General features: G+C 69.5%; 59 protein-coding genes. 38 read left to right on the top strand and 21 right to left on the bottom strand.

Annotation, left to right across the window (positions count from 1 at the left end):
• The first annotated feature begins 26 nt into the window (after positions 1 to 26).
• Genes Ate02nite_RS01525 through Ate02nite_RS01510 form a run of 4 tightly spaced genes read left to right on the top strand, consistent with a single transcriptional unit; the run spans position 27 to position 3,538 of the window.
• On the top strand, positions 27 to 929 hold the full coding sequence (locus tag Ate02nite_RS01525; protein WP_203797788.1) for an ABC transporter ATP-binding protein: 903 nt from the start codon (positions 27 to 29) through the stop codon (positions 927 to 929).
• A 2-nt stretch (positions 930 to 931) separates the two neighbouring features.
• Entirely contained in the window at positions 932 to 1,672 is a 741-nt protein-coding gene (locus Ate02nite_RS01520) for an ABC transporter permease (protein WP_203797787.1), read from the top strand.
• A gap of 4 nt (positions 1,673 to 1,676) precedes the next feature.
• The gene (locus Ate02nite_RS01515; RefSeq protein ID WP_239147052.1) at positions 1,677 to 2,915 is read left to right on the top strand and encodes a sensor histidine kinase; all 1,239 of its coding nucleotides are present in this window, start codon (positions 1,677 to 1,679) and stop codon (positions 2,913 to 2,915) included.
• Positions 2,912 to 3,538 carry a response regulator gene (locus Ate02nite_RS01510; protein WP_203797785.1) on the top strand — a complete coding sequence of 209 codons (627 nt, stop codon included), beginning with the start codon at positions 2,912 to 2,914 and terminating at the stop codon, positions 3,536 to 3,538. The genes Ate02nite_RS01515 and Ate02nite_RS01510 overlap by 4 nt, the downstream gene beginning before the upstream one ends.
• Here Ate02nite_RS01510 and Ate02nite_RS01505 read toward each other — a convergent pair.
• From Ate02nite_RS01505 to Ate02nite_RS01495, 3 genes are read right to left on the bottom strand one after another with little or no spacing between them, the layout of a single operon-like run.
• The gene (locus Ate02nite_RS01505; protein WP_203797783.1) at positions 3,521 to 3,931 is read right to left on the bottom strand and encodes a VOC family protein; all 411 of its coding nucleotides are present in this window, start codon (positions 3,929 to 3,931) and stop codon (positions 3,521 to 3,523) included. The genes Ate02nite_RS01510 and Ate02nite_RS01505 overlap by 18 nt on opposite strands.
• The gene (locus tag Ate02nite_RS01500) at positions 3,882 to 4,760 is read right to left on the bottom strand and encodes an AraC family transcriptional regulator (protein WP_203797781.1); all 879 of its coding nucleotides are present in this window, start codon (positions 4,758 to 4,760) and stop codon (positions 3,882 to 3,884) included. Before Ate02nite_RS01500 ends, Ate02nite_RS01505 begins: the two co-directional genes overlap by 50 nt.
• 10 nt (positions 4,761 to 4,770) lie before the next feature.
• The gene (locus Ate02nite_RS01495) at positions 4,771 to 5,274 is read right to left on the bottom strand and encodes a hypothetical protein (RefSeq protein ID WP_203797779.1); all 504 of its coding nucleotides are present in this window, start codon (positions 5,272 to 5,274) and stop codon (positions 4,771 to 4,773) included.
• Between the two features lie 151 nt (positions 5,275 to 5,425).
• Here Ate02nite_RS01495 and epsC point away from each other — a divergent pair, with 151 nt between their 5' ends.
• From epsC to Ate02nite_RS01480, 3 genes are read left to right on the top strand one after another with little or no spacing between them, the layout of a single operon-like run.
• A complete protein-coding gene (gene epsC / locus Ate02nite_RS01490) occupies positions 5,426 to 5,998 on the top strand; it encodes a serine O-acetyltransferase EpsC (protein WP_203797777.1) in 573 nt (190 codons plus the stop codon).
• On the top strand, positions 5,928 to 6,857 hold the full coding sequence (gene cysK / locus Ate02nite_RS01485) for a cysteine synthase A (protein ID WP_203797775.1): 930 nt from the start codon (positions 5,928 to 5,930) through the stop codon (positions 6,855 to 6,857). Before epsC ends, cysK begins: the two co-directional genes overlap by 71 nt.
• Positions 6,854 to 7,447: a class I SAM-dependent methyltransferase gene (locus tag Ate02nite_RS01480; RefSeq protein WP_203797773.1), complete on the top strand. Its 594-nt coding sequence runs from the start codon at positions 6,854 to 6,856 to the stop codon at positions 7,445 to 7,447. Before cysK ends, Ate02nite_RS01480 begins: the two co-directional genes overlap by 4 nt.
• On the opposite strand, the gene Ate02nite_RS01475 is transcribed toward Ate02nite_RS01480, so the two are convergent.
• From Ate02nite_RS01475 to Ate02nite_RS49350, 7 genes are all read right to left on the bottom strand, one after another.
• The gene (locus Ate02nite_RS01475; protein ID WP_203797771.1) at positions 7,448 to 8,326 is read right to left on the bottom strand and encodes an intradiol ring-cleavage dioxygenase; all 879 of its coding nucleotides are present in this window, start codon (positions 8,324 to 8,326) and stop codon (positions 7,448 to 7,450) included. It abuts the gene before it with no gap.
• The gene (locus Ate02nite_RS01470; RefSeq protein ID WP_203797769.1) at positions 8,323 to 9,291 is read right to left on the bottom strand and encodes a maleylacetate reductase; all 969 of its coding nucleotides are present in this window, start codon (positions 9,289 to 9,291) and stop codon (positions 8,323 to 8,325) included. The genes Ate02nite_RS01475 and Ate02nite_RS01470 overlap by 4 nt, the downstream gene beginning before the upstream one ends.
• Positions 9,288 to 11,033, bottom strand: a complete 1,746-nt coding sequence (locus Ate02nite_RS01465) for an FAD-dependent oxidoreductase (protein WP_203797767.1) — start codon at positions 11,031 to 11,033, stop codon at positions 9,288 to 9,290. The genes Ate02nite_RS01470 and Ate02nite_RS01465 overlap by 4 nt, the downstream gene beginning before the upstream one ends.
• A gap of 92 nt (positions 11,034 to 11,125) precedes the next feature.
• On the bottom strand, positions 11,126 to 12,046 hold the full coding sequence (locus Ate02nite_RS01460) for a helix-turn-helix domain-containing protein (RefSeq protein ID WP_203797765.1): 921 nt from the start codon (positions 12,044 to 12,046) through the stop codon (positions 11,126 to 11,128).
• A 224-nt stretch (positions 12,047 to 12,270) separates the two neighbouring features.
• Positions 12,271 to 13,437, bottom strand: a complete 1,167-nt coding sequence (locus Ate02nite_RS01455; protein ID WP_203797763.1) for a helix-turn-helix domain-containing protein — start codon at positions 13,435 to 13,437, stop codon at positions 12,271 to 12,273.
• Between the two features lie 118 nt (positions 13,438 to 13,555).
• A complete protein-coding gene (locus tag Ate02nite_RS01450) occupies positions 13,556 to 15,187 on the bottom strand; it encodes a RecQ family ATP-dependent DNA helicase (protein ID WP_203797754.1) in 1,632 nt (543 codons plus the stop codon).
• Between the two features lie 41 nt (positions 15,188 to 15,228).
• Positions 15,229 to 15,360: a hypothetical protein gene (locus Ate02nite_RS49350; RefSeq protein WP_275422748.1), complete on the bottom strand. Its 132-nt coding sequence runs from the start codon at positions 15,358 to 15,360 to the stop codon at positions 15,229 to 15,231.
• A gap of 154 nt (positions 15,361 to 15,514) precedes the next feature.
• On the opposite strand from Ate02nite_RS49350, the gene Ate02nite_RS01445 reads away from it, so the two are divergent.
• Entirely contained in the window at positions 15,515 to 17,074 is a 1,560-nt protein-coding gene (locus Ate02nite_RS01445; protein WP_203797752.1) for a glycoside hydrolase family 3 protein, read from the top strand.
• An 8-nt stretch (positions 17,075 to 17,082) separates the two neighbouring features.
• On the opposite strand, the gene Ate02nite_RS01440 is transcribed toward Ate02nite_RS01445, so the two are convergent.
• Entirely contained in the window at positions 17,083 to 17,367 is a 285-nt protein-coding gene (locus Ate02nite_RS01440) for a GNAT family N-acetyltransferase (RefSeq protein WP_203797750.1), read from the bottom strand.
• 42 nt (positions 17,368 to 17,409) lie between these two features.
• On the opposite strand from Ate02nite_RS01440, the gene Ate02nite_RS01435 reads away from it, so the two are divergent.
• The 7 genes from Ate02nite_RS01435 to Ate02nite_RS01405 all read left to right on the top strand — a co-directional run bounded on the left by Ate02nite_RS01435 (position 17,410) and on the right by Ate02nite_RS01405 (position 21,384).
• Entirely contained in the window at positions 17,410 to 17,736 is a 327-nt protein-coding gene (locus Ate02nite_RS01435) for a hypothetical protein (RefSeq protein ID WP_203797748.1), read from the top strand.
• A gap of 36 nt (positions 17,737 to 17,772) precedes the next feature.
• Positions 17,773 to 18,597 (top strand): DUF1206 domain-containing protein, encoded by an 825-nt coding sequence (locus Ate02nite_RS01430; RefSeq protein ID WP_203797746.1) that lies wholly within the window; start codon positions 17,773 to 17,775, stop codon positions 18,595 to 18,597.
• A 94-nt stretch (positions 18,598 to 18,691) separates the two neighbouring features.
• The gene (locus tag Ate02nite_RS01425) at positions 18,692 to 19,861 is read left to right on the top strand and encodes a mechanosensitive ion channel family protein (RefSeq protein ID WP_203797744.1); all 1,170 of its coding nucleotides are present in this window, start codon (positions 18,692 to 18,694) and stop codon (positions 19,859 to 19,861) included.
• A gap of 72 nt (positions 19,862 to 19,933) precedes the next feature.
• Positions 19,934 to 20,368: a phage holin family protein gene (locus Ate02nite_RS01420; RefSeq protein WP_203797742.1), complete on the top strand. Its 435-nt coding sequence runs from the start codon at positions 19,934 to 19,936 to the stop codon at positions 20,366 to 20,368.
• Complete coding sequence (locus Ate02nite_RS01415) at positions 20,365 to 20,628, top strand: DUF3618 domain-containing protein (RefSeq protein WP_203797740.1); 264 nt, start codon at positions 20,365 to 20,367, stop codon at positions 20,626 to 20,628. Before Ate02nite_RS01420 ends, Ate02nite_RS01415 begins: the two co-directional genes overlap by 4 nt.
• Positions 20,625 to 20,894: a DUF4235 domain-containing protein gene (locus tag Ate02nite_RS01410; protein WP_203797738.1), complete on the top strand. Its 270-nt coding sequence runs from the start codon at positions 20,625 to 20,627 to the stop codon at positions 20,892 to 20,894. Before Ate02nite_RS01415 ends, Ate02nite_RS01410 begins: the two co-directional genes overlap by 4 nt.
• A gap of 286 nt (positions 20,895 to 21,180) precedes the next feature.
• A complete protein-coding gene (locus Ate02nite_RS01405; protein WP_030440218.1) occupies positions 21,181 to 21,384 on the top strand; it encodes a cold-shock protein in 204 nt (67 codons plus the stop codon).
• A gap of 106 nt (positions 21,385 to 21,490) precedes the next feature.
• Here Ate02nite_RS01405 and Ate02nite_RS01400 read toward each other — a convergent pair whose 3' ends face one another.
• Both Ate02nite_RS01400 and Ate02nite_RS01395 read right to left on the bottom strand, forming a co-directional pair.
• Entirely contained in the window at positions 21,491 to 21,721 is a 231-nt protein-coding gene (locus Ate02nite_RS01400; RefSeq protein WP_203797736.1) for a hypothetical protein, read from the bottom strand.
• Entirely contained in the window at positions 21,715 to 22,692 is a 978-nt protein-coding gene (locus Ate02nite_RS01395; RefSeq protein WP_203797734.1) for an aldo/keto reductase, read from the bottom strand. Before Ate02nite_RS01395 ends, Ate02nite_RS01400 begins: the two co-directional genes overlap by 7 nt.
• 67 nt (positions 22,693 to 22,759) lie before the next feature.
• On the opposite strand from Ate02nite_RS01395, the gene Ate02nite_RS01390 reads away from it, so the two are divergent.
• Positions 22,760 to 23,521 carry a trans-aconitate 2-methyltransferase gene (locus tag Ate02nite_RS01390; protein WP_203797732.1) on the top strand — a complete coding sequence of 254 codons (762 nt, stop codon included), beginning with the start codon at positions 22,760 to 22,762 and terminating at the stop codon, positions 23,519 to 23,521.
• A gap of 13 nt (positions 23,522 to 23,534) precedes the next feature.
• Complete coding sequence (locus Ate02nite_RS01385) at positions 23,535 to 24,560, top strand: adenosine deaminase (protein WP_203797730.1); 1,026 nt, start codon at positions 23,535 to 23,537, stop codon at positions 24,558 to 24,560.
• Here Ate02nite_RS01385 and Ate02nite_RS01380 read toward each other — a convergent pair.
• From Ate02nite_RS01380 to Ate02nite_RS01365, 4 genes are all read right to left on the bottom strand, one after another.
• On the bottom strand, positions 24,545 to 24,697 hold the full coding sequence (locus Ate02nite_RS01380; protein ID WP_203797728.1) for a hypothetical protein: 153 nt from the start codon (positions 24,695 to 24,697) through the stop codon (positions 24,545 to 24,547). The genes Ate02nite_RS01385 and Ate02nite_RS01380 overlap by 16 nt on opposite strands.
• 17 nt (positions 24,698 to 24,714) lie before the next feature.
• Positions 24,715 to 26,859, bottom strand: a complete 2,145-nt coding sequence (locus Ate02nite_RS01375) for an RICIN domain-containing protein (RefSeq protein WP_239147051.1) — start codon at positions 26,857 to 26,859, stop codon at positions 24,715 to 24,717.
• A gap of 219 nt (positions 26,860 to 27,078) precedes the next feature.
• The gene (locus tag Ate02nite_RS01370; RefSeq protein ID WP_203797726.1) at positions 27,079 to 28,458 is read right to left on the bottom strand and encodes a HAMP domain-containing sensor histidine kinase; all 1,380 of its coding nucleotides are present in this window, start codon (positions 28,456 to 28,458) and stop codon (positions 27,079 to 27,081) included.
• Positions 28,459 to 28,475: 17 nt separating this feature from the next.
• Positions 28,476 to 29,165 carry a response regulator transcription factor gene (locus tag Ate02nite_RS01365; RefSeq protein WP_203797724.1) on the bottom strand — a complete coding sequence of 230 codons (690 nt, stop codon included), beginning with the start codon at positions 29,163 to 29,165 and terminating at the stop codon, positions 28,476 to 28,478.
• Positions 29,166 to 29,261: 96 nt separating this feature from the next.
• Here Ate02nite_RS01365 and Ate02nite_RS01360 point away from each other — a divergent pair, with 96 nt between their 5' ends.
• Together Ate02nite_RS01360 and Ate02nite_RS01355 are read left to right on the top strand one after the other, a co-directional pair.
• The gene (locus tag Ate02nite_RS01360; protein ID WP_203797721.1) at positions 29,262 to 30,149 is read left to right on the top strand and encodes an ADP-ribosylglycohydrolase family protein; all 888 of its coding nucleotides are present in this window, start codon (positions 29,262 to 29,264) and stop codon (positions 30,147 to 30,149) included.
• An 82-nt stretch (positions 30,150 to 30,231) separates the two neighbouring features.
• A complete protein-coding gene (locus Ate02nite_RS01355) occupies positions 30,232 to 30,687 on the top strand; it encodes an HIT family protein (protein WP_203798887.1) in 456 nt (151 codons plus the stop codon).
• Here the strand turns inward: Ate02nite_RS01355 and Ate02nite_RS01350 are convergent.
• Positions 30,656 to 31,237 carry a TetR/AcrR family transcriptional regulator gene (locus tag Ate02nite_RS01350; protein ID WP_239147050.1) on the bottom strand — a complete coding sequence of 194 codons (582 nt, stop codon included), beginning with the start codon at positions 31,235 to 31,237 and terminating at the stop codon, positions 30,656 to 30,658. The two genes, Ate02nite_RS01355 and Ate02nite_RS01350, sit on opposite strands and share 32 nt — an antisense overlap.
• Positions 31,238 to 31,281: 44 nt before the next feature.
• Between Ate02nite_RS01350 and Ate02nite_RS01345 the strand changes: the two genes are divergently transcribed.
• Positions 31,282 to 32,451, top strand: a complete 1,170-nt coding sequence (locus Ate02nite_RS01345) for an FAD-dependent monooxygenase (RefSeq protein WP_203797719.1) — start codon at positions 31,282 to 31,284, stop codon at positions 32,449 to 32,451.
• 146 nt (positions 32,452 to 32,597) lie between these two features.
• Here the strand turns inward: Ate02nite_RS01345 and Ate02nite_RS01340 are convergent, their stop codons facing one another.
• Positions 32,598 to 34,757, bottom strand: coding sequence for an elongation factor G-like protein EF-G2 (locus Ate02nite_RS01340; RefSeq protein WP_203798885.1), 2,160 nt, complete (start codon positions 34,755 to 34,757; stop codon positions 32,598 to 32,600).
• Positions 34,758 to 34,952: 195 nt separating this feature from the next.
• On the opposite strand from Ate02nite_RS01340, the gene pgsA reads away from it, so the two are divergent.
• The 4 genes from pgsA to Ate02nite_RS01320 are packed head-to-tail and all read left to right on the top strand — an operon-like array spanning position 34,953 to position 38,172.
• Positions 34,953 to 35,585 (top strand): phosphatidylinositol phosphate synthase, encoded by a 633-nt coding sequence (gene pgsA, locus Ate02nite_RS01335; protein ID WP_203797717.1) that lies wholly within the window; start codon positions 34,953 to 34,955, stop codon positions 35,583 to 35,585.
• Positions 35,582 to 36,445: a phosphatidylinositol mannoside acyltransferase gene (locus Ate02nite_RS01330; protein WP_203797715.1), complete on the top strand. Its 864-nt coding sequence runs from the start codon at positions 35,582 to 35,584 to the stop codon at positions 36,443 to 36,445. Before pgsA ends, Ate02nite_RS01330 begins: the two co-directional genes overlap by 4 nt.
• 10 nt (positions 36,446 to 36,455) lie before the next feature.
• Complete coding sequence (locus Ate02nite_RS01325; RefSeq protein WP_203797712.1) at positions 36,456 to 37,610, top strand: glycosyltransferase family 4 protein; 1,155 nt, start codon at positions 36,456 to 36,458, stop codon at positions 37,608 to 37,610.
• A 25-nt stretch (positions 37,611 to 37,635) separates the two neighbouring features.
• On the top strand, positions 37,636 to 38,172 hold the full coding sequence (locus Ate02nite_RS01320; protein ID WP_203797711.1) for a hypothetical protein: 537 nt from the start codon (positions 37,636 to 37,638) through the stop codon (positions 38,170 to 38,172).
• Here Ate02nite_RS01320 and pdxS read toward each other — a convergent pair whose 3' ends face one another.
• Positions 38,173 to 39,072 (bottom strand): pyridoxal 5'-phosphate synthase lyase subunit PdxS, encoded by a 900-nt coding sequence (gene pdxS / locus Ate02nite_RS01315; RefSeq protein ID WP_203797709.1) that lies wholly within the window; start codon positions 39,070 to 39,072, stop codon positions 38,173 to 38,175.
• Between the two features lie 425 nt (positions 39,073 to 39,497).
• Between pdxS and pdxT the strand changes: the two genes are divergently transcribed.
• The 6 genes from pdxT to Ate02nite_RS01285 all read left to right on the top strand — a co-directional run bounded on the left by pdxT (position 39,498) and on the right by Ate02nite_RS01285 (position 42,918).
• The gene (pdxT, locus tag Ate02nite_RS01310) at positions 39,498 to 40,094 is read left to right on the top strand and encodes a pyridoxal 5'-phosphate synthase glutaminase subunit PdxT (RefSeq protein WP_203797707.1); all 597 of its coding nucleotides are present in this window, start codon (positions 39,498 to 39,500) and stop codon (positions 40,092 to 40,094) included.
• A 17-nt stretch (positions 40,095 to 40,111) separates the two neighbouring features.
• Positions 40,112 to 40,864: a YebC/PmpR family DNA-binding transcriptional regulator gene (locus Ate02nite_RS01305; protein ID WP_203797704.1), complete on the top strand. Its 753-nt coding sequence runs from the start codon at positions 40,112 to 40,114 to the stop codon at positions 40,862 to 40,864.
• Between the two features lie 121 nt (positions 40,865 to 40,985).
• On the top strand, positions 40,986 to 41,534 hold the full coding sequence (locus Ate02nite_RS01300; protein WP_203797702.1) for a Uma2 family endonuclease: 549 nt from the start codon (positions 40,986 to 40,988) through the stop codon (positions 41,532 to 41,534).
• A gap of 43 nt (positions 41,535 to 41,577) precedes the next feature.
• Positions 41,578 to 42,123, top strand: a complete 546-nt coding sequence (locus Ate02nite_RS01295; RefSeq protein WP_239147049.1) for a Uma2 family endonuclease — start codon at positions 41,578 to 41,580, stop codon at positions 42,121 to 42,123.
• A 160-nt stretch (positions 42,124 to 42,283) separates the two neighbouring features.
• Positions 42,284 to 42,514: a type II toxin-antitoxin system VapB family antitoxin gene (locus tag Ate02nite_RS01290; RefSeq protein ID WP_203797698.1), complete on the top strand. Its 231-nt coding sequence runs from the start codon at positions 42,284 to 42,286 to the stop codon at positions 42,512 to 42,514.
• Complete coding sequence (locus Ate02nite_RS01285) at positions 42,511 to 42,918, top strand: PIN domain-containing protein (protein ID WP_203797696.1); 408 nt, start codon at positions 42,511 to 42,513, stop codon at positions 42,916 to 42,918. The genes Ate02nite_RS01290 and Ate02nite_RS01285 overlap by 4 nt, the downstream gene beginning before the upstream one ends.
• A 60-nt stretch (positions 42,919 to 42,978) precedes the next feature.
• Here Ate02nite_RS01285 and Ate02nite_RS01280 read toward each other — a convergent pair whose 3' ends face one another.
• Positions 42,979 to 43,515 (bottom strand): hypothetical protein, encoded by a 537-nt coding sequence (locus Ate02nite_RS01280; RefSeq protein WP_203797687.1) that lies wholly within the window; start codon positions 43,513 to 43,515, stop codon positions 42,979 to 42,981.
• Positions 43,516 to 43,617: 102 nt separating this feature from the next.
• Between Ate02nite_RS01280 and ruvC the strand changes: the two genes are divergently transcribed.
• The 8 genes from ruvC to Ate02nite_RS01240 all read left to right on the top strand — a co-directional run bounded on the left by ruvC (position 43,618) and on the right by Ate02nite_RS01240 (position 52,771).
• Entirely contained in the window at positions 43,618 to 44,145 is a 528-nt protein-coding gene (gene ruvC / locus Ate02nite_RS01275) for a crossover junction endodeoxyribonuclease RuvC (protein WP_203798883.1), read from the top strand.
• Positions 44,142 to 44,744 carry a Holliday junction branch migration protein RuvA gene (gene ruvA / locus Ate02nite_RS01270; RefSeq protein WP_203797685.1) on the top strand — a complete coding sequence of 201 codons (603 nt, stop codon included), beginning with the start codon at positions 44,142 to 44,144 and terminating at the stop codon, positions 44,742 to 44,744. The genes ruvC and ruvA overlap by 4 nt, the downstream gene beginning before the upstream one ends.
• Positions 44,741 to 45,772: a Holliday junction branch migration DNA helicase RuvB gene (ruvB, locus tag Ate02nite_RS01265; protein WP_203797683.1), complete on the top strand. Its 1,032-nt coding sequence runs from the start codon at positions 44,741 to 44,743 to the stop codon at positions 45,770 to 45,772. The genes ruvA and ruvB overlap by 4 nt, the downstream gene beginning before the upstream one ends.
• Positions 45,773 to 45,915: 143 nt before the next feature.
• A complete protein-coding gene (yajC, locus tag Ate02nite_RS01260; RefSeq protein ID WP_239147048.1) occupies positions 45,916 to 46,317 on the top strand; it encodes a preprotein translocase subunit YajC in 402 nt (133 codons plus the stop codon).
• Positions 46,318 to 46,468: 151 nt separating this feature from the next.
• On the top strand, positions 46,469 to 48,355 hold the full coding sequence (secD, locus tag Ate02nite_RS01255) for a protein translocase subunit SecD (RefSeq protein ID WP_203798881.1): 1,887 nt from the start codon (positions 46,469 to 46,471) through the stop codon (positions 48,353 to 48,355).
• Position 48,356: 1 nt separating this feature from the next.
• Entirely contained in the window at positions 48,357 to 49,559 is a 1,203-nt protein-coding gene (gene secF, locus Ate02nite_RS01250) for a protein translocase subunit SecF (RefSeq protein ID WP_203797680.1), read from the top strand.
• 59 nt (positions 49,560 to 49,618) lie between these two features.
• A complete protein-coding gene (locus tag Ate02nite_RS01245) occupies positions 49,619 to 50,155 on the top strand; it encodes an adenine phosphoribosyltransferase (protein WP_203797678.1) in 537 nt (178 codons plus the stop codon).
• 177 nt (positions 50,156 to 50,332) lie between these two features.
• Positions 50,333 to 52,771 carry a RelA/SpoT family protein gene (locus Ate02nite_RS01240; RefSeq protein WP_203797676.1) on the top strand — a complete coding sequence of 813 codons (2,439 nt, stop codon included), beginning with the start codon at positions 50,333 to 50,335 and terminating at the stop codon, positions 52,769 to 52,771.
• Positions 52,772 to 53,443: the final 672 nt, after the last annotated feature.

The following is a 53,443-nucleotide window of genomic DNA, read 5'->3' as shown; positions in this document are numbered from 1 at the left end:
GGTCCGGCAACTGTGAAGCTCGATGCATGCCAGTCATCGAGGTCAATCATCTGCGGAAGCAATACGGGGACACGGTCGCGGTACGAGACGTCTCGTTCGCCGTCGAGCGTGGCGAGATCTTCGGCATCCTCGGCCCGAACGGTGCCGGCAAGACCACCACGGTCGAGTGCGTGGCCGGTCTGCGCACCCCCGACGGCGGCACGATCAGCGTGCTCGGCCGCGAGGCGCGCGACCCCGAGCTGCGCCGGCTCGTCGGCGTCCAGCTCCAGGAGTCGCAGCTGCCCGAGAAGCTCAGCGTCCAGGAGGCACTCGAGCTCTACCGCACCTTCTATCCGGACCCGGCCGACTGGCGGGCGCTGGCCCGCGAGCTCGGCCTGACCGAGAAGCTCGGCACCCGGTACGGCAAGCTCTCCGGCGGCCAGAAGCAGCGGCTCTCGATCGCGCTGGCACTGATCGGCAACCCGAAGATCGCCATCCTCGACGAGCTGACCACCGGCCTCGACCCGCAGGCACGCCGGGACACCTGGGCCCTGATCGAGTCGATCCGCGACACCGGCGTGACGATCGTGCTGGTCACCCACTTCATGGAGGAGGCCGAGCGGCTCTGCGACCGGATCGCCGTGATCGACCGCGGCCAGGTCGTCGCCCTCGACACCCCGGCCGGCCTGGTCGCCGGGATCGCGGTCGAGCAGACCATCCGGTTCCGCCCGTCGCAACCGTTCGACGACGCGCTTCTCACCAAGCTCACCGAGGTGCGCGAGGTGCGCCACCACGGCAGTCAGCTGGAGGTCGTCGGCACCGGCAACCTGCTGCACGCGGTCACCTCGGTGCTCGCCACCCACCAGATCATCGCCAACGACCTGCGGATCGAGCAGGCCAGCCTGGACGACGCGTTCGTCCGGCTGACCGGCCGGGACGGGACGGAGTGACCATGCGCGTCTTCACCAAACTGACACTGACCGAGCTCAAGCTGAACGCCCGCGAGCCGGTGACCGCGTTCTTCACGCTGTTCTTCCCGACCATCCTGGTGGTGATCCTGGGCAGCATCCCGGCCTTCCGGGAACCCTCCGACGACCTGGGCGGCATCCGGGTCATCGACGTCTACGTCGGCATCTCGGTCCTGCTGACCCTGGCCATGCTGGGCCTTCAGGTCGTCCCGATGGCGCTGGCCACCTACCGGGAGAAGGGCATTCTCCGGCGGCTGGGCACCACTCCCGTACGCCCGGTCCTGCTCCTCGCCGCGCAGCTCGCCGCCGCCCTGATCACCGCGGTGCTGTCGGTGGCGCTGGCGCTCGCGGCCGGCCGGATCCTGTTCGACGTGCCGCTGCCGGCGCAGTTCGCCGGTTTCGTGCTCGCCTTCCTCCTGGCGGCGCTGGGCGTCTTCGCGATCGGGCTGTTCATCGCGGCCCTGGTGCCCACCGGCAAGGCCGGCAACTCGGTCGGCACGCTGCTGTTCTTCCCGCTGATGTTCTTCGCCGGCCTGTGGACACCGCGCGAGGTGATGCCGGACGTGCTGCAGCGGATCAGCGACTTCACCCCGCTGGGGGCCGGCGAGCGGGCCGTGCACGAGGCGATGACGGGCCACTGGCCCAGCGCGCTGTCGGCTACCGTGCTGGTGGGTTACCTGGTCGTGTTCGGACTGGCGGCCGCTCGCCTGTTCCGCTGGTCCTGAGGGGGTGACTTTGCGCCGGCTCGACAAGTGGCGCCGGATGCTGACCTACGTGCCGTACGGTGCGCTGGCCTGCTCCACCGCGCTCGTGCCGGCCGGCGCCGCGCATCTGCCCTACCCGGTGATCGCGGTGCTGGTGACGGCGACCGCGGCCTGGATGCTCTGGTGGGTGACCCTGCACCCGGCCTGGGAGCTCGACCGCCGCCGGATGACGATCTTCTTCGCCGGCCAGGTGGTCCTGATCTACCTGCTGGTCTGGTCCAGCCCGCTGTTCGGGTTCTTCGCCTGGACCGGTTACCTCTTCACCGCGTACGCCCTGCGCGGCAAGCGCGACCGGATGATCGGCGGCACCCTCGTCGCGTTCGCCACCGCGGTCTCCCAGGCCAACGGCTTCCAGGCGATCGGCGACCCGCACTCGTGGGGTTACTTCGCGGTGGTGCTGCTGTTCAACCTGGTCATCGCGAACGCCATGACGTACCTGTCGACGATGACCGACGAGCAGTCGGAGAAGCGGGCCGAGATGATCGAGCAGCTCGCCGAGGCGAACGCCCGTCTCGAAGCGGCCCTCCAGGAGAACGCCGGCCTGCACGCCCAGCTGCTGGCCCAGGCCCGCGAGGCCGGCGTGCACGACGAGCGGCAGCGGATGGCCGGCGAGATCCACGACGTGCTGGCCCAGGGCCTGACCGGCATCGTCACCCAGCTGGAGGCGGCCGACGCGGCCGCCACCGACCCGGTCGCCTGGCGCCGCCACCTCGGCACCGCCAAGGGCCTGGCCCGGGAAAGCCTGGCCGAGGCCCGCCGCTCGGTGCAGGCGCTGCGCCCGCAGACCCTGGAGGCGTCGGCGCTGCCCGAGGCGATCGACGAGGTCGTCGCCGGTTGGTCCTCGATCCACGGCGTCCGAGCCGAACTGATCACCACCGGCACGGCCCGCCCGCTGCTGCCCGAGATCGAGACGACGCTGCTGCGCACCGCCCAGGAGGCGCTGGCCAACGTGGCCCGGCACGCCGACGCCGGCCGGGTCGCGCTGACCCTGTCGTACATGGAGGATGTGGTCACCCTGGACGTGCGCGACGACGGCACCGGCTTCGACCCGGCCGCGCCACGAGAGACGTCATCGTTCGGCCTCGCCGCGATGCGGGAGCGCCTGCTGCGCATCGCCGGCACCCTCGCGGTCGAATCCGAACCCGGCGCCGGCACCGCCGTGTCGGCCTGCGTGCCGGCCATCACCATGGGAGCCGCCGCATGATCGGCCTGCTCATCGTCGACGACCACCCGGTGGTCCGGGACGGCCTGCGCGGCATGTTCGCCGGCGACGACCGGTTCCGGGTGCTGGGCGAGGCCGGCAACGGCCGGGAGGCCCTGGCGGTGGCCCGGGCCGTCTCGCCCGACGTGGTGCTGATGGACCTGCGCATGCCCGAGATGGACGGCGTCAGCGCCATCGTGGCGCTGCGCGAACAGGGCTCCGACGCCCGCGTCCTGGTCCTGACCACCTACGACACCGACCGGGACGTCCTGCCCGCGATCAAGGCCGGCGCCACCGGTTACCTCCTCAAGGACACCCCGAGGGAGGAGCTGTTCCGGGCGGTCACCGCGGCCCACCGCGGCGAGTCGGTGCTGTCGCCGGCCGTGGCCGGCAAGCTGATGGGCTCGCTGCGCTCGCCGGCGAAAGAGCCGCTGAGCGCCCGCGAGATCGAGGTGCTCACGCTGATCGCCCGGGGAAACAGCAACCGCGAGGCCGCGGCGCAGCTGTTCATCAGCGAGGCAACAGTCAAAACCCACCTACTGCACGCGTACGCGAAATTAGGCGTACGCGACCGCGCGGCTGCCGTGGCCGCGGCGTTCGAACAGGGCCTACTTCGCCGGGAGTGACCCTCGATAGGTGCCGAACGACCACAGGTTGCCCTCCGGGTCGCGGGCCGCGAACTCTCGCGAACCGTAGTCGGTGTCCTGCGGTGGCTGGATGATCTCGGCGCCGGCCTGGGTGGCTCGCTTGTGGAGGGCGTCGACGTCGTCGGTGACCACATACGCGCCGAACGTGCCGGGGCGCAGCGACCACTTGTCGTCCGGGCCTCGGTCGTGGGCCGAGCCGAGCATGATGCCGCCGCCGAGCGGCCAGGAGAGCTGGGCGTGATCCACCCGGTCACCTTCGCCGTAGACGACGGCCTCCTCGAAGCCGAACGCCTCGACCAGGAAGCGGATCAGGGCACGGGCGTCATCGGCCCGCAGCGTCGGCCAAACCTGCGGTGGTGGTGAGTCGGTCATGCTCTCGATCCTCGGCCATCAGCCGGGCGGTGGCTTGGACAAATCCGAACTCGTCGGCCATCCACCGGGTCGGCGTGCACCCGGCCAGGGCCCGGAACTCGCGGACCAGATGGGACTGGTCGGCGAAGCCGTGCGCGGCGGCCACGTCGGCCAGGCGGGTGCCGGGACCGATGGCCCGGCGGGCCCGGTCGAAGCGGGCCACCCGCGCGGCCTCCTTGGGCCGCAGCCCGATCTCGGCCCGGAACCGGTCGGTGAGATAGCGCGGACTCCAGCCGACCTCGGCCGCCACCACCGCCACCGGCGCCTCGTTCCGCAGGAGGCGCCGCGAGGCATGCAGCATTTCCGGTGCGACGCGGATCGATCGCAGCTGCCGCCTCAAAACGTCGTCAACAACAGCAAATCGGTCAGGCCACGACGATGCGGAACACAGCCGGTCGCGGATCTCCGCGACCGCCGACGCGCCGACGACCGCGGCGGCGTCCACGTCAATCCCGGCCAGCTCCGCGGCGGGCAACCCGAACAGGGCCCGGCACCCGAGCGGCCGCAGCGCCACCTGCACCCCGGACTGCCGTCCGGGGTGGGTGAGCAGGGCCGGGCTGAGATGCAGCCCGCCGAGCAGCGCGTCGTACCGGCCGGGAGCTTGGCGGGGGTCCGGGTGGGCGGCCACGTCCAGCGGGTCGTCCATGGTGAAAACCAGGGTGAGGTACGGCGAGGGAAGGCCCCGATGAGTGGCCGGGGCCAGGCCGCGCTGCCGGTAGCCGGAGTAGAAACCGACGTACGGCAGCAGCGCGGCCGACGGCCTGGCCTGCGCGTACTCGTCGACGCTCACCTATCGCAGCCTAGTCGGAGAGAGCCTTCGCCAGGTCGTCGCGGAAGGCGCGCTCGTCGTCGGTGACCGTCTCGCCGCCGAGGCCGAGGACCCCGCCGGTGGAGGCGGCGCCGACCACCGACTCGGCGATCTCGACCAGCCAGTGCTTGTAGGTCTCCGCGTCGGCCTGCGCGACCTTCGCGGCGAGCAGGGCGTTCGCCTCGGCGGCGCGGCCCAGCACGTCCTCGGCGTACCCGATCGGGTCGCTCGGTTCGATGACCGGCGGTTCCTCGCCCAGCTCGGGGTCGCCGACCGCGGAGACCAGCTGGGTGGCGACCGACGAGACCAGGAGGCTCGCCGACGCGCGGGCGTCCGAGATCACGTCGAGGCCGGCCTCGCTCTCGTGCCGGGTCTTGCGGGCGCTGTCGGGGGTCGCGACGCTGGCCGCGGTGAGCACCGACTGCGGCAACCCGACCAGCAGGCCCCACTCGGCGTCGGTGAAGCCCAGCTTCGTGTACAGCGGTTGGTCGGTCACAGGTGGTTCCTAACGTCCGGGGAGCGAAGGTGCTGGTCTCTTACCCCGCGGATCAACGGATCATCCGCGGTTACCCCGATCGGGCAGCGGCAGAAAGCATAGGGCTTTCGGCCCTGATCGGCGGGTAACCGGCCGGGATAGCGTCCTGATCATGAGCGTGCTCGACGATCTGCGCGCCATCTACCGGCGTGACCCGGCTCTGTTCGGTGTCCGCGCGGCCGAGGTCGTGCTCTACCCCGGTCTCTGGGCGGTCTGGGGCCACCGCCTGACCCACCGGCTGCACCGCTGGGGCCTGCCCTTTCTGCCCCGGCTCATCTCCCAGGTCATCCGCCTGCTGACCGGGATCGAGATCCACCCCGGCGCCGTCGTCGGAAGACGCCTCTTCATCGACCACGGCGCCGGGGTCGTCATCGGCGAGACCGCCCGCATCGGCGACGACGTGACCATCTACCACCGGGTCACGCTGGGCGGCCGCGGCTGGCACCGCGACCCGAAGGGCAGCATCCGGCATCCCAGTGTGGGCGACCGCGTGGTGCTGGGCGTCGGCGCCACCGTGCTCGGCCCGGTGCACATCGGCGACGACGCCGAGATCGGCGCCCACTGCCTCGTCCTCTCCGACGTCCCCGCCCGCACCAAACTGCGAGGAGCCACCCATGATTCACCACGACATCACCGAGCTGATCGGCCGGACCCCGCTGGTGCGGCTGGCCCGTTTCGAGCCTGAGATCCCCGCCCGCCTGATCGCCAAACTCGAGTCGGCCAACCCGGGCGGCAGCGTCAAGGACCGCATCGCGCTCGCCATGATCGAGGCCGCCGAGTCGGCCGGCCAACTGTCACCGGGTGGTTCCATCGTTGAGGCGACCAGCGGAAATACCGGCATCGGCCTGGCCCTCGTGGCGGCCGCCCGGGGCTACCGGCTGACCCTGACCATGCCCGAGAGCATGAGCGTGGAGCGCCGAGCGCTGCTCACCGCGTACGGTGCCGAGCTCGTCCTGACCCCGGCCGCCGAGGGCATGAGCGGCGCGGTGGCCCGGGCCACCGCGATCGCCGCCGACCGGTCGGCGTTCCTGCCCCGCCAGTTCGACAACCCCGCCAACCCCGACGCGCACCGGCGCACCACCGCACTGGAGATCTGGAACGACACCGACGGCCAGATCGACCTGCTGGTCGCCGGGGCCGGCACCGGCGGCACCCTCACCGGCGTCGGCCAGGTCTTGAAGGCCAAGAAACCCGAGATCCAGGTGTACGCGGTGGAGCCGGCCGAATCCGCGGTGCTTTCCGGCGGCGCCCCCGGCCCACACGGCATCCAGGGCATCGGCCCCGGTTTCGTCCCCGAGGTGCTCGACCCGACCGTCTACGACGGCATCGTGCAGGTCGACGTCGAGCAGGCCCGCGCGGCCGCCCGCCGGCTGGCCCGCACCGAGGGCATCCTGGCCGGCGTCTCCGGCGGCGCCGCCCTGCACGCCGCCGCCGAGCTGGCCTGGCGCCCCGAGCACGCCGGCCGGCTCGTGGTCGTGGTCCTGCCCGACACCGGCGAGCGTTACCTGAGCACCCCGCTGTTCACCGGGGAGAATGAGGTATGACCAACGACAACCTCTGGCTGCAGCAGATCGCCGAGAACCCGGGCCACTCGCAGTGGTACATCAAGCGGTTCCGCGACATGGCCGAGCGCGGCGACGACCTGGCCGGCGAGGCCCGCCTCATCGACGCCATGGTGCCGCGCGGCCGCCGCATCCTGGACGCGGGCTGCGGCCCCGGCCGGGTCGGTGGTCACCTGGCGGCTGCCGGCCACGAGGTGGTCGGCGTCGACCTGGACCCGGAGCTGATCGCCGCCGCGAAGGCCGACCACCCCGGCGCCACCTGGCTGGTCGGCGACCTGGCCGAGCTCAAGCTGGAACCCCCGGGCTTCGACGTGATCGTCTGCGCCGGCAACGTGATGACCTTCCTGGCCCCGTCCACCCGAGCCGAGGTCCTCCGCAACTTCGCCGCCCACCTGGCCCCCGACGGCCGAGCCGCGATCGGCTTCGGCGCCGGCCGAGGCTACGAGTTCCACGACTTCTTCGAAGACGCGGCCGGTGCCGGCCTGCGCCCCGAGGTCCTGCTGAGCACCTGGGACCTGCGCCCCTTCCACCCCGGCGCCGACTTCCTGGTCGCCCTCCTGGCCCGGGTCTGATCAAGCAGCGGCCGGCGCCAGGACGATGTCGAAGCGGACCCGGGACCAGGGCTGGTCGCTGAGGGCGCGGCCGTCCGGGGTGGGGGTCGCCGGTGGCTGTGCCTGGAAATCCTTGACCAGCGAATTGCGTACGCCGAAGACGCTGTCCGCGGCCAGCAGCTCGTCGCCGCGGACGAAGATGTGCGTCACCAGGGTGCGCAGGCCCGGGGCCTCGACCAGGAAATGCAGATGCGAGGCCCGCATCGGTGAGCGGTTGGTGGCGGCCAGGAGGCGGCCCACCGGGCCGTCATGCGGGATGGGGTACGGCGTGGGCGTGATCGCCCAGAAGCGGTAGCTGCCGTCCGCGTCGGTGTGCAGGTGGCCGCGGGCGGCGGTTCGGTCGTCGCCGTACTGCACGTCGTAGAAACCGTCGTCGTCGGCCTCCCAGACCTCGATCTTGGCGTGCGGCACCGGCTTGCCGGCGGCGTCGGTTACCGTCCCCTCGACCCAGCACGGCTGCCCGGCCGCGCCGCCGGAGATGTCGCCGCCGAGCGGGATCTCCGGGGAGCCGGCCACGAAGAACGGGCCGAACACGGTGGCCTCGGTGGCGTCGCCGTACGCCTGATTGTTGACCGTGACCGTCTGCATCGAGGCGCCCAGCACGTCGGAGAGCAGGATGAACTCCTGCCGCCGGTCGTCGGAGATATGTCCGGTGGCGGTGAGGAACGCGATCGCCTGCTGCCATTCCGCCTCGGTCAGCCGGACCTCGCGGACGAACGCGTGCAGGTGCCGGGTGAGGGCCTGCATCAGTTCCTTGAGTCGTGGGTCGGGGGTGCCGTCGAAGGACGCGACGACCCGGTCGACCAGCTGCGACTCGCGGGTTTCCTGTTCGGTGCTCATTGCGGCTCCTGTCCGGCCCACGCGCGGCGCAGCAGTTCGGTGAGGTTGCCGGCGGTGACCGGCACGGGATTACCGGGCGGCACCGCCGCCAGGATCGCGTCGACGGCGCCCGGAATGTCGCTCTCACGCAGTCCGTAGTCGCGCAGGGCTCGTGGCGCGCCGACCCGGTCGAGGAGACGTTGCAGATCGGCCGGCGAGATTTCCGGGGCCCCGGCGGCGTTCAGCGCGAGGACGTGCGGCAACACCACGGCATGCGTCTGGGCGTGCGGCAGGTTGAACATGCCGCCGAGAACGTGGCAGATCTTGTGGTGCAGCCCGGAGCCGGCCGAGGCGAACGCCACCGCGGCGAGGTAGGCACCGTAGAGCGTCTGTTCCCGGCCCGCGAACTCACCCAACCGGGGAAGACCGTCGGTCAGGGCACGCAGGCCTTCGAGCGCAAGAGCTCGGTTGATCGGGTCGGCCCGGGGCGCCCACATCGAGTCGACGCAATGGGCAACTGCGTTGAGCCCCGAGGCGACGCTCAACTCGACCGGCAGGGAGAGCAGCAGCGAGGCGTCGTAGACGATCGTGCGCGGCAGGACCCGGTCGTCGGAGCCGGTGGTCTTGCGGCCGCCCTCGGTAAGCCCCCACACGTTGGTGGCCTCGGAGCCCGCGTACGTGGTCGGCACCGCGACGATCGGCAGGCCGGTGGTCAGCGCGACCGCCTTGGCCAGCCCGGTGGTCGACCCGCCACCGATGCTGACCAGGACGTCGGCGTCGTGCGCGGCCTCCCGAGCCCGCGAAGCCACCTCGACCGGCACGTGCATGGCCACCTCGGTGAAGTGCGGCGCGTCCGGCAGCAGACCGGCCCGGTCCCCGATCACCAGGGGCCGCTTTCCGAGTCGGGCGATTTCCTCCGGAAGAACCGAGTGCGGCCCGAACACCACCCGCTGCGGCAGTGTCTCGTGGGTGAAGCGCAGGCTCATGACCGGCCGAGAATCGCCGACAGGGCATCGTGCAACGCCCGGTGCGGGTCGCCGGGCAGCCGCACCGACCGCCAGCCGATGTGCTTGTCCGGGCGGACCAGCAGCGCACCCTCCTCCTCGATCTCCCGCACCCGGGCCCAGTCGTAGTACAGGTCGGTGACGGCCCGGCCGGGCCCGATCACGATGGCCGTCACCGGTACGCCGAGTTCCGCCCCGGCCTTCTCGGCGGCCGCCACCCAGGCCTCCCCGGCAATGCCGGTGAACAGCGTGAACCGGGTCATCGGGGCCAGGTCGAGAGTGGACACCCGGCGTTTCGCGTCGCCGACCCAGACGTGCGGCAGCCGCGAGCCGGGAACCGTGGACGGCTCGTAGTACAGCTCCGGGTCGCGCCGCGGCGCCGGCCGGGTGCTGCCGTCGGAGACCACCGCGGCGGAGGAGTAGAACTGCCCGAGGTCCACGCCGTGCGCGTTGAACTCGTAGTGCTTGAGCTCCATCGCCGAGACCAGTGCGGCCCGCTTGGCCGCGCCGGCTGGGGTGTTGGCCTTGCGCTCCTCGATCCGGGCCGCCATCTCGGCCTCGTCCTCGGCGTCGAGCAGTCCGAGCACCTCGAAGAACTGGACGAACTCGCGCGACGACCTGTTGGCCCGCTTCACGATCTGCTCGGCCACCGGGGCGCGTTCGGTCGTATAGGTCTCCAGCAACGACGGGCCGGCCTGCCCGCGCAGCACCGCGGCGAGCTTCCAGGCCAGGTTGTAGGAGTCCTGAATGGAGGTGTTCGAGCCGAGCCCGTTCGACGGCGGGTGCCGGTGCACGGCGTCACCGGCGCAGAACACCCGGCCGGCGTGCAGGCGGGTCGCGTACATCTCGTTGTTGCCCCACAGGGACGTGCCGGTGATCTCGACCTCGAGATCCGGCAGCCCGACCAGGTTGCGGACGATCGCGGTGGCGGCGGCCTCGTCGACGACCGGCGCCGGCCCGTTGATGTCGTAGCCCCAGACGATCAGCCACTCGTTCCACGGCCGCACCATCCGGACCAGGCCGGCGCCGATCCCGCCGACGTTGGAGCCGGGCTGGATGACCCAGTAGAGCACCGAGGGCCGGTGCCCGACGTGCGCGGCGAGGTCGGCCTTGAAGGTGATGTTCATCGAGCCGGCGATGTCCATCGCGCCCTCCACCGGCAGCCCGAGGTCGGCGGCGACCATCGACCGGGCGCCGTCGGCGCCGATCAGATACTTGGCCCGGATCGTGTATTCCTCACCGGTGAGCCGGTCGCGGACCAGCACATCCACGCCCTCGCCATCCTGCCGATGGGAAAGGTATTCGGTGGAGAAGCGGGTCTGGGTGCCGCGCTCGGTCGCGTTGCGCACCAGGATCGGCTCGAGATAGTTCTGCGGGATGTCGACCGGCAGGCACGGCGACGCGACCCGATAGTCGCCCTCCCGCACCGGGTGGGTGCCCCAGGTGAGGATGCGGCCGATCTCCTCGCCGGCGATCGAGGTGCAGAAGACCGTGTCGCCCATCAGCTCGTGCGGGGTGGCGTCGGCCTGCACCTGGTCCTCGATGCCGGCGTCCCGGAAGACCTCCATCGCGCGCTGGTTGGTGATGTGCGCCCGCGGCGTGTTGGCCGTCCACCGGTACTTCGTGATCATCAGGTTGGGAATGCCCAGGGTGGACAGCAGCAGCGCCGCACCCGCCCCCGCCGGGCCGGAACCAACGATCAGGACATCGGTCGTCACCATCATGCGATCAGTCTGCGAACGCCAGGGGCACCCCCGGCAAGACCCGGGCCGGTAACACGGCGGAAATCCGAAGGCGTGGCGGAAAAACCAAACCCTTAAATCGCAGCCCGGCGTACGTCGGTAGCACGCACGCCGAAGTGGGCGTGGAATGCCTGCGAGAAGTACGCGGCGGAACCGAACCCGCAGCCCGCCGCCACCTCGGCGATCGTGGCACGCGGGCCGGCCACCAGCCGGGCCCGAGAGCGTTCGAGGCGGCGCACCAGGACGAACTGCGGCAGGCTGCTGCCCGCGGCGGCGAACGCCCGGGACAGGTGCCGTTCGCTGATGCCGATGCCGGCCGCGACCCGGGCGGCGCTCAGGCTCGGGTCGGTCAGGTGGTCCTCGATGAAGGCACGGGCGTTGGCCAGGTGCACCGTCGCCGGGTCGGCCGTGCTGCGCCCGGTCATGCTCGCGAGCAGGTGCAGCACGGTCTGCTCGTCGACCGCTTCGTCGCCGCCGGGCCGCAGCGCCCGGTCGATCAGCCGGGCGAAGGTGCGGGCCGCCGCATCTCCCTGGGCGAAGTCGCGCACGAGCGGGGCGGACAGCGCGTCGAGCCCGGTCAGCTCGCGGAAGGTCGCCCGCGGCACCTTGATCGCCAACTCCTCCAGACCGCGGGAGAAGCCACGCATGAACGGCCGGTCGGCGTCGCAGATCAGAGCCTGCCCCGGACGCAGGCTGAGCACGCCGTCGTCGTGGTAGAAGAACGCCTCACCGAACACCGTCAGGTAGACCGCGATCGAGTCGGCCGGGCTGGCCCGGATCACCTCGGCCGGCCGCTCGACGACGTGTGAGGTGCCCCGAACCCGAGCCAGGTGCACCCGGTCGAGCTGCAGATTGACCTCGGTGCCCTCGAACGGCACCTCACTGATCATGCGACAGCGCAGCCCGATCAGGGCGTCCCGGTTGTGGTCCTCCCAGAGCCCGATGCGCTGCGCAGCCGGCAGCTCCGCCGTGCTGAAGCTCACCAGCTGCGTCACGGTCACCCCCGGCGTGTGTCGGCAGTCACACGCTATCCGGCCACCCGGCCGAAAGCCCAGCGAAAGTCCCGCCTTCGGCTCGTTTTCGGTGCTTCCCGATGTGATGGGAGACCAGAGCGGGCGCCCTGTAGGTAGATGGCGCCGAACGACGGTGGCGACCGGCGAGCAATACGACAGGTTGATGATCGCGCAGGTGTCGAACAGGAACGTTTCGGAGTCGAGCATCAGAGGTCCGCGAGGTCGTCCGGCACGGCCGGGGGCAGTATTTCCGCCTCGACCAGCCGTAGGTACAACTCGTCGGCGTCCTCGTCCAACAGCGAGCTGAGCACGCCGAGGCCCACCTGCCCGCGGCGATATCCCAGCTGGGCGGCGGCCCACAAACGGGGCGGGATGCGCGTTCCTTCGTCTGCGGTCGTCCATCGCTGTGGGTCCAGATCACCGCCGACCCGCAACACCGCCGTCGCGCTTCGGGCAAGCCAGGCGTCCCGCTCGTCTTTGCTCAGCAGCCCGGCAACAGGGTCGGCGAGCCGGTGGATCAGCGCGGTGTAGCTGACGTCGAATTCGTGTACCAGTTCGGTCAGCACCGCCTCGTCGATCTTCCGCCCGCCGGCCACCTCGCGAAGCCCCTGAGGTGGCATCAGCAGTGCCGCCGCGAAGGCGTTGGCGCGCCGCTCAACCGGGCTGTTGACGACGAAGAGGTCGCTCTCGACGATTACCTCGCGCGGATCGTGAAGGATGTGGTGCCCGAGTTCGTGCGCACCGGTGAACCGTTGGTGTCCGCGCGAGTACGACGAACTCATCAGGACAACGGCGATGTCCGTGCCCTGGGCGCACAGGCCGCTGACGGCCGTGCCGGTCGGCCAAGCCAGCATGTTCAGTGCGAAGTGCCGCTCGCAGAGCGCCGGCAGGTCGGCGATCGAAGAGGACCCGAGCCCGAGTTCCTCACGCACGATTTCCGCCAGGCGCGAGCCGGCCACGGTCGGGGACTTGTCCGCCAACGCCTCCGACAGCGCACGCTCGGCGACCTTCTCGGCGGCTGCCGAGCGTGTCAGCGGGCGCAGGCCGGTGGCATCGGCCAACGCTGCTTCCGTCTCGAGCACTTGGCGAACGCGGCGTCGGGCGGCGAGCGTTTCGTCGCTGGCCGGGACACTCATCACTCGTGCCGCCAGCGCGAGCGGGCCCTTGCGGTGCATGCCCAGAACCTCGGCCAGCGTCACCTGCAAGACGTCCGCGATCACCGCCAGCTCGCCGACGTCGAGTTTGCGAGTCCCGTTCTCGATCTTCGAAACCTGTGACTTCGTGAGGCCCAGGGCCTCGCCCAACTCGGTGCCGGTCAGTCCTCTGGCTGCTCGGAGCTCAGCGATCCGCGCACCCACCGTTTTCCCCGCCATGAAACCAACTGTGTCAGGAGGTTTCTATTTCGGCAACCAATTCTGACCTGAGGTTTCCATGGGTTCGGCCTGCCCAGCGGCGAGATCTGCCAATGTCGCCGGGCCGGGAGCGCCCCGCCTACTTCAGCAGCTTGTGCTCGACGACCACCGGGACGGACAGGGTCTTGTAGCCGACCTCGTCGAACAGGACCGTCATCCGGTCCTCCTCGTAGCCCATCACCGTGCCGGCGCCCCACTCGCCGTGCTTGACCTTGCTGTGGACGGCGAACGGCTCGTCGGAGGCCTCGGCTGCCACCTCGGCGGCCGCGCCGCTGACGCAGTTGTCGCAGTGGCCGCAGGGCTTCTTCATCTGTTCGCCGAAGTAGGCGAGCAGGGTCTGGCTGCGGCAACCCTGGGCCTGGGCGAAGCCACGCATCATGTCGGTGCGGGAGCGGGTGACCACCTGCTGACGTTCGTACTCCTTGACGGCCAGGGTCGCCGCGGCCGCCGGCAGCGGGGCGAAGTTCGGCACCGTCATCTTGTTGCCGGAGCCGGCCACCGCGGCACCCACCTGTTCCAGCAGGCCGAGATAGGCGCCCAGCTTGCGCGGGCCCAGCCCGGTCTTGTCCTTCAGCGCGGTCTTGGTGATCGGGCCGCTGCGCAGCGCCGCGGCCAGCTCGCGCAGTTCGACCTCGTCGGGGGAGCCGCCGGAGAAGAAGCGCTGGATGGCCTCGTCCTCGGAGCGCCACAGCAGCATGGCGTGGGCCTGTTCGCCGTCCCGGCCGCCGCGGCCGATCTCCTGGAAGTAACTGTCGGGGGAGTCGGGCAGGGCGACGTGCGCGACCCAGCGGATGTTGGCCTTGTCGATGCCCATGCCGAACGCCGAGGTCGCCACCATGATGTCGATCTTGTCGGCGGTGAAGTCCTCGTGGCGTTCCTCGCGCAGCCCGCCCGCCATGCCCCCGTGGTAGAAGGTCGCGTTGTAGCCGGCGGTCGACAGGCGTTCGGAAAGCTCCTCGGCGGCCCGCCGGGTGGCGACGTAGATGATGCCGGGCCGGGACGCAGCGTCGATCAGCTGGGTGAGCCGCCGCCAGCGGTAGTCCTCGTCGGGGCAGTACGCGACCTCGAGGAACAGGTTGCGCCGGTCCAGCCCGGACACGTGGATCTCGGGGTTGCGCAGGCCCAGGCGTTCGATGATGTCGTCGCGGACCGGCGGAGACGCGGTCGCGGTCAGGGCCAGCACCGGTGGGCGGCCCATCTCCTTGATCATCTCGCCCAGCGCCAGGAAGTCCGGCCGGAAGTCGTGACCCCAGGCCGAGATGCAGTGCGCCTCGTCGATGGCGATCAGGCCGGGCTTCAGCGCGCGCACCTCGGCCAGCCGCTCCGGGTCGCTGAGCTGCTCGGGGGTGATGAACAGGAACTCGGCGCGGCCCTCGCGGATCTCCCGGATCGCCTCGCGCTGCTGGTGCGGGGTCTCGGCCGAGCTGACCCGGACCGCGCGGATCTTCGGGTCGTTCCGCTCGTTCAGCGCGGCGATCTGGTCCTGCTGCAGAGCCAGCAGCGGGGAGATCACCACGGTGGGACCGGGCAGCAGGACGGCCGGGATCTGGTAGATCGCCGACTTGCCGGCGCCGGTGGGCAGCACGACCAGGGCATCTTTGCGGCGCAGCACGGCGCGCATCGGCTTGAACTGGCCGGGCCGCAGCGTGGGCCAGCCGAACTGCTGCCGGGCGACGCGGCGCAGGCGAGGTCCGTACACGGGAAGTTTCATCGAGCGGCCATTGTGCCCCACGAATGTTGCCCGCAAACGACCTACTTCTTGCCGCCGAACATGCGGCGGATCGCCCACAGCAGGAAGAGAAAAGCAAGGGCCACCCCCAGCAGGCGTACGGCGTGAATCTCGGACCAGTCGACGTCGGAACCGGCGGCCAGTGGTGTCTGCACGTCGCCATCGTATCGACTCTCAGCTAATAGGAAGGTTTGTTGACTAAATAGGGATTGGGTGTGACCATAGGTCGGCACAAACGGGGGTGCGCGCTCCCACGCGCAAGGATGCGAGTGGGAAGTCGTGCGCGACGACGCGGAGGTACACGGGCCCATGCCCCACCAAGAACTGGCGAAGCTGGCGGCCGCGGTGCTCCAACCGGGCTTCGTGGGCACCACCGCACCCGACTGGGTTCGCCGGTGGATCGGCGAGGGTCTCGGCGGCGTGGCTCTCTTCGCCCGCAACGTCGAGAGTCCGGCCCAGGTGGCCGCGCTGACCGCGCAGTTACGCGCCGAACGGCCCGACGTGATCGTGGCGATCGACGAGGAAGCCGGCGACGTCACCCGGTTCGAGTCCCGGCACGGCAGCTCCCGGCCCGGCAACCTGGCCCTCGGCGCGATCGACGACCCCGAGCTGACCGAGGCGGTCGCTCGTGACCTCGGCTTCGAGCTGGCCCACGGCGGCATCACGCTCGACTACGCGCCGGACACCGACGTCAACAGCAACCCCGACAATCCGGTCATCGGCGTACGGGCATTCGGCGCCGAACCCCAGCTGGTCGCCCGCCACTCGGCCGCGTTCGTCCGCGGTATCCAGGAGGCCGGCGTCGCCGCCTGTGCCAAGCACTTCCCGGGCCACGGCGACACGAGCGTCGACTCGCACCACGAGGTGCCGCTGATCGACCGCGACCGGGCCGCCCTGGACGCCTGCGAGCTGCTGCCCTTTCGGGCCGCCATCGAGGCCGGCGTCAAGGTCGTGATGACCGGCCACCTGCTGGTCCCGGCGTACGACCCGGAGCTGCCCGCCACCCTGAGCCGGCGCATCCTGACCGACCTGCTGCGCACCGAGATGGGTTTCGACGGCCTGATCGTCACCGACGGCATCGAGATGCAGGGCGTGGCCCGCAAGTACGGCCTGGCCGGCGCGACCGTGCGGGCCATCGCGGCCGGCGCCGACGCGATCTGCGTGGGTGGCGGCCTGGCCGGCGAGGACACCGCGATCGAGCTGCGCGACGCGATCGTGGCCGCCGTGCACAACGGCACGCTGCCGGCCGAGCGGCTGTACGACGCCGCGGCCCGGGTCGGCCGCCTCGCCGCCTGGACCACCGCCGCCCGCCGGGGGGCCGGCGTGACCGCCGTCCCGCGGACCAACGGCAACGGCAACGGTGTGAAGCCCCAGCCCGGCTCGGCGGTCGGCTTCGACGCCGCACGCCGCGCGGTCCGGGTCACCGCCGCCGACGGTGCCGTCTCGCTGCCGATCACCGGCGCCGCGCACGTCGTCGAGTTCGCGCCGCCGCGCAACATCGCGGTCGGCGAGGAGACCCCGTGGGGCGTCAGCGCGCCGCTGGACGACCTGCGCCCGGGCACCACGTCGATCCGGCTCACCGAGAGCTACCTGGCCGAGCTCACCGACCCGGCGGCGACCGTGCTCGCCGGGGCCGGCGGCCGCACCCTGGTGCTGGTCGTGCGCGACCTGCACCGGCACGCCTGGCTGGCCGACGTGATCACCGCGGTGCTGGCCCGGCGGCCGGACGCGATCGTGGTCGAGATGGGCGTCCCGGTGACGGTGCTCGGCGGAGTGCACATCGCCACCTACGGTGCGACGCGCGCCTGCGGCCGGGCCGCGGCCGAGCTGATCGCCGGGACCCCGGTGCCGGCTCCGCTGGCGGCGTAGCCGGCCGGCTAGGCGACGATGATGTCGTCGTAGGTCGGGTGCTCCACGACGTACTTCGCGAAGAACGGACAGACCGGGACGACCTTGTCGCCTCGGGAACGCAGCAGCTCCAGCGTGCGCTGGGCCAGCTCGTTGCCGAGGCCCTGGCCGCGGAACTCCCGGTTGACCTCGCTGTGCGTGATCACGATCGCGCCCTCGCGGAGGCGGTAAGCCGCGAGCCCGGCGACGGAACCGTCGACCAGCAGCTCGAAGCGGTGCTGTGCAGGGTTGTCACGAACCTCGATGTCGCTCACCACCCTCACTTTAGGGTCGCGCGGAGCCCGTACCCTTCAAGAGTGCTCAAGCCCACCCGGCGCGTCGCCGCCGCACTCAGCTCGGCCGTTCTCGGCCTCGCGCTCCTTGCCGGTTGCAGCAGTGACAACGTCAACTGCGGTCTGGATCAGTGCACGGTCACCATCGACCGCGAGGTCAACGCGAGCGCCAGCGTGCTCGGCGTCGAGGCGAAATTCGTCAGCGCCGACGCCAACACGGTCACCCTCGACGTCGCCGGCGAGCAGATCAGCCTGACCAAGGGACAGCAGGCGGTCAATGTCGCGGGCCTCGCGGTGTCACTCGACAGCGTTACCGGCGACACCGTTAGTTTCCAGGTGTCACGTAACTGAGGTTTGTCAGACGTCCAGTTCGGTCAATGAGGGGGCATGTCCTCCGCCACGTCGAACGTCAAGCACACCGCATCGCGGGCCGCCGACAGCAAACCGCTGGAGATGGTGGCCCGGGCCGGCTTCGTCGGTTACGGCATCGTCCACCTGATCTTCGCGTGGATCGCCGTCCAGGTCGCCTTCGGCGGCTCCAAGCAGGAGAGCGACCAGTCCGGTGCGCTGCAGTCCCTGGCCGGCAACGGTTTCGGGAAGGCCCTGCTGGTTCTGATCGCGATCGGCATGGTCGGCCTGGCCCTCTGGCAGGCCTTCGAGGCCGCCATCGGGGAGAGCGGCCCGCAGGACAAGACCGCGATCGCCGAGCGGGTCGTCTCCGGCATCCGCGCGATCCTCTACGTGATGCTGGCCTGGTACGCGGTCAATGTCCTGCGCGGCGGCAACTCGTCGATGGCGCAGAACCAGCAGAACAAGTCGGCCGGCATCATGGCCCACTCCGGCGGTCGCTGGCTGGTCGGTTTCATCGGCCTGGTGGTCATCGGGGTCGGCATCGGCATCTTCATCTATGGATACAAGAAGAAGTTCCTGAAGCACCTCAACACGCAAGAGATGGCTCCCTCGGTGCGAAAGTCCACCACCCGGCTCGGCATGGGCGGTTACACCGCCAAAGGCACCGCGTACGCCATCGCCGGCATCCTGGTCGTGGTCGCCGCCGTCAACTACGACCCGGCGAAGGCCCGTGGCCTCGACGCCGCGCTGAAGACGCTGGCCGGTCACCCGTGGGGCGTGTGGTTGCTCGCGCTGATCGGGCTCGGCATCGCGGCGTTCGGCATCTACTGCTTCGCACAGGCCAAATACCGCAAAGTGTGAGCCGGCACCTATCTCGCCGGGAGAGGGTTGCGATCGGCGTCCGCCGGGGCAAGGTGGATCGCTGGTCCCCCCTCGTTTCCGGAGGAGATGACAAGTGCCTCACCTGTTGACCGCCCTACTGGTGGTCGTGGCGGCCACCGGTGCCACCATCGCGATCGTCGAGTTCCTGCACTGGATGCTGGCCCGATACGGCCGGCGTTCGGAACTCGCGGCCGATCTGGCCCGCACCGCCCACTACCCGTTCCTGGCCACGGTCACCGTTTTCGCGATCCAGCAGGCCATCCGGGCCGCGGCGGGGGAGTTCCCCGGCCGCGGCCCGGTGCTGCACCTGCTGGTGATCCTGTTCATCGCCGGGTTCGCCTGGCTGGTGGCCGCGCTCGTGCTGGTCCTGGAGGACGCCGCGCTGGCACGCTGGCGCACCGACGTCCCGGACAACCTGAAACGCCGCCGTTTCAAGACCCAGGTGGTGATCCTGCGCCGGGTCACCGTCGCCGCGATCGTGATACTCACCCTGGGCGTGGTGCTGATGACCTTCCCGGGCATCCGGGCGCTCGGCGCCAGCGTGCTGGCCTCGGCCGGTCTGATCAGCGTGGTGGCGGCGCTGGCCGCGCAGAGCACCCTCGGCAACGTCTTCGCCGGCCTGCAGCTCGCCTTCAGCGACGCGGTGCGGGTCGACGACGTGGTGGTGGTCGAGGGCGAGTGGGGACGGATCGAGGAGCTCACCCTCACCTACGTGGCCGTGCAGATCTGGGACGACCGCCGGCTGCTGCTGCCCACCTCGTACTTCACCACCAAGCCGTTCCAGAACTGGACCCGGACCGGGTCGGCGGTGCTGGGCACGGCCGAGCTGGACGTGGACTGGGCCACCGAGATCGAGCCGCTGCGCACCGAGCTGCGCGCGGTCTGTGAGGGCTCGCAGCTGTGGGACGGCCGGGTGTGCGTGCTGCAGGTGACCGACGCGGTCGGCGGCATGGTGCGGCTGCGCGCGCTGGTCTCCGCGGCCGACGCCGGGGCGCTGTTCGACCTGCGCTGCCTGGTGCGCGAGCGGCTGGTGACGTACGTGTGGCAGAACCAGCGCGCGAGCCTCCCGCGAGTGCGCGCCGACGTGACGTCACCCGGCTCCGCGCCGCTGCAGCCGGCGCCCCGGCCGGAGGCCGACGGCGATATCTCGAACGACGGCCGGGTGTTCTCCGGCGGGCTCGACGGCGAATCGCGGGGCAACCAGTTCGCCGGCCCGGACACTCCGGTGGTAAGCCGACGGTGACACCTTTCCTCCAACAGGATTGACGTCCAGTTGATCAGGGCATAAACCTCGTGTGGGGAAAGGGGAACGACGATGGCCGACGTCCTGAACGGCAAGCCGGCTCGACCGGTCGCGGAGCAGTCCACCGCGGAGTTGGTGCAGCGGGCGAGCGAGCAACTGTCCCGCCTGGTTCGTGACGAGATCTCGCTGGCCAAGGCGGAGCTCGCGGAGAAGGGCAAGCACGCGGGCATCGGAGTCGGCCTGTTCGGCACGAGTGGTGTGCTGGCGCTCTACGGCATCGGTGCCGCGATCGCCACGCTGATCATCGTGTTCGACCTGTTCCTACCGCTCTGGCTGGCCGCCCTGATCTGGACGGTCGCGCTCTTCCTTCTCGCCGGTGTGCTGGCCCTGATCGGCAAGAATCAGGTGACCAAAGCCGTGCCACCGGAGCCCGCCGCCGCGATCGCTAGCGTGAAGGCTGACGTGGACGAGGTAAAGCACGCCGTCCGGGATCGGGGAAGAGCATGAGCGAGACGGCCAAGGAGCCCAAACCATCGATCGATGAGCTGCGGGCCGAGATCAAGCAGACCCGCGCCGACCTGGGCGAGACCGTGCAGGCCCTGGCGGCCAAGGCCGACGTGAAGGCCCGCGCGAAAGACCAGGTCGAGGTGGCCAAGGTGCGCGCCCGGGAGGCGGTGGCCACCTCGCCGGTGCCGCTGCCCCTGGTGCTCGCGGGCCTGGTCGCGGTGGTCGGGATCATTCTGGTGGTTCGGGGGAGGAAGCGTTGAGCAAGGTAGGCAAGATCGCGTACAAGCCGGTCGGCATCCTGCTGGGGGTGGCGGCCGGTGCGGTCGCCGGCTTCGCGTTCAAGCAGGTCTGGAAGATCGCCACCGGCGACGACGACTCACCTAACGCGACGGACGAGGACCGCGGCTGGGGCGAAGTCCTCGCGGCGGCCGCGTTGCAGGGTGCGATCTTCGCGCTCGTGAAGGCGGCCGTCGATCGAGGCGGCGCTTCCAGCGTCCGCAAACTTACCGGCCAATGGCCCGACTAAGAAGCTCCGACTGGTACGGCCTCCCACATCGCGAGAGCGAAGTGGGGGGCCTTTTCCATATCAGCCGACGTGTATTTCGAGTGGCTCGAGGGGGAGCTTCACGGGCACCTTTTCGGGTACAGTGTGGCCAGTTTTTGCGTATGTGGTTCGCTGCTTCCGTCAAGACCCGAGTCGTGACGGATGGGACGTCCTCTGCAAGGTCTGCCTCCAACGGCGCCGCTGCTCGAAAACGGTCAACGGCCCGGGCTGCGGAACGGGGCCGGCATTTCCAGAGGGAGAGTTCAGTATGGCGCAAGGAACCGTGAAGTGGTTCAACGCGGACAAAGGCTTCGGCTTCATCACCGTCGATGGTGGGGGTGCCGACGTGTTCGTCCACTTCTCGGCCATCCAGATGAGCGGTTACCGCAGTCTGGAAGAGAACCAGCGGGTCGAGTTCGAGATCGCCCAGGGCCAGAAGGGCCCGCAGGCGGAGCAGGTTCGCCCGCTCTGAGACCACAACGCCGGTCTTCGTACCGGCTGCCGATCGCCTGGCGGAGATCGGCTCTACAAACAACAAGCCCCCGCGCTGTATAGCGCGGGGGCTTTCTTTAAATGTCTTATCTTTTAGACCGGGATCGGGCGCGCTCTCCGAACACCACCAGGATCAGACCGAACAGGGCAAGTGCGCCACCGACGAATGTCCAAGCTTGTTTGCCACTCATCTTGCTGTCGGTGAGAATGTCGAGGCCCTGAAGTGTCCACAGTCCACCGAGCACCAGTGCGAGGATGCCGACCACCATCGGCAGCCAGCCTTTGAGTTTAGGACTCGGTGCCGGTTCGTTCACCATTTGTCATGCACCGCCGGGCGGATCAGCTCGTCGTAAACATCGGTGATCGCCTGAAGAGTCTCGGCCGGCAGCGGCGCGAGGCCGGCCGCCGCCGCGTTGCCCGCCGCCTGCGACGGATTGCGGGCACCCGGGATGACCACCGTGACGCCGGGCTGGTCGACGATCCAGCGCAGGGCGAACTGGGCCATCGTGGCGCCGGCCGGGATCAGCGGGCGCAGCCGGCGGACAGCTTCCAGGCCGGTCGCGAAGTCGACGCCGGAGAACGTCTCGCCGACGTCGAACGCCTCGCCGTGCCGGTTGTAGCTGCGGTGGTCGTCGGCCGCGAACGTGGTGTGCTCGTCGTAGCGCCCGGACAGCAGGCCGCTGGCCAGCGGGACCCGCGCGATGATGCCGACGCCCGCCTCGGCCGCGGCCGGCAGCACCCTCTCGAGCGGCTTGAGCCGGAACGCGTTCAGGATGATCTGGACGCTCGCGGTGCCCGGCCGGGCGATCGCGGCCAGGGCCTCGTCGACCTTCTCGACGCTCACGCCGTACGCCCGGATCCGCTTTTCCTGGATCAGCGTGTCCAGAGCGTCGTAGACCTGGTCGGACGAGAACACCGGGGTGGGCGGGCAGTGCAGCTGGACCAGGTCGAGCGTGTCCACGCCGAGGTTGGCGCGGGACCGGTCGGTCCAGGCCCGGAAGTTGTCGAGCGTGTAGTTGCCGACCTCCTGGGCCATCCGCCGGCCCATCTTGGTGGCGACGGTCAGCTGCGGTTTGTCTTTGACGAAGGAGCCGACGATCTGCTCGCTGCGACCGTCGCCGTAGACGTCGGCGGTGTCGATGAACGTGACGCCGGCGTCGACCGCCGCCTGCAGGGTCGCGTGCGCGTCGGACTCGCTGACCTCACCCCAGTCGGCGCCGAGCTGCCAGGCGCCCAGGCCGATCACGCCGACGGTGCGGCCCATCCTCGAAAAGGTGCGATTTTCCACGGCCGAACCCTACCGCCATCTCTGCTATCTTCTTGCAAGACGTACGTACGGTTTGGAGGATTTTCGGATGTGGGATCCCGCCGTTTACCGCCGCTTCGGGGCCGAGCGTTCCCGGCCCTTCTTTGACCTGATCAGCCGGATCGACGCCGACCGCCCGCGCGCCGTGGTCGACCTGGGCTGCGGTCCGGGTGAGCTGACGCTGACCCTGTCCGAGCGCTGGCCGGAGGCCCGGGTCACCGGGGTCGACTCGTCGGCCGAGATGATCGACAAGGCGGTCGCGCACGGCGGCGCCGCCTGGTTCCAGGTCGGCGACGTGCGCGACTGGAAGCCCGGCCCCGACGTCGACGTGCTGGTCACCAACGCCACCCTGCAGTGGGTCGACGGGCACCGCGACCTGCTCGCCCGCTGGGCCGTCGAGCTGCCGCCCGGCGCCTGGCTGGCCATGCAGGTCCCCGGCAACTTCGACGCGCCCTCGCACCGCCTGCTGCGAGCCGTGGCCGCCCGCTACGACGTCGGGCACGTGACCAGGGAGGCGCCGGTCGACGAACCGACCGGGTACGCCGACCTGCTGCTGGCGACCGGAGCGAGCGTCGACGCCTGGGAGACGACCTACGTGCATCTGCTACCGGCCGGCGGCGAAGATCACCCGGTGCTGCGCTGGATGGAGGGCACGGCGTTGCGGCCCGTCAAGGCGGCCCTGGACGAGAATGCCTGGCAGAGCTTCCGTGCCGACCTGGGGCGGGAACTGGCCGTCGCCTACCCGGCGGCACACGGACACGTCGCGTTCCCGTTCCGCCGGATCTTCGTGGTGGCGCGGACCGCCCTGTAGAGAGGAACCATCGGTGACCGACCTGACCTCGTTCATCGCCGGACTGCCGAAGGCCGAGCTGCACGTGCACCACGTGGGCTCGGCCTCGCCGCGGATCGTGGCCGAACTGGCCGCCCGGCACGAGGGCCGGTCGCCGGTGCCGGCCGACCCGGCCGCGCTGGCCGACTACTTCGCGTTCAGCGACTTCGCGCACTTCATCGAGGTGTACCTGACCGTCGTCGACCTGATCCGCGACGACGAGGACGTCCGGACGCTCACCTACGAGGTGGCCCGGGAGCTGGCCCGTCAGCAGGTGCGGTACGCCGAGCTGACCATCACGCCGTACTCCAGCGTCAAGCGCGGCATCGCGGCCAAGGCGTTCTGCGAGGCCATCGAGGACGCCCGCCGGGGCGCCGCCCACGACTTCGGCATCGAGCTGCGCTGGTGCTTCGACATCCCCGGCGAGGCCGGCCTGGCCGCCGCCGAGGACACGCTGCGGATCGCCCTCGACGAGAAGCCCGAGGGGCTGATCAGTTTCGGCCTCGGCGGGCCGGAGGTCGGCGTGCCACGGCCGCAGTTCAAGCCGTACTTCGACCAGGCACGGGCGGCCGGCCTGCACAGCGCGCCGCACGCCGGCGAGACCACCGGGCCGGAGACCATCTGGTCGGCGCTGCACGACCTCGGCGCCGAGCGGATCGGGCACGGCATCTCCGCGATCGGCGACGAGAAGCTTGTCGCGTACCTCGCCGAGCACCGGATCCCGCTGGAGATCAGCCCGACCTCCAACGTCCGCACCCGCGCGGTCGCCGGCATCGACGAGCACCCGCTGCCGCTGTTCCGGGACGCGGGCGTGCCGTTCAGCATCAACTCGGACGACCCGCCGATGTTCGGCACCACGCTCGAGGAGGAGTACGCGGTGGCGGCCCGGCTGCTCGACCTGGACAACCGCGGCGTGGCCGGGCTGGCCACGGCGGCGGTCGATCAGAGCTTCCTCTCCCCGGCCGGGAAGAAAGCCCTGATCGCCGAGATCGACGCCTACACGTCTCAGAACCTCGCGTAGAGAGGTTCCTGCCAGACCGCGAGCACCACGATGATGCCGATGGTGAGGATCGCGATCCAGCGGATCATTCGCCGTTTGTTGAACCGGGCCGGGCCCTCATCGGGCTCGGTCTGGCGTCTTTCCAGGGTGTCGCGCATCTCGCCGTCGCCTCCGGTCAGTCGGGTACCGCTGTCCAGCTCTGGTGGCGCTGTCCGTTGCCGTTCTGGAGCACCAGAACCCGGTGTGCGCCGAAGCGTTGCTCACCCACCCCCGCCACCAGGTCACCGACCGTGGTGCGCAGGGTGAAGCCGTATTCCGAGGCCTGCAGTTGCCAGCGGGCCCCGTCGTCGGTGCCGCAGTCACCCTGCACCAGGGGATTGCCGGCGACCGGGTTGCCGTCCAGCGGCACCACGCACTTGCCGGTGGCCCGGGAGACCAGCGAGTACGAGCCGTTGCCGGCCGGCACCAGCTGCCACTGCTGCTGGGCGTTGCCGTCGGCCTCGCTCAGGGTCAGCGGCGTGCCGTTGGCGGTGCGGGCCGCGTACAGGTCGGCGGCCCCGCCGGTCAGCGCGTTGGTCAGGGTGAACCAGGTGTTCTGGGCCGGCCGGGCGGCGGGGGCGGTCTCGGCCTCCCCCTTGGCCGCGTACGTGCTGCCGGACTTGATCGTCACCTGGTATTTCGCGTCCGGCTTGAGACCGATCAGCCGGGCCCGGGTCGCCTTCGTGGTGGCGATCGGCGAGTCGCCGACCCACACCTCGTAGGTCGCGGTGGGCGCCGCCGCGCTCCAGGTCAGCCGCACCGAGCTGCTGTCCGCGTCGCGGATCTCGACGACCGCCTGGACCGGGGCCTGGGCGACCTGGTTGGTGATCTGGTTGACCCGGGAACCGACCGGCTGGGTGGACGGGTCGGCGGCCGGCGGCTGCTGGCCGGTCTGGGCGTCGCCGGTCGCGGGCGGCGCCGGGACGGTCGGGGTCGCACCGGCGCCCGGGTCGGCCGTGGCCGGGGCGGTCGTGCTGGCTCCGGGGGCCGGCGACGTCGCGACGTCGCTCGGGGTGGCGGCCGGTTCCGGTGCGCCGATCGCGTCCGGAATGTCGTCACCGCCGTCGCTACGCAGCAGGAACTCGCTGGTCGCGATGTTCCAGTTGGTCGCGAGGTAACTGCCCGGCTTCGGGTTGGTGCTGAAGTAGTCGTCGTGGCCGCAGTCGAGCCGGTTCTCGTGCTTCTTCGGGCACACGTTGCGCACCGGCTGGCCGGACCGGTCGGCGTTGCAGAGCAGGTCGTACTCGTCCAGGCAGCCACCGGCGCCGCTCGAGTTCGGCGTGTCGATAAGCACCGCGCCGAGCGTCTGGGTCAGCTCCCGGGCCGCCATCACCGAGCTCCAGCAGCCGGAGTCGACCCGGCCGTACGACGGGCCGCCGTTGTTGCGGTTGCCCAGGCCGGCCCGGCGGTCGGCGATGAACGTCGCGATGCCGCAGTAGACGTTCGCGTCCGCGAACATCAGGTATTTGCGGTCGTTGCGGTTGTAGCCGAGCGTCTGCAGCGCCTTGACGCTTGTCGCGAACGAGGAGAGCTGGTCGGGGGCCAGCTGCACCTCGGCCACGTCGACCCGGCACTGCGGGGTGGTCACGAAACGGATGTGCCGGGAGCCGCCGGTCTCGGCCGCGCTCTCGTCGAAGATCTGGTCGACCCCGGCGGTCCAGGTGCGGATCGAGCCGAGGAAGTCGGTGTAACGCGACGGGGTGCCGAACTCGTGCAGGTAGAGCACCTGGACGCGCTTGCCGCTGCGTCCGTCGGCCTCGCAGGCGACCCCGTTCGAGCCCATGATGAAGTCGGCCTCGCCGGGTGCCGCGTCCGGCACCAGCGCCGGGGCATCCGCGGTCAGCGCGCTGCCGCCCAGGTCGCGGGCGATCTCCGCGTCGCTCGGCACGGTGGCCACTTCCAGGGTCGGCTGGACCGGCTCGGGGGCCTTCGACGTCACCGGCACGACGTCGCGGCGCACCGCCAGACCGGCCGGCGCCGGGTCGGGGCCGGTCGTGCAGGTCTGCTCGTCGAGCTGGTAGGTGCCGGCGCAGATCGCGTCGGTCTTGGCGGTCTGCAGTCCTTCGTAGACCAGGCCCTGGCCGGGGTCGTCCTCGGGCAGCGAGGTCAGCTCGAGTTGCTGAGAACTACCACCGGTGACCTCTTCGACCACGCTCGGTCCCACCACGCCGCCGATGCCGAGCACCGCGAGGCCCAGGCCGACCGGCAGCAGCCGATGGGTCCAGGGACGCTCCATCCGGCGATGCGCGCTCGCGGCGAGCGGCCGGCGGTGGATCGACAAATCCTCTCCTTGCTTGGCGGGTGCGCGGTGAGAAGCGGTTATGGGGTTACCGCCTCTCACCGCGCGCTGACTCCGCCGGTTCGTTTCGCGGGGACGATTTGCGGGCTCCGAACCGGAGAGCCGGATGGGATCGGTGGGAAGACTGCCAGTCCGGCCCCGCGAGCGGAACGCCTTTAATCCATTTCTAAGCAACTGTTGCACCGTCTTGCGTAATCGGGCTCACTCGGACCTGCCCGGTCTGTTCGTCCGTTCCCGGGCGAGTCGGCCGACCAATCCGAATCGGCTGGCCTGCTTGGGAACGGCGTCGGCATCGGACAACAGCATCACCACGCTGGCCCCGCCCATCGCCGATCGGGCGAGGCTGACCGAACCGCCGGTGGACTGGGCCGCACGGCGGGCGATGTCCAGGCCGAGACCGGTCGAACCCTGGTCGCTCTGGCCACGCTGCATCGCCTTCTCCGGGTCGGGGATTCCGGGCCCCGCATCTTCGACACGGACCGCAACCCAGCCGTCACGCCGGGAGATGCCCACCTCGAATGCGGTGCCCTGCGGTGTGTAGCGGAACACGTTACCGAGAACGGCATCGAGGGCCGCAGCCAGTTCGGCCCGGGCGACCGGAACCGGAATTCGCAGATGCGCACCGATGACTTTGTACTGCCTGTTCTGGTCTCCGGCCAGTGCGGACCAGAACATCATCCGTTCGCGTACGACCTCGCTGGCATCGCACAAACCGTCGGCGACGGTCTCCGCGACCTGCGCCGCGACCGCCTTCCGGGTGGTGTTGATCAGCTCGTTCACCTCACCCTCGAGGGTCACGATCGCCTGCCGGATGCGCCGGATCCCACGTCGGCGGTCCAATTCGGCATCGTCGAGCATGCCCACCTGGGTGTCGTCCGGGTCGAGCGCCTCGGCGTCCAGGCGCAGCGCGGTCAGCGGGGTGCGCAACCGGTGCGACAGGTCGGCGACGAACTCGCGCTCGTCGGTGCGGGCGGTGACCAGGCGGTCGGCCATCCGGTTGAACGCGTACCCGGCCTCGGCCAGCTCGCGCGGGCCGGACGGCTGGATGCGGACGCCCAGGTCGCCGTCACCCACCTTGAGCGCCGCCTGCACCAGGTTGCGGGCCGAGTTGACCGCGCCCCGGGCGAGCCGGTCGACCACGAAGACCGAGCCGGCGATCAAACCCAGTGCGATGCCGAGCAGCAGCAGCCAGTTGCGGCCGGTGCTGCCCGCCAGATCGGCCGCCGGTACGAAGATCTCGACGACCGATGTCTTGCCGGCCACGGTCACCGGCTCCAGGCGTACCACCCCATCGGAGATGTCGATGGTGCGGATGTCGCCGCTGTCGGCCGTGCGTTGCACCTCGGCCGCGCTGACCCGGCCCGGCACGTTGCCGGTCGGCGGATGCACCACCGCGCCGCCCGCCGCCGTGACGGCGGCGGCGAGGCCCTTCTGGTTGGCGCCCGCGGCGATCGCGCCGGCCACCGTGGCGCTGTGCCGTTCGGCCGCGGCCATCACCTGCTCACGATGGTCCGAGCGGAGTTCCCAGCCGAGCGGGACGAGGAAGGCGAGGGCGGCGACGGCCGTGGTGGCCGCGGTCATCGCGGCCAGCCGGGACCTCAGTCCGGCGCCACCAACCGGAATCCGACCCCCCGCACGGTGCGCAGGTAGCGCGGCTTCGCCGCGGATTCGCCCAGTTTCCGCCTCAGCCAATAAAGGTGGACGTCGATCGTCTGGTCCTCGCCGACCGATGGCTGTCGCCATACCTCCTCCAACAGCTCACGACGGGAGACCACCCGGCCCGGTCGGGCCGCGAGGTATGCCAGCAGGTCGAATTCCTTGCGGGTCAGGGCCAGCACCTGGTCGCCCAGGCTGGCACTGCGTTCGCCGATGTCCACCCGGAGCTCGCCGACCTCGTGCACGGCCGGCTGCGCGGTGCGGCTGGCCCGGCCCACCCGGCGCAGCACCGTGGAGATGCGCGCGTCGAGGTGGGCGCCGGTGAACGGCTTGACCATGTAGTCGTCGGCGCCGGCCCGCAGCAGCCGGACCACCGTCTGCTCGTCGTCACGCGCGGTGGCGATGATGATCGGCACGTCGGTGATGCCACGCAGCATCCGCAGCGCGTCGGAACCGTCCAGATCGGGCAGTCCGAGGTCGAGCACGACCAGGTCGGGTGTCTCGGCGGCGACCCGGCGCAGTGCGTCCAGCGCGGTGCCCACGGCGTGCACGGCGTGGCCCCGATCGGTCAACGATCGGAGCATGGCGCCACGCACGACGTGATCGTCCTCGACGAGCAACACCGTGGCCATGCGAAGACCGTAGCGCCAAGCGCGGGTGGCGCCTAACCCGTGATTGAGGGACACCTTTCGATCACTCTGCGTGGTCGAATACCATCCGATGTGCCGATGTCGTTCACATTGTTTCCCGGTACAAGGCTGGCGCTGGCTCTGGAGAGCCTGGCCGGTCTGAGCGTTGGCGACGCCCTCGGGGCTTCGTCCCTAGCCGACATTTCGGACGATCCGCCGGCGCCCTGGGAGTGGACCGACGACACCGAGCAGGCGTGCTGCCTCGTCGCGGTGCTCGCCGAGGGCGACTTCGACCGGGACCGGTTCGCCGACCTGCTCGCCCGTCATCACGACACCGATCGAGGCTACGGCGCCGGCGCGATGCTGATGCTGCGGGAGATCCGCGACGGCCTGCCGTGGCCGATCGCGGCGGCTGCTGCTTTTGACGGGCAGGGCTCAGCCGGCAACGGCGCGGCCATGCGGGCCGCGCCCCTCGGTGCCTGGCATGCCGACTCGCTCGTGCACGCGGCCGTGCAGGGCGCGCGGGCCGCCGAGGTCACGCACGCACACGCGGAAGGGATCGCCGGGGGAGTGGCGGTCACGGTGGCGGCCGCGGCGGCTGCGGCCGGCCGGCTCGACGGCGATAAACCGGACCTTTTGCGAGTGGTGGCGTCGCACACGCCGGCCGGGCGCATCCGCGACGACCTGATCGCGGCGACCCGGGTCCGCAGTGCGGCGGAGGCGGCCTACGAGTTCGGCAGCGGTGCCCGGGCGATGGCGCGGGACACCGTTCCATTCGCGATCTGGGTGGCCAACCGCTTCCTCGGCGACTACCCCGGTGCGATCGCGGCCTGCATCGCGGCCGGCGGGGACATCGACACCACCTGCGCGATCGCGGGTGGCATCGTGGCCGCGTACACCGGTCTGGACGGCATCCCGCCGGCCTGGCTCTCGGCCCGCGAACCGCTGCCGGGTTGGCTGGCCGCGGCGACAGCCGCGGGCGAATGACCGTAGTCTGCTGGACGTGACGGAGCAGCAAGTCGAGACCGGCGATCCGGACGGGCTGGAGCGGCTGTGGACCCCGCACCGGATGACCTACATCACCGGCGAGGACCGGCCCGACGGCTGCGCCTTCTGCCTGGCGCCCGGCCTGGCCGAGGCGGAGAGCCTGGTGGTGGCGCGCGGTGAGCTCGTCTACGCGGTGCTGAACCTCTATCCGTACAACCCGGGGCACGTGCTCATCTGCCCCTACCGGCACGTCGCCGACTACACCGAGCTCACCGAGGACGAGACGGTGGAGGTGGCCGCGTTCACCCGCCGGGCGATGCGGGTCATCCGATCGGTGAGCAGCCCGCACGGTTTCAACCTGGGGATGAACCAGGGCTCGGTGGCCGGCGCCGGCATCGCCGCGCACCTGCACCAGCACGTGGTGCCGCGCTGGGGCGGGGACGGCAACTTCATGCCGGTGATCGGCCGCACCAAGGTGCTGCCTCAGCTGCTGACCGACACCCGAGTCATGCTCGCGAAGGCGTGGCCAGCGCTCTGATCCCGGCCACGATCTCCTCCGGGGTGGGCGCGGTCGCCGGATTGGCCAGCCACTGGGTGAGCACCCCCGACATCAGTGCCATCTGCATCGAGCCGACCGTGCGCACCGTCTGATCGTCGAGCTCGTCCTCCGGCGTGCCGGTGATCAGCGCGGCCATCCCTCGCCGCCCCTGCTCGATGCCGTCGGCGAGCTGCGCGCTCAGCTGCGGGTTGTGCTCGGCCTGAATCATCACCTCGACGCTGGCCAGCCACAACGGCCGATGCTGGGTGATCGACCCGACGATCCGCCGCCAGAAGCCGACCATCGGCTCCTCGCCCTCGATGCCCGGCCCGGTGAGCGCCGTGAACACGGCGTCTCCCCAGTCCTCCATGGCGCTGAGCATCGCGGTCGTCATCAGCGCCTCGGTGGAGCCGTAGTGATAGCCGATCGAGCCCAGGTTGGTGCCGGAGAGAGCCACGATGTCGCGCGCCGTAGTGCGCGCGTAGCCCTTCTCATACAGCGACTTCTTGGCCCCGGCCAGCAGATCTTCCTTGTGCCCCACAGTCGCCATCCTAACTTCTATACAAACGTGTAAGACGTTTGTATAGTACTCCCATGACGACCTCACGGGTACTGATCTCCGGAGCCGGCGTTGCCGGTCCCGCCCTGGCGCTGGGCCTGCGCCGCCGCGGCATCGACGTCACCATCGTGGAGCGGGCGCCGTCGCTGCGCGCCGGCGGCTACAAGGTCGACGTGCGCGGCGCCGGCACCGAGGTGCTCAAGCGGCTCGGCATCTACGAGGCCTGCCGAGCCCTCGACTGCGGCATGGAACAGATCACCTACGTGAACAAGGTCGGCAAACAGATCGCCGCCCTCCCCGCCAGCCTCCTGATGGGCCGCAAAGGCGACGACATCGAGCTGATGCGAGGCGACATCGGCCATATCCTCTACGACGCCACGAAGAACGACGTCGAATACGTCTTCGGCGACTCGATCACCAGCCTGACCGACGGTCCCGACGGGGTCGACGTGGCGTTCGAGCGGGGGGCGCCACGCCGATTCGACTACGTGGTCGGCGCCGACGGCCTGCACTCGACCACCCGCCGGCTGGCCTTCGGCGAGGTGGAGCCCACCCATCTGGGCGCCTACATCTCCATCTTCGAGGTCCCCAACCACCTGAAGATCGACCGCGAGGAGTTCATGTACTCCCGGCCCGGCCGCCTGGCCTTCGCCTACGCCATGGGAGCCGACCAGCCCGCCAAGGTGGGCCTGACTTTCGCCTCACCCCCACTGGGCCACGACCGCCGCGACGTCACCGCACAGAAGGCACTGGTCAAGGAGGCTTTCGCCGGCCTCGGCTGGGAAACCGACAAATTCCTGGAGTCAATCGACAAAGCCGACGACTTCTACTTCGACTCTCTCAGCCAGATCGAGCTCGATGCCTGGTCGAAAGGCCGGGTGGTACTGCTCGGCGACGCCGCCCATTGCCCGTCCCCGGCGTCCGGCCAGGGAACCAGCCTGGCCCTGGTGGGTGCCTACGTTTTGGCCGAGACTTTGGGCAAGCCGGACGGCCTGGAGGAGTACGAGCAGACGATGCGTCCGTATGTCGAGAAGAACATGGCGTTCGGCCGCAAGATGGCCAAAGACATGGTCCCGGGGGGTCGCCTCTCCATCGCGTTCCGCAATTACGGCATGCGGACCCTCAAGTTCCACCCGCGCAAGGAGCAGGTTATCGATAAGGTCCTCGCTCCTATGCACGAGGCGGCCAACGCGATCGCTCTTTAGGTTTGTGGGTTTGTATTGCTCGCGCTGGGACGGTTTTGGGCCGGGGATGACCATGCAGGGCATAAATGCTCCACCGCCCAGCATGGTCATCCCCGGCCCAAAACCGTCCCAGCGTAAGAGAGCCGCCCAAAACCGCCCCAGCGCAACTATTTGGCAGAGTGCTCTTTACGAACGGCCTCAGCCAAATGCAGAGGCATAGGCTCATGCCGAATATAGGTACGAGTAAAGGTCCCAGACCCAGAAGACAGAGCCCGCAGCTCAACGGCATACCGGATCAGCTCAGTGGCTGGAACCTCGGCCCGCACAAGACTGTGGACGCCGTCCGGCTCAGACTCCGACCCAAGCGGCCGCCCCCGCCGCCCCGACAGATCACTCATCACAGCGCCCACGTAGTTCTCCGGCACCCGCACCGCAATCTCGTCGATCGGCTCCAGCAGCGTCACCTGCCCAGCCGCCGCTGCCTCACGCAACGCCAGTGCCCCCGCAGTCTGGAACGCGGCGTCGGAAGAGTCGACACTATGCGCCTTCCCGTCGAACAGGGTCACCCGCAGATCCACCACCGGATAGCCAGAAACCAGCCCCCGCTCGAGCTGACTGCGCACGCCCTTCTCGACCGACGGAATGTAGTTGTGCGGCACCGCACCGCCCACCACCTTGTCGACAAACTCAAACCCCGACCCACGCGGAAGCGGCTCCACCTGGATATGACACACCGCGTACTGCCCATGGCCCCCGGACTGCTTCACGTGACGTCCTTGAGCCTTAGCGGTAGCCCCGAACGTCTCCCGCAGCGGCACCTTAACCGGCTCGGTATCGAGTTCAACGCCGCCAGACCGGAGCCGGTCGAGCACCACGTCAGCGTGTGATTCGCCCATAGTCCAGAGCACCAACTGATGGGTCTCGACGTTACGTTCGAGCCGCAGCGTCGGATCCCCGGCGACGAGACGCCCCAGGTTCTTAGCGAGCGCGTCCTCGTCAGACCGAGTCTTGGCGACCACCGCAATCGGCAGCAGTGGTTCCGGCATGGTCCACGGCTCGATGAGCAGCGGTTGTTCCTTCCCGGAGAGCGTGTCCCCGGTCTCCGCGCTACCGGACTTGGTGATCGCACAGATATCGCCGGCCACGCAGTAGGGAACTTCACGCAGCTGACTGCCGAGCGGCGAGTAGACGTGGGCGACCCGCTCGTCGGCGTCGTGGTCAGGGTGGCCGCGTTCGGCCAGGCCGTGCCCCGAGACGTGCAGCACCTGTTCGGGTTTCAGCGTGCCGGAGAAGACCCGGACCAGGGACACCCGCCCGACGTGCCGGTCGATGGTGGTCTTGACCACCTCGGCGACCAGCGGCCCGGCCGGGTCGCAGACCAGCGGCGGCCGTGGCGAGCCGTCCACTCCGGTGACCACCGGCAGGTCGTGTTCGAGCGGCGACGGCGCGGCCGAGACCAGGCCGTCGAGCAGCGCGTCGAGGCCGACGCCGGTGGCCGAGCAGACCGGGATGACCGGGTAGAAGTTGCCCTTGGCGACCGCTTTCTCCAGGTCGGTCATCACCGTGTCGGTGGAGACCAGCTCGCCGCTGAGGTAGCGGTCCATCAGGGTTTCGTCCTCGCTCTCGGCGATGATCCCCTCGATGAGTGTGTTGCGGTCGTCCGCGATCGGGTTGAGGTGTTCCGGCTCGGCCTCGCCGACCCGCGGCGGGTAGCCCTCGGAGTAGTCCAGCACCCGCAGCGTGACCAGGCCCAGCAGGCCGGCGATCGACTGGCCGTCGTCGCCCAGCATCGGCTGGTAGGTGGGCATGACGTTTTCCCCGAACGCCTCCTGGCAGTCCTCGAGGGTGCCGTCGTAGTCGGCCCGGGGGTGGTCGAGCCGGGTGATCGCGACGGCTCGGGGCATGCCGACCGCGGCGCACTCCTCCCACAGGGCGGTGGTGGCCTCGTCGATGCCGTCGACCGCGGAGACGACGAAGAGCGCGGCGTCCGCGGCCCGCAGGCCGGCGCGCAGCTCTCCGACGAAGTCGGCGTAGCCGGGGGTGTCGAGCAGATTGATCTTCACGTCCTGGTGAACCAGCGGGGCGCAGGCCAGCGCGACCGAGCGCTGCTGGCGGACCGCCGCCGGATCGTGGTCCGACACCGTGGTGCCGTCGGTCACCGTGCCCGCCCGCGGGATCGTCCCGGTGGCGGCGAGCAGGGCCTCGACCAGGGTGGTCTTGCCCGAACCCGAATGACCCACCAGCACCACGTTGCGTACTCTGCCGGGCTCGGTCACCACCGGCGCAGCCGCGCCGTTGAGCCCCTTCTCCGAGGTCTTCTGCGCCATCGCGGCCGCTCCTGTCCGTTTCATGACTGTTACGACGCTGTTCCTGAATCCCACACCCGCTGCTGTGGTGGTGGCAACCCTTTGTAGTCGCCAATCAGGAAAGGGGACTTTGGTCCTTTTGCGGAGATGACGATACGGCCACGCAGGGGGCGGATCCTGCCGTCCCTCCCCGGGCGCCGATAAGGTGGGACGGCCATGGCAAAGATCGTCAACGTTCCCGCGCGTGCTGTCGTGTCGCACGTGGTCATTCCGACCGCCCGATTCCTGCTGAAGATCGGCGTCACACCCAACGCCGTCACCGTCGCCGGGACCATCGGCGTGCTCTTCGGCGCCTGGCTGGGGTCGCAGGGGCACCTCCTCTGGGGGACCATCGTCGTCACCGCGTGCGCGCTCACCGACGCGCTCGACGGCACGATGGCCCGGATGCGCGGCGGCACCAGCAAGTTCGGTGCCCTGCTCGACTCGTCGATGGACCGGATCGCCGACGGCGCGGTCTTCGGCGCCGTCGTGTGGTATTTGGCGGGCCAGGGCAATCCGTACGGCGGCATGATCGCCTGCCTGATCAGCCTGGTCGCCGGCCAGGTCGTCTCGTATGTGAAGGCCCGCGCCCAGAGCCTCGGCCTGAACGCCGACGTCGGCATCGCCGAGCGCCTCGAACGCCTGCTCATCCTGGGTGTCGGCGGCCTGCTCGGCGCCGCCGGACTCGACTGGGGCCTGCCCGCCGCGCTGTGGGTGCTCGCCACGCTCTCCGTGGTAACCGTCTTCCAGCGGCTGATTCACGCCGGCCGTACCGAGCCGGTTCCGCCTGCGGCCGAGCCGGTGGCATGAAGGATCGGCTCACCGAGCTCGGCTTCGTCGCCGGCTGGCGGCTGGTCCGGATGCTGCCGCTGCCGGCGGCCCGGGCGCTGTTCAACGCCGCGGCCGACCGGGCGTACCAGAAGAACGGGCCTGGCACCCAGCGGCTTCGCCGCAACCTTCAGCAGGTCAACCCCGACATTCCCGAAGATGCCGTACGTGCGGGGCTGCGTTCCTACGCGCGCTACTGGCTGGAGGCGTTCCGGCTTCCGTCGCAGTCCAAGCAGAGCTTCCTGGACGGTTTCGGGATCTCGCCGGAGCACTACGACTGGCTCCGCAAGGCCGCCGCCGACGGGGGTGGCGCGGTGCTCGCGCTGCCGCACACCGGCAACTGGGACGCGGCCGCCGCCTGGGTGGTCTCCAACGGCTGGCCGATGGTGACGGTTGCCGAGCGGCTCAAGCCCGAGGGTGTGTACCGGCAGTTCATGGCGTACCGGGAAAAGCTCGGCATGGAGGTCGTCCCGCTCACCGGCGGCCCGCGGGCGCCGCTCGACGTGCTCGCCGAGCGGATCGGCCAGGGCTGGCTGGTCTGCCTGCTCGGCGACCGCGACCTCTCCCGCAACGGCGTCGACGTGACGTTCTTCGGGGGCCGCACGCGAATGCCGGCCGGCCCGGCGATCCTGGCCATCCGTACCGGTGCGCCGCTCTTCGCCGTTGATCTGTCCTTCACCCCCACCCAGACCTACGCGGTTCTCCGGCGGATCACCCCGCCGACCGCCGGCGCCCTGGACGAGCGGGTCAAGGCCACCACGCAGCTGCTGGCCGACGCCTTTGCCGAGGGGATCGCGGAACACCCGCAGGACTGGCACATGCTGCAGAAACTGTGGCTGTAGGGAGGCCATCATGCGGATCGGGATCGTCTCGCCCTACTCCTTCGACGTGCCCGGCGGCGTGCAGAACCACATCATGGACCTGTCCGAGGCGCTGATCGGACTCGGTCACTCGGTGAGCGTGCTCGCTCCCGCCGACGAGGACGCCGACCTCCCGCCGTACGTGGTTCCGGCCGGCCGGGCGGTGCCGTTCCCCTACAACGGGTCGGTCGCCCGGATCGCGTTCGGGCCGGTGTCGACCGCACGGGTGCGGCGCTGGCTGGCCCGGGGCAACTTCGACGTGCTGCACGTGCACGAGCCGCTCGCGCTGTCGCTGTCCATGCTGGCCGTGCTGTCCGCGCGCGGGCCGGTGGTGGCCACCTTCCACACCGCGATGACCCGGTCGCGGGCGCTGTCGGTCGCGCAGGGCCTGCTCCAGCTGGTGATCGAGAAGATCACCGCGCGGATCGCGGTCAGCGAGCTGGCCCGGAAGGTGCAGGTCGAGCACCTCGGCGGGGGAGCGGTGGAGATCCCCAACGGGGTGGCGGTGGCGAAGTTCGCCTCGGCCCAGCGGCTCGACGGCTGGCCCGGCGACGGCGGCACGCTCGGCTTCCTCGGTCGCTTCACCGAGCCGCGCAAGGGCTTCGACCTGCTGCGTGCGGCTTTTGTCCCGCTGGCCGAGGCGCGGCCGGGTTTGCGGCTTCTGGTGGCCGGGCCGGGTGATCGCGAGGATCTCTACGGCGAGTTCCCGGCTCACCTGCGCGACCGGGTGACATTTCTGGGTCTCGTGTCCGAAACCGACAAGGCTCGCATGCTGCGCAGCGTGGACGTCTACGTGGCGCCCAACACCGGCGGCGAGAGCTTCGGCATGATCCTCACCGAGGCGATGGCGGCCGGCACCGCGATCGCCGCCAGCGACCTCGACGCGTTCCGCCGGGTCCTGGACGGCGGCCGGGCCGGGGCGCTGTTCCCCACCGGCGACGCCGATGCGCTGGGCGTTCTGCTGGGCGAACTGCTCGACGACCCGGCCCGGCGGGCCACCCTGATCGAGTCGGCCCGGGTCGCCGTCGCCGCCTTCGACTGGCCCAGCGTCGCGCTGCGCGTCCTCGAGGTCTACGCCACCGCGATCGAGGCCACCGACGGGCGGGTCATCGACGAAGAGTGGTCAGAGCCACGTTCGGGCACCTGACCGGGCGAAACGAAAGGGCACTACGATGCCCCGCATGTGGTGGGTCGTGGGGGTGGTCGCGTTCGTCGTGCTTCTCTCCGCCTACCTCGGCTGGACGGCCCACCGGGTCGAGCGGGTGCACGTGCGGGCACAGTCGGCCGAGCGGGCCCTCGACGCCCACCTGGTGCGCCGGGCCGCGGCCGCCGCGGTCGTCGCCGAGCAGCACGACAACGTCGAGCTGTACGCGGCTGCCCGGCTGGCGCTGGACGCCGCTCCTGACGAACGGGAACAGGCCGAGAACGACCTGACCCGCCAGCTTCGCGCGGCGACGCCACACGGTCTGGACCAGGCGGAACGCCAGCTCATCGCGACGAGCCGGCGGGCGGTGCTGGCCCGGCAGGTGCACACCGACCACGTGCGCGACGCGCTGACCGCCCGGCATCGGCCGCTGGTGCGAGCCCTGGGCATGGCCCGGCGCTACCCCCGCCCGCAGTACTTCGACATCGAGGACCCGACCCTGCCGGAGCGCGTGGCCGAGGTGCCGTTGCCGGCTACCCCGACCTCGCCTCTCGAAACGGTCTAGTCACCAGCCGCGCTCGGCGAGCCGGTGCGGCTGCGGGATCTCGTCGACGTTGATGCCGACCATCGCCTCGCCCAGGCCGCGCGACACCTTGGCCAGCACGTCCGGGTCGTCGTGGAAGGTGGTGGCCTTGACGATCGCGGCGGCCCGCTGGGCCGGGTTGCCGGACTTGAAGATGCCGGAACCGACGAACACGCCCTCGGCGCCCAGCTGCATCATCATGGCCGCGTCGGCCGGGGTCGCGATGCCACCCGCGGTGAACAGCACGACCGGCAGCTTGCCCGCCTCGGCGACCTCCTTGACCAGGTCGTACGGCGCCTGAAGCTCCTTGGCCGCGACGAACAGCTCGTCCTCCGGCAGGGTCTGCAGCCGGCGGATCTCCTGCCGGATCTTGCGCATGTGGGTGGTCGCGTTGGACACGTCGCCGGTGCCCGCCTCGCCCTTCGAGCGGATCATCGCGGCGCCCTCGGTGATCCGGCGCAGCGCCTCGCCCAGGTTGGTGGCCCCGCACACGAACGGCACGGTGAACTGCCACTTGTCGATGTGGTTGGCGTAGTCGGCCGGGGTCAGCACCTCGGACTCGTCGACGTAGTCGACACCGAGCGACTGCAGGATCTGAGCCTCGACGAAGTGCCCGATCCGGGCCTTGGCCATCACCGGGATCGACACCGCCTCGATGATGCTGTCGATCATGTCGGGGTCGGACATCCGGGACACGCCACCCTGGGCGCGAATGTCGGCCGGCACCCGCTCCAGCGCCATGACCGCGACGGCCCCGGCGTCTTCGGCGATCTTCGCCTGATCAGACGTGACCACATCCATGATCACGCCACCCTTGAGCATCTCCGCCATCCCGCGCTTCACGCGCGCGGTCCCGACGGCGGGCTGGTTATCGCTAGACATGGGGTGGCTCCTCAGACGGGGTTGGTTAATACGGATCGTACGCACGAGACCCCCCGCCTCCGATGGCCAATCAACCCCTTGGTGGCCTGCTCGACCTCCTTTACTTCGGCTTCAAATCAAGATCAAGATGTCGTGCCTGAGTGGGTGGTGCAGACCGTCGCTCCCGCCGGGACCCGGCCGGGCCGAGCAGGGCGCGGGCGCGCCCAAAACACTCGACCCAACCGGGCGACCTGCGTAAGTGGTTGCGCAAACCCCGCTTGCGTTGTGTTGGGGTTGGGTGACCACTCACGCAGAATGAAGGGCCAGGGCCAGCTCTGCTGGGCCCCGGCCCGGCCTCGGCGGGAGCATCGGTCTGTACCACCCACCCAGGTGCGACATCGGGATCTTGAATTTGATCTTGGTGGTCGCCTGCCTAAGCTGGATCGGTGAATATCGGAGTGCTGGCCCTGCAGGGCGACGTTCGGGAGCACCTGGCCGCCCTCGCCGAGAGTGACGTGTTGGCGCGGCCGATTCGGCGGCCGGAAGAGCTGGTCGACGTCGAGGCATTGGTCATTCCCGGCGGGGAGTCGACGGCGATCAGCAACCTGGCGGTGTCGTTCGGGCTGCTCGATCCGATCCGGAAGCGGATTGCTGACGGGATGCCGGTCTATGGGTCGTGCGCGGGCATGATTTTGCTGGCTGCCAACGTGCTCGACGGGCGGCCGGACCAGGAGTCCTTCCAGGGCATCGAGATGACCGTGCGGCGCAATGCGTTCGGGCGGCAGATCAACTCGTTCGAGGCAGCGGTGGCCATCGACGACATTTCGGGCGGGGATTTTCACGCTGTCTTCATCCGCGCGCCATGGGTCGAAGAAGTCGGCGACGAAGTGCGCGTGTTGGGCCGCGTCAAGGATGGGCCGGCCGCCGGTAGGATTGTCGCCGTTCGGCAGGGCAACCTGCTCGCCACGGCTTTCCACCCGGAGCTCACCGGCGACCTACGCGTCCACCGGTACTTCGTCGAGATGGTCCGCCAGGCCGCCTGACACCACGGAGGTTTTGCATGTCCGGCCACTCCAAGTGGGCGACGACCAAGCACAAGAAGGCCGTCATCGACGCCAAGCGCGGCAAGATGTTCGCGAAGCTCATCAAGAACATCGAGGTGGCAGCCCGCACGGGTGGTGGCGATCCGTCCGGTAACCCCACGCTCTACGACGCCATTCAGAAGGCGAAGAAGAGCTCCGTCCCCAACGACAACATCAACAACGCGGTCAAGCGCGGCTCCGGCCTGGAAGCGGGCGGCGCCGACTGGCAGACGATCATGTATGAGGGGTATGGCCCGAACGGCGTGGCCATCCTGATCGAGTGCCTCACCGACAACCGCAACCGCGCCGCCACCGAGGTCCGCACCGCCCTGACCCGCAACGGCGGCACCTTCGCCGACGCCGGCAGCGTGTCCTACCTGTTCAACCGCAAGGGCGTCGTGCTGGTCCCGAAGGAGGGGAACAGCGAGGACGACCTGATGCTGGCGGTCCTCGACGCCGGCGCCGAGGAGATCAACGACCTCGGTGACTCGTTCGAGGTGGTCAGCGAGCCCACCGACCTGGTGCCGGTGCGCACGGCGCTGCAGGACGCCGGCATCGACTACGACTCGGCCGAGTCCTCGCTGGTCCCGACGATGACGGTGCCGGTCGACGAGGAAGCGGCCCGCAAGGTCTTCAAGCTGATCGACGCCCTCGAGGACTGCGACGACGTGCAGAACATCTTCGCGAACTTCGACGTCTCCGACGAGGTCATGGCCGCCATCGACGCGTGACACGCCGAGCGTGCGACCAGGTGTCCCATGACATCTGGTCGCACGACCATTAAGGTCTTATGACATCTGGGCCTTGAGCTACTAGGCATTACGCAAGTACGGTGAGGGGGTACTGGCCGTCATGACTGGTCTCAATCTGCCGCCGATCGAGGGCCTCGACGTCGATGATCTCGCCTCCCTGCCCAAGGAATACCGCTACGAACTGCACGACGGAAGTCTCGTCGTCATGACGCCGTCCACCTACTGGCACAAGGTGATGGCGCGGCGCCTCATGTTCTTGCTGGCCGAGGCCGGCCTCGAGGTGCTCCAGGACACCGGCATCCGCGGCGACCGGCCACGCGACAGCCGCCTCCCCGATCTCGGGGTCATCGACAGCCTCCCACCCGACGTGGCCGACTACTCGAACCTGCCGGGCGCGGCCTTCCGGATGGTCATCGAAATCGTCTCGGAGAGCTCCCCGAACGGGGAGTATGCGGAGAAGGCCCGCTGGTACGCCGAGCGAGGCATCCCGGAGTACTGGATAGCCGACCGCACCCCCGAGCGCTCCCACGACGACGCCCTCGTGCACCTGCACCGCTTGACCTTGACCGGCGGCGAACCGACTTACGCCCGAGACCGAACCGTCCGCCTGTCGGAGCTGGAAGCGGAGTACCGCGAAAAGCGCGCCTAGTTGACTAGTGACACCTGGTCTCGCGACCAGTAAAGTGCACGTCGTGACAGGCTTCAATTTGCCGCCGGTCGGAGACCTTGACGTCGAAGATCTCCCCGCTCTGCCCAAGGGCTACCACTACGAGCTGCGCGAGGGAAATCTCGTCATCCTGGCGCCAGTGACCTTCTGGCATAAGTCGATTTCGCGTCGTGTGATGCTGATGCTCTTCGGGGCCGGCCTCGACGCCTTCCAAGATCTTGGTGTGGTGGGGGATCGGCCGCGCGACTGCCGCTTCGCCGACATCGGCGTGGTGGTGGACCGGCCTCGACTGGATTCGCGCCCGAACCTGCCAGGCTCGGCCTACCTTCTCGTCGTGGAGGTCGTGTCGCCGAACTCACCGAACGGCGAGTACACCCACAAGCTGGACTGGTATGCCCAGCGCGGCATCCCGGAATACTGGGTCGTCGACCGGGCGCCCGACGGCGCCGACGACGATGCGCTGGTCCTGATCCACCGCCTGGGGTCATTCGCCGGCGAGTCCGTCTACGGGCGCGAGCGCACCCTCCTCCTGTCCGACCTGGAGGCGGAATATCGCAAAAAGGGAGCCTGAGGCGTTGCTCCACGACTAGTACGATGACGGGACCGGCCCGGAGGCCGGTCCTGTCTGTTTTGGTGGCGGGTTTCTGGCAGACGTTGACTAGTAACATCTGGTCTGGTGACCAGTATCGTTTGGGGGCGGGCTGACGATGATCGATCGACAGGAGCCGGAAATGACAGACCTCGCAACCAAACCCGAAGCAGATGTTGAGATAGATGCCGAGCTGCTGGCGGAGGCGGAGCGACAGGGCTCTCATCGCACTCCGAACAGGGCTCTCAACGCGGCCCTCCGGGTCTACGTCGAGATCGCCCGGGCCAAGCGCCAGGCGGCCGGCGAAGCGCTCAAGAAGATGGCCGACAGCGGTGAGTTGGACTTCTCGGCCTTCGACGAGGTGAGCGAATGAAGTACCTCGTCGACACCAGTGCTCTGACCCGTCTCATCCGAAAGCAGGTCGATGCCAGCTGGGAGGACCTTGTCAACCGCGGCCTGGTCGCCGTGTGTGAGCCGGCCGTGGCGGAGACTCTGAAGATTGCCGATGCGAAGGGATACGACGAGACCGAAGACCTCATTCGCGAGCGATGCCTGACCTTTACGGTTCCCGATGGCGTCTGGAGCATTGTCGCGGAGATCCGGCGGGAGCTTGCCGCCAGCGGCGCGCACGGAGGTCCGTCGGTCGCGGATCTGGTGATCGCGGCGACCGCGATCCGGCTCAGGTTGATCGTCCTGCACGAGGACGGCGACTTCGAGACCATGGGTCGTTTCGTACCGGAATTGCGACAGCAACGCGTCAGTGCCAGACCGAATTGATCCAGCTCTGACGGCAGTCAATGTGTGAGCCGACTCGGGAGAGGCGCCCGGGCCGGCTTCTCAGTAACTGGCGGAGAGCCAGGACATGTACTGGATCAGGCCGCCTACCAGCAGGACGCTGCCTACGGCCAGGCGGCCTATGCGGTGCCACTCGGATCTGCGGCTTGCCTTTACCCACGCTATGCCCGCGTCGGCCATGGAAGCCGCGCCGCTCCTCGCCGTACTCGGCAGGACTGTTGCCTTGCGCAACGCCAGGCTTGAGCGAATCGCCTCGGCCGGCGCGAAGCTCAGGGTTTGCGTGCGCAGCACGCGGATGTCCACCTCGTAGATCTGCTCGTCGCGCCACTGCTTGGTGCGCTGGGTCAGGCGCTTCTCCAGGTACGCCGTGGCGGTGTCCTTGCCGGTCAGCCGGCCCCACCAGTGGAGCCGGCGCCAATGGCCGGCCACGTCGGTGAGCACGTCCAGGTAGAGGTGCGCGGCCTCGAAGTCGCCGCCGACCAGGCGGTTGGTCTCGGCGCGCAGGGATGCCAGGTGACCGGTGACGAAAACGACGTACTCCGGTGGCGGATCGTCGTCCATCGGCGGAACGAGGTACATAGCTACCTCCCACGCTCATCGTCGGAGCGTGTCGGTGCCGGGCGCAAGAGCGGGGCGTATTAGGGTGTCGAACACACGTACGTGAGGCAGGGGAGGTCCGTGGTGCGCGTGCTCGGCGTCGACCCGGGTCTCACCCGGTGCGGAGTGGGTGTCGTCGAGGGTCTGCCGGGCCGGCCGTGCAAGCTGATCGGCTACTACGTGGTCTACACCGATCCGGACGACGATATCGCCCTGCGCCTGCTGCGGCTGGACACCGAGTTGGCCGCTCTGGTGGCCGAGCACAAGCCCGAGAGCGTGGCCGTCGAGCGGGTGTTCTCCCAGCACAACGTGCGTACGGTGATGGGCACCGCGCAGGCCAGCGGGGTCGCCGTGCTGGCCGGCGCGCGGGCCGGATTACCGGTGCAGACCTATACGCCGAGCGAGGTCAAGGCGGCCGTGACCGGCTCCGGCACGGCCGGCAAGGCGCAGGTGACCAGCATGGTCACCCGGCTGCTGGGGCTGGACGCGCCGCCCCGGCCGGCCGATGCCGCCGACGCGCTCGCCCTCGCCATCTGCCACATCTGGCGTGGCGGCACGCGGGCCCGGATGGAGGCCGCCGTGCTGGCGGCGAAAAGGAGAGCACGACGATGATCGCGAGTGTGCGTGGCGTGGTGGCCGCGATCCTTCCGGACAGTGCGGTCGTCGAGGTCGGCGGCGTGGGCATGCAGGTGATGTGCGCGCCGGGCACCCTGGCCGGCCTGAAGGCCGGCGTCGAGTGCCGGCTGGCTACCAGCCTGATCGTCCGGGAGGACTCCCTCACCCTGTACGGATTCGCCGACGACGACGAGAAGAGTCTGTTCGAGCTGCTCCAGACGGCGAGCGGGGTCGGTCCGCGGCTGGCCCAGGCGGCCTTGGCCGTGCACGCACCCGACGTGATCCGCCGCGCCATCGCCGGTGCTGACCTGGCCACCCTGACCCGGGTGCCGGGGATCGGCAAGAAGGGCGCCGAGAAGATGGTGGTCGAGCTGCGCGACCGGATCGGTCCGATGCCGCTCGGCGACGGCACCCCGGCCGGCATGCTGCGCGGCGACTGGCAGGAGCAGGTCCGCCAGGGCGTGCTCGCGCTCGGCTGGACGGTCGCGCAGGCCGACCAGGCGGTGGCCGCGGTCGCCGAGTCGATCACCGGTGACGTCCCGCCGGTGCCGGTGCTGCTGCGTCAGGCGATCCGCCTGCTGGGCAAGACCCGATGAGTGAGTTGGTTTCGCCGGACGCGGATGATGACGACCTCGACGCCGAGGCGAGTGTTCGCCCGCGCCGGCTGGCCGACTTCATCGCTCAGCACCGAGTGCGCGACCAACTGGACCTGCTGCTGAAGGGCGCGATGGGCCGGGGCACGCCGCCCGATCACATCCTGCTGTCCGGCCCGCCCGGCCTGGGAAAGACGACCCTGGCCAACATCGTGGCGGCCGAGCTGGGCACCAGCATCCGCACCACGAGCGGCCCGGTGATCGAGCGGTCCGGTGACCTGGCCGCGATCCTGACCAGCCTCGGGCCGGGCGACGTGCTGTTCATCGACGAGATCCACCGGATCGCGAAACCGGCCGAGGAGCTGCTCTACTCCGCGATGGAGGACTTCCGGGTCGACGTCATCGTGGGCAAGGGGCCGGGCGCCACCGCGATCCCGATCGACCTCGAGCCGTTCACTCTCGTGGGTGCCACGACACGCGCGGGACTGCTGTCCGGCCCGATGCGAGACCGGTTCGGGTTCGTCGCGCACCTCGACTTCTACTCACCGGCCGATCTGGACTCGCTGCTGCACCGCTCGGCGCGGATCCTGGGGGTGCCGATCACGGCGGAGGGTGCGACGGAGATCGCCGGCCGCTCGCGCGGCACGCCGCGCATCGCGAACCGCCTGCTGCGCCGGGTGCGGGATTATGCCGAGGTGCGGGCCGACGGGGTGGTCACCGAGGAAACTGCCCGCGAGGCCCTCAAGGTGTACGACGTGGACGCGCTCGGCCTCGACCGGCTGGACCGGGCCGTGCTGCGGGCGCTGATCGAGTCGTTCCGGGGTGGCCCGGTCGGTTTGTCCACCCTCGCGGTCGCGGTCGGTGAGCAGTCCGATACCGTCGAAGAGGTGTGTGAGCCGTTCCTTGTCCGGGCCGGCCTGCTGGCGCGCACCCCGCGCGGGCGAGTCGCGACCGAGTCGGGATGGCTTCACCTGGGCAAAACGCCGCCGTCGGGGGTTGTTCAGGGTGATCTGTTCGCCCGGGACGCGTGAAATCCCCTCGTAATGTGAACGTGATGTGTGCCGCATTCGGACTTCCCAGGTTGACCGATTAGACTCGCCGCGGTTCAACCGGGATGTGTATATCGCCCCGACGCGCCCATGTCGCGCATCGAGGGCCTACGGAAGGCTTTCTAGTGGTTCAGGCAGCAGCCGAGGGTGGCGCAGGCGGAAGCGGCTTCACGACGATCCTTTTCCTCCTTCTGCTCTTCGGCGTCGTCTATTTCCTGATGATCCGCCCGCAGCAGAAGCGTCGTCGCGAGGCCACCCAGATGCAGAACACCCTGGGTCCGGGCGACGAGATCGTCACGATCGGCGGTCTGCACGGGACAGTGGTGACCATCGATAGCGATGTGGCTACCCTGGAGGTCGCTCCCGGTGTCGTGGTGACGTTCGCCCGCCCGGCCATCGCTCGCGTGCTTCCTAAGGCCGAGCCCGTCGTTGAGACGGAAGAAGAGGCCGAGGTCGAAGACGAGCCGGTCATCGAGGAGCCGCCGGTGGTCGACGACACGACCGCCGACAAGAGCAAGAAAGACTGAACAAAGCTTTCGGACCGGCCCGCGGCGCACCCAGCCGTCGGGCCGGTTCGTCCGGCCGCAGAACGGCCACTGCAATTTGATCGGCGCCGCCGGGGAGCGGCCGACACGTACAGGGAGACCGAACGCCGTGGCACGACCACCTCAGGGACAGATGCATCCCGGACGCCAACTTGGCGTGCTCGGCCTGGTCTTCGTCGTCCTGTATCTGCTCGTATTCTTCGGTGGCGGGGCGTCGGGCAGCTTCGCCGACCGCCTGCACCCGAAACTGGGTCTCGACCTGGTCGGTGGCACGATGGCCACCTACGTGGCGTCCGTGCAGGGCGGCCAGGTGCCGACCAAGGACAGCATGGAGCAGGCCCGGAGCATCATCGAGAACCGCGTCAACGCGCTCGGTGTCTCCGAGGCCGAGGTCGTCATCCAGGGCGACCGCAACATCGTCGTCTCGCTGGCCGGCAAGTCCGACGACCAGCTGAAGGACCTCGCGTCCGCCGCGCAGATGCGTTTCCGTCTGCTCATCGGCGTGACCGGTGACGTCGCCCAGTCGGCGCTGAACCCGGCGACCGCGACGCCGTCCGCGTCCACCTCGGCCGCGCCGTCCACCAGCACCTCGGCCAAGCCGTCGAGCAGCGCGAGCGCCCCCGCGGTGAACGCCTCGCCGTCGACCGGTGGCCAGGGTGGTGGCGAGGTCGTGAAGGCGCCGAGCCCGAGCACGACCCCCAGCGCGTCGGCGACCCCGTCGGCCACCGCGACCCCGGCGGCCGACAGCACCGCCGCCGTGCCCGGCCAGGAAGAGGTCACGCCGGCCGAGGTGCAGAAGAAGGTCGGCGCGGCCGCATGGGCCGCCGCCCAGAAGCTGACCGCGCCGGTGGACCTGTCCACCGACGCCAAGGCCGGCCTGGCCTACTCGGCCTTCGGCAAGCTCAGCGGCGCCGAGGTCAACGCGCTCACCCCGGACATGCAGTTCAACATCCCGACGATCAGCTGCACGCAGCTCGACGACCGGCCCAACGGTGCGATCGACAACGTCGACACCAAGGTCGCGGCCTGCTACAACGGCGCCAAGATCATGCTGGACAAGGCTCCGGTGGTCGGTGACGACATCTCCAAGGCCTCCGCGCAGCTCGACTCGCAGAACGGCCAGTGGGTCGTCTCCCTCGACTTCAAGAGCGAGGGCCAGACCAAGTGGGCCAACCTGACCCGGCAGGCGTTCCAGGCCACCTCGGCCGACCCCTGCTACGTCGCCGCCCAGACGCTCTACTCGAGCATCGAGCACTGCGCGGTCGCGGTGGTCCTCGACAAGAACGTCATCTCGGCGCCGCAGATCCAGGGCGTGCTGACCAGCACCTCGCAGATCACCGGCTCGTTCACCGCGGTCACCGCCAAGCAGCTGGCCGACCAGCTCAACTTCGGCGCGATCCCGGTCACCTTCACCGCCGGCCCGGCCCAGACCGTGTCCGCCACGCTGGGCATCCAGCAGCTGAAGGCCGGCCTGCTGGCCGCCGCGATCGGCATGGCGCTGGTGGCGGTGTACGCGTTCTTCTACTACCGGCTGCTCGGCTCGGTCATCTTCCTGAGTCTGATCCTGTCCGGTCTGCTGACCTTCGGCGCACTGGTCTTCTTGGGCCGCACTGTCGGCTTCACCCTGACCCTGGCCGGTATAGCCGGCTTCATCGTGTCCCTGGGTGTCGCGGCCGACTCGTTCGTCATCTACTTCGAACGTCTTAAAGACGAGATCCATGAGGGCCGAAGTCCGCGCTCCGCGGTGCCACGAGCATGGGCCCGTGCCCGCCGCACGATCATCTCGGCGAACACGATCACGATCATGGCCGCCGTGGTGCTCTACATCGTCTCGATCGGCGCGGTCCAGGGCTTCGCGTTCGCGCTGGGTCTGTCCACCGTGCTCGACCTTCTCGTGGTGTTCCTCTTCCGGCACCCGATCATGACGATGTTCGCGAACACCAAGGCGTTCCTGTCGCCGCGGGTGAGCGGTCTCGGCCGCGTCCTGCGTCGCGCCCAGACCGAAGCCAAGGAGGCCTGAGATGGCCCGTAACGGTCTCGCCGATCGCCTGTACCAGGGCGAGGCGAACATCAACATCATCGGCCGCCGCAAGACCTGGTTCATCGTCGCGGCCGTGCTCGTACTGATCTCGATCGGCAGCTTCGTCTTCAAGAGCTTCGAGTTGGGCATCGAGTTCGCCGGTGGCACGTCGTTCAGCGTCCCGGCCAAGACCTCCGCCGGTCAGGAGCTCACCCAGGACGAGGTCTCGAGCGCCGTCGACCGCGCGATCAAGACAGTTGACCCGGCGGCCGAGATCGGCGCCGTGCAGCAGGTCCGCAGCACCGGCGGCGGCGACGCGTACTTCACGGTTCGGGCCCCCGACCTGACCGCGGCGCAGGCCGAGAAGGCCAAGGCCACCCTGGTCGCTGACCTCGGCGTCAAGGCCGAGGACGTCAGCGACGACCGGGTGTCGGCGGCCTGGGGCGGGCAGGTGACCCGGCAGGCCGTCATCGGTCTGCTGGTCTTCCTGGTGCTGGTGATGGCCTACCTGGTCGTCCGGTTCGAGTGGCGGATGGCGGTGGCGGCGCTCTCCTCGCTGCTGCTCGACCTGGTCCTCACCGCCGGCGTCTACTCGCTTGTCGGTTTCGAGGTCACCCCGTCCACGGTGATCGGCTTCCTGACGATCCTCGGTTACTCGCTGTACGACGTGGTGGTGGTGTTCGACAAGGTCCAGGAGAACACCCGCGGCATCACGGCGAGCAGCGTCCGGACGTACTCGGAAGCGACAAACCTCGCGGTCAACCAGACCCTGATGCGTTCGCTCAACACCGGTCTGGTGGCGCTGCTGCCGGTCGGTGGCCTGCTCTTCATCGGCGCCGGCCTGCTCGGCGCGGGCACGCTGAAGGACCTCGGCCTGGTGCTCTTCGTCGGCATGGGCTTCGGCGTCATCTCGTCGATCATGTTCGCGGCCCCGGTGCTCAGCGCGCTGAAGGACCAGGAGCCGAAGATCAAGGCACACACCGCCCGGGTCCTGGCCCGGCGGTCGGCGGTTCGCTCCGGCGACGTGGCCCCGCGGGCCGAGCGCCAGCGGCAGCCGAACTCGACCGAGTCGGACGAGGCTCCGGCGCTGGCCGCGACGGCTCCGCGCCCGGGTGCCCGGCCGACCGCGAAGCGCAACACCAACCGGTCCGGCCGTCCCGGCGGTGCCGGGCCGCGGCCGAGCGGCGGCACCAAGCGCCGCTGACCCGCTTGACCTGAAGGCCCGTCGTCCCGCTGGGACGGCGGGCCTTTAAGCTTTCGCCCGTGACTGACTCTCCCGAGCTCGCGGCCGTCGTCCTGAGCGGCACGATCGACGTCCACGACTTCCCGAAGCCGGGCATCGTCTTCAAGGACCTGATGCCGCTGTTCGCCGACGGGGCCGCGTTCAAGCGGGTGGTGGACGGCATCGTCGAGCACTACGGGCCGGACTCCTTCGACCTGGTGGCCGGGGTGGAGGCGCGCGGGTTCCTGGTGGCGGCCGCGGTCGGCTACGCGACCGGCGCCGGCGTGGTGCCGATCCGCAAGGCCGGGAAGCTGCCGCGCAAGGCTCTCTCGGCCACGTACGAGCTCGAGTACGGCGAGGCCACCCTCGAGGTGCACGAGGACGCGTTCATCGCCGGACAGCGCGTTCTGGTGGTCGACGACGTGCTCGCCACCGGTGGCACGGCCGGCGCCGCGCTGGAACTCGTCGAACGGGCCGGGGGCACGGTCGCGGGCTTCACGGTGCTGATGGAGCTGGCGTTCCTGAAGGGCCGGGAGCGTCTCAGCCCGCGGACCGTCCACGCACTTTTGACTGTTTGATCCGCGTTCGTCCGGCCGATACCCGCTCTTTCGGAGGTTCGGCCGGGCCAACCGGGAAGTCCGTGCGGGTAGGATGGCGTTCCTAACCAGGTGACCAACAGCAGGGGCGCTGGGATGAGCGAGCTTCGCCGGCCTACGGCGACCGGCGAGGTTTCTGTCGATGGTGTGAGGAGTCCGGTGTCCAGCGACGTCGCCCCTCCGGCGGAGGGCACGGTGCAGCCGTCCGATAACCCAGCGGGTGCGGCGGAAGCCGTAACGCCCGACGTGACTTCTCCTCGCCCGGCCGTCCCCGCGCCGGATCCCGAGGCCACCCAGCCGATGCCGCCCGGCGACGAGCCGGCCACCGGGTTCGGCCTGTCCGGAGCGCCGACCGGGCGCCGGGTCCGGGCCCGCCTGGCGCGGTTCAACGCGCCGTGGCAGAGCACCCAGGTCAGCGAGGTTCTCGAGCCGCTGATCGCCACCCACCGGGCCAGCCACCCCAAGGCCGACGGCCGTCAGCTGCAGCGTGCCTTCGACGTGGCCGCCCGCTGGCACTCGGGGCAGTACCGGAAGTCCGGCGACCCCTACATCACCCACCCGCTCGCCGTGGCGACGATCCTGGCCAACCTCGGCATGGACACGACCACCCTGGTGGCGGCGCTGCTGCACGACACGATCGAGGACACCGACTACTCGCTCGAGACGATGAAGACCGACTTCGGCCCCGAGGTGGCGCTGCTCGTCGACGGCGTCACCAAGCTCGACCGGGTCAAGCTGGGCGACGCGGCCAAGGCCGAGACGATCCGCAAGATGGTCGTGGCGATGGCGAAAGACCCTCGGGTCCTGGTCATCAAGCTGGCCGACCGGCTGCACAACATGCGCACCCTGACCTTCCTGCCCCGCCCCAAGCAGGAGCAGAAGGCCAAGGAGACGCTGGAGATCCTGGCCCCGCTGGCTCACCGCCTCGGTATGAACACGATCAAGTGGGAGCTGGAGGATCTCGCCTTCGGCACGCTGTTCCCGAAGCGGTTCGAGGAGATCAACCGACTGATCGGCGAGCACCAGCCGCAGCGTGAGGCGCTGCTGCGCCAGGTGACCAACCGGGTCGGCCTCGACCTGAAGTCCGCGAAGATCAAGGCCGAGGTCACCGGCCGCCCGAAGCACCTCTACTCGATCTACCAAAAGATGATCGTGCGGGGCCGCGACTTCAACGACATCTACGACCTGGTCGGCGTGCGCATCCTGGTCGACACGGTCCGCGACTGCTACGCCGCGCTGGGCGTCATCCACGCGAACTGGCAGCCGGTGCCGGGCCGGTTCAAGGACTACATCGCGATGCCGAAGTTCAACATGTACCAGTCGTTGCACACGACGGTCATCGGCCCGACCGGCAAGCCGGTCGAAATGCAGATCAGAACCTTCGCCATGCACCGTACGGCGGAGTTCGGCATCGCCGCGCACTGGAAGTACAAGGAGCAGAAGGGCACGACGATCGTCGGCCCGCCGGCGCACATCGACGAGATGACCTGGCTGCGGCAGCTGCTCGACTGGCAGCGGGAGGCCAGCGACCCGTCCGAGTTCCTCGACGCGCTGCGCTTCGACCTGTCCAGCCAGGAGGTGTACGTCTTCACCCCCAAGGGCGACGTCATCCCCCTGCCGACGGGTTCCACCCCGGTCGACTTCGCCTACGCGGTGCACACCCAGGTCGGGCACAAGTGCATCGGCGCGCGCGTCAACGGCAAGCTGGTGCCGCTCGAGTCGACGCTCTCCAACGGCGACGTCATCGAGATCTTCACGTCGAAATCGGCCACGGCCGGCCCGACGCAGGACTGGCTCGGCTTCGTCAAGAGCCCCCGCGCCCGCACCAAGATCCGGCAGTTCTTCAACAAGGAACGCCGCGAGGAAGCGATCGAGATCGGCAAGGAGGCGATCGTCAAGGCGATGCGCAAGCAGGGCCTGCCCCTGCAGCGCATGCTGACAAGCGAAAACCTAACCACGATCGCCCGAGACCTCCACTTGGCCGACGTGGCCTCGCTCTACGCCGCAGTAGGCGAGAGCACCGTCTCAGCCCAGTCGGTCGTCCAAAAGCTGGTGGCCGGCTTCGGCGGCGAAGAGGGCGCCGTAGAGGACATAGCCGAGACCGCAGTAGCAACCCGCCCCCCACGCAACCGCAGCACGGCCCAGGACCCAGGAGTGGTCGTAAAGGGCGTAAGCGATGTCTGGGTAAAGCTGGCCCGCTGCTGCACTCCGGTGCCAGGCGACGCGGTGTTCGGCTTCGTGACGCGTTCCGGCGGCGTAAGCGTCCACCGAGAAGACTGCGCCAACGCCGAGGACCTGCGCGACCAGTCGGAGCGCGTGGTCGAAGTGAGCTGGAAGCCGACGAGCGCTTCGACGTTCCTGGTGGCGATCCAGGTGGAAGCCCTAGACCGCCACAAGCTACTGGCCGACGTAACGCGAGTCCTCTCCGAGGAGCGGGTGAACATCCTGTCGGCGACGGTGACCACGACTCGAGACCGCGTAGCGGTAAGCCGTTTCACCTTCGAGATGGCCGACCCGAAGCATCTAGGTCACCTGGTCGCGGCCGTCCGCAAGGTCGACGGCGTGTTCGACGCTTACCGCGTTACTTCTGGGGCCTGAACCGCGGCTCTCTTACGCTGGGACGGTTTTGGGCCGGGGATAACCATGCTGGGCGGTGAAGCATTTATGCCCTGCATGGTCATCCCCGGCCCAAAACCTTGCACGGAAACCCCTGACGGCCGGGGAATGGCTCACCCGCAGCCAGGTGCATAGAAGGCTGGGCGGTCCCCTTCAGCAAGGTGGTCTGGCTGCCGCGCGGTGGCTAAGCCAGGCGCGCAAGTCGAGCAGGCCGGCCTGAGTGGTGGGTTCCGCGAGCGAAACCGTGCCGCCCACTCTCAAGTCAAAACCAACCCCCGTTGTGGTTACGGTGGTAAAGGTGGTGACCCCCTAAAAGATCTTGCAACGCCCGTGATTTCGAACAGTTAAGTGCGAAAACCGCTCCGTCACCGCCCCACCCCAGCAACTGCTCCACAGTCATAACTCGTAAGATTTTTAAAGCTTTTGCCAAGCCCCCCACCGCAACCACAACGGGGTTGGGTTTTGACTTAAGGGTGGGCGGCACGGTCTCGCTCGCGGACCCCACCACCAAGGCCGGCCTGCTCTAGTTGCGCGCCTGGCTCTTCCACCGCGCGGCAGCCAGACCACCATGCCGGAGGGGACCGCCCAGCTCCTTACGCACCTGGCTGCGGGCGACCAAGTTCCTGCCCGTCACGGATCACCCTGCAAGGTTTT

Origin of the sequence: Paractinoplanes tereljensis (genome assembly GCF_016862435.1) — a bacterium.
GTDB classification, from domain to species: domain Bacteria; phylum Actinomycetota; class Actinomycetes; order Mycobacteriales; family Micromonosporaceae; genus Actinoplanes; species Actinoplanes tereljensis.
The sequence above is the reverse complement of the archived record's forward strand: the minus strand, read 5'-3'. Positions and strand labels throughout refer to the sequence as shown.

What these genes read in the sequence shown, in the direction of transcription:
- Ate02nite_RS01525 (WP_203797788.1), top strand. Translation starts at nt 27, where the DNA reads ATGCCAGTCATCGAGGTCAATCATCTGCGGAAGCAATACGGGGACACG.
- Ate02nite_RS01520 (WP_203797787.1), top strand. Translation starts at nt 932, where the DNA reads ATGCGCGTCTTCACCAAACTGACACTGACCGAGCTCAAGCTGAACGCC.
- Ate02nite_RS01510 (WP_203797785.1), top strand. Translation starts at nt 2,912, where the DNA reads ATGATCGGCCTGCTCATCGTCGACGACCACCCGGTGGTCCGGGACGGC.
- Ate02nite_RS01505 (WP_203797783.1), bottom strand. Translation starts at nt 3,931, where the DNA reads ATGACCGACTCACCACCACCGCAGGTTTGGCCGACGCTGCGGGCCGAT.
- epsC (WP_203797777.1), top strand. Translation starts at nt 5,426, where the DNA reads ATGAGCGTGCTCGACGATCTGCGCGCCATCTACCGGCGTGACCCGGCT.
- cysK (WP_203797775.1), top strand. Translation starts at nt 5,928, where the DNA reads ATGATTCACCACGACATCACCGAGCTGATCGGCCGGACCCCGCTGGTG.
- Ate02nite_RS01480 (WP_203797773.1), top strand. Translation starts at nt 6,854, where the DNA reads ATGACCAACGACAACCTCTGGCTGCAGCAGATCGCCGAGAACCCGGGC.
- Ate02nite_RS01475 (WP_203797771.1), bottom strand. Translation starts at nt 8,326, where the DNA reads ATGAGCACCGAACAGGAAACCCGCGAGTCGCAGCTGGTCGACCGGGTC.
- Ate02nite_RS01470 (WP_203797769.1), bottom strand. Translation starts at nt 9,291, where the DNA reads ATGAGCCTGCGCTTCACCCACGAGACACTGCCGCAGCGGGTGGTGTTC.
- Ate02nite_RS01465 (WP_203797767.1), bottom strand. Translation starts at nt 11,033, where the DNA reads ATGATGGTGACGACCGATGTCCTGATCGTTGGTTCCGGCCCGGCGGGG.
- Ate02nite_RS01455 (WP_203797763.1), bottom strand. Translation starts at nt 13,437, where the DNA reads ATGGCGGGGAAAACGGTGGGTGCGCGGATCGCTGAGCTCCGAGCAGCC.
- Ate02nite_RS01450 (WP_203797754.1), bottom strand. Translation starts at nt 15,187, where the DNA reads ATGAAACTTCCCGTGTACGGACCTCGCCTGCGCCGCGTCGCCCGGCAG.
- Ate02nite_RS01445 (WP_203797752.1), top strand. Translation starts at nt 15,515, where the DNA reads ATGCCCCACCAAGAACTGGCGAAGCTGGCGGCCGCGGTGCTCCAACCG.
- Ate02nite_RS01430 (WP_203797746.1), top strand. Translation starts at nt 17,773, where the DNA reads ATGTCCTCCGCCACGTCGAACGTCAAGCACACCGCATCGCGGGCCGCC.
- Ate02nite_RS01420 (WP_203797742.1), top strand. Translation starts at nt 19,934, where the DNA reads ATGGCCGACGTCCTGAACGGCAAGCCGGCTCGACCGGTCGCGGAGCAG.
- Ate02nite_RS01415 (WP_203797740.1), top strand. Translation starts at nt 20,365, where the DNA reads ATGAGCGAGACGGCCAAGGAGCCCAAACCATCGATCGATGAGCTGCGG.
- Ate02nite_RS01405 (WP_030440218.1), top strand. Translation starts at nt 21,181, where the DNA reads ATGGCGCAAGGAACCGTGAAGTGGTTCAACGCGGACAAAGGCTTCGGC.
- Ate02nite_RS01400 (WP_203797736.1), bottom strand. Translation starts at nt 21,721, where the DNA reads ATGGTGAACGAACCGGCACCGAGTCCTAAACTCAAAGGCTGGCTGCCG.
- Ate02nite_RS01390 (WP_203797732.1), top strand. Translation starts at nt 22,760, where the DNA reads ATGTGGGATCCCGCCGTTTACCGCCGCTTCGGGGCCGAGCGTTCCCGG.
- Ate02nite_RS01380 (WP_203797728.1), bottom strand. Translation starts at nt 24,697, where the DNA reads ATGCGCGACACCCTGGAAAGACGCCAGACCGAGCCCGATGAGGGCCCG.
- Ate02nite_RS01370 (WP_203797726.1), bottom strand. Translation starts at nt 28,458, where the DNA reads ATGACCGCGGCCACCACGGCCGTCGCCGCCCTCGCCTTCCTCGTCCCG.
- Ate02nite_RS01365 (WP_203797724.1), bottom strand. Translation starts at nt 29,165, where the DNA reads ATGGCCACGGTGTTGCTCGTCGAGGACGATCACGTCGTGCGTGGCGCC.
- Ate02nite_RS01360 (WP_203797721.1), top strand. Translation starts at nt 29,262, where the DNA reads ATGTCGTTCACATTGTTTCCCGGTACAAGGCTGGCGCTGGCTCTGGAG.
- Ate02nite_RS01355 (WP_203798887.1), top strand. Translation starts at nt 30,232, where the DNA reads ATGACCTACATCACCGGCGAGGACCGGCCCGACGGCTGCGCCTTCTGC.
- Ate02nite_RS01350 (WP_239147050.1), bottom strand. Translation starts at nt 31,237, where the DNA reads ATGGCGACTGTGGGGCACAAGGAAGATCTGCTGGCCGGGGCCAAGAAG.
- Ate02nite_RS01345 (WP_203797719.1), top strand. Translation starts at nt 31,282, where the DNA reads ATGACGACCTCACGGGTACTGATCTCCGGAGCCGGCGTTGCCGGTCCC.
- Ate02nite_RS01340 (WP_203798885.1), bottom strand. Translation starts at nt 34,757, where the DNA reads ATGGCGCAGAAGACCTCGGAGAAGGGGCTCAACGGCGCGGCTGCGCCG.
- pgsA (WP_203797717.1), top strand. Translation starts at nt 34,953, where the DNA reads ATGGCAAAGATCGTCAACGTTCCCGCGCGTGCTGTCGTGTCGCACGTG.
- Ate02nite_RS01330 (WP_203797715.1), top strand. Translation starts at nt 35,582, where the DNA reads ATGAAGGATCGGCTCACCGAGCTCGGCTTCGTCGCCGGCTGGCGGCTG.
- Ate02nite_RS01325 (WP_203797712.1), top strand. Translation starts at nt 36,456, where the DNA reads ATGCGGATCGGGATCGTCTCGCCCTACTCCTTCGACGTGCCCGGCGGC.
- Ate02nite_RS01320 (WP_203797711.1), top strand. Translation starts at nt 37,636, where the DNA reads ATGCCCCGCATGTGGTGGGTCGTGGGGGTGGTCGCGTTCGTCGTGCTT.
- pdxS (WP_203797709.1), bottom strand. Translation starts at nt 39,072, where the DNA reads ATGTCTAGCGATAACCAGCCCGCCGTCGGGACCGCGCGCGTGAAGCGC.
- Ate02nite_RS01305 (WP_203797704.1), top strand. Translation starts at nt 40,112, where the DNA reads ATGTCCGGCCACTCCAAGTGGGCGACGACCAAGCACAAGAAGGCCGTC.
- Ate02nite_RS01300 (WP_203797702.1), top strand. Translation starts at nt 40,986, where the DNA reads ATGACTGGTCTCAATCTGCCGCCGATCGAGGGCCTCGACGTCGATGAT.
- Ate02nite_RS01290 (WP_203797698.1), top strand. Translation starts at nt 42,284, where the DNA reads ATGACAGACCTCGCAACCAAACCCGAAGCAGATGTTGAGATAGATGCC.
- Ate02nite_RS01285 (WP_203797696.1), top strand. Translation starts at nt 42,511, where the DNA reads ATGAAGTACCTCGTCGACACCAGTGCTCTGACCCGTCTCATCCGAAAG.
- Ate02nite_RS01280 (WP_203797687.1), bottom strand. Translation starts at nt 43,515, where the DNA reads ATGTACCTCGTTCCGCCGATGGACGACGATCCGCCACCGGAGTACGTC.
- ruvA (WP_203797685.1), top strand. Translation starts at nt 44,142, where the DNA reads ATGATCGCGAGTGTGCGTGGCGTGGTGGCCGCGATCCTTCCGGACAGT.
- ruvB (WP_203797683.1), top strand. Translation starts at nt 44,741, where the DNA reads ATGAGTGAGTTGGTTTCGCCGGACGCGGATGATGACGACCTCGACGCC.
- secD (WP_203798881.1), top strand. Translation starts at nt 46,469, where the DNA reads ATGCATCCCGGACGCCAACTTGGCGTGCTCGGCCTGGTCTTCGTCGTC.
- secF (WP_203797680.1), top strand. Translation starts at nt 48,357, where the DNA reads ATGGCCCGTAACGGTCTCGCCGATCGCCTGTACCAGGGCGAGGCGAAC.